The following is a 57,671-nucleotide window of genomic DNA, read 5'->3' as shown; positions in this document are numbered from 1 at the left end:
GAAGGTCGGGATCATGATGCGGAAGGCCTGCGGGAGCACGACCTTCTGCATGGTCTTGCGGTGGCCCAGGCCCAGCGATCGCGCGGCCTCCGTCTGCCCGGAGTCGACGGCCTGGATGCCGCCGCGGATGATCTCGGTCATGTAGGCGCCGGTGTTCAGCGTCAGCGTGATCGCACCGGCGACGAACGGCCCCATCTTGAGGTCGGGGAACATCTGCGGGATCGCGAAGAAGATGAAGAACGCCTGCACCAGGATCGGTGTCCCGCGGAACACGTACACGTAAGCGGTCGCGATCCAGCGGAAGGGCGCGAAGCGCGCGAGCCGGGCGAAGCCGAAGATGATGCCGAGGACGAAGGCCAGCACGAGAGCGACCAGGGTGGACAGGAACGTGAGCCACACGCCGTGCAGCAGCTGCGGCCAGTAGTCCGTGATCACCGTGAGCACGGAGCGGTCGGGCTTCTGCGCCTGCTCGCCGCCGCCGTCGCTGCCCTGGGCGCCCACGTACTTCTCGACGATCGTGTCGTACTCGCCGCTCTTCTTGAGGTTCTTCAGACCCGCGTTGAACTTCTCGAGGAACTCCGCGTTCTTGCCCTTGTTCACGGCGGCGCCGAAGTCACCGCCGCCCTGCGGGTCGCCGACCTGCTTGAAGCCGGACCCCTGGGTGATGCCGTAGGCGATCACCGGGTAGTCGTCGAAGTAGCCGACGGCGTGCCCGGACTTCACCGCGTCGACCACGTCGGTGGTCTCCTGGTAGGTGTCGACCGTGTAGCCGTACTTGTCCTTGTTCTCCTCGGCGAAGTCCTTGCCGGTGGTGCCGTTCTTGACGGCGACCGTCTCGCCCTTCAGCTGGTCGAGGGAGGAGATGTCGCTGCTCTCGGGCACGGCGAACTGCACGCCGCCCACGAAGTAGGTGTCGGTGAAGTCGAAGGAGTCCTTGCGCTCGTCCGTGATGGTCATGCCCGCCATCACGGCGTCGACCTGGTTCGAGGACAGCGCCTGCACCGCCGCGTCGAAGCCGAGCGGACGGATCTCGACCTCGAAGCCCTGATCCTTCGCGATCGCGTTGAGCAGGTCGATGTCGATGCCCTCGAGGTCGCCGTCGGAGCCCGTGTACTCGAAGGGCGCGTACGTCGTGTCGGTGCCGACGACGTATTTCTCCTTCGGCTCCGCGTGCGCCGGCTGCGCGCTCACCGCGGCGGTGAGCGCGGCCATGAGCAGGACCGCGAGCAGAGCGATCCAGCGCAGGGCGGGTGGCCGGGATCCGGCGGGCGCAGGCGCGAGGGCGGCCGACGCGGTGCGCGGCGGGGCCGCGATGGGTGACGCAGGCGGGATGCCTGGTGCGGGCGGGGAAAGGGGCGACACCGGTTCCTCCTCGGACCTCGCGGCCGCCCGGGCATCGGTGCCCTGAGGGGATCCGCACGGCTGCGAGCCCGACGAAGGCGGCACGTGCGATGTTGTCGTGACGTGTCGTACAGCACGAGCACCATAGCAAGGCGGGTGCCGGACCCCATTCGCAGGATCCCGCGGAGGGGTCAGGACTCCCAGCGCACCTCGTCGGCGTCCTTGTCGGGACGCCACCCCCTCCACACGGGCCGGCGCAGCCTGTCGTCGGGGGTGCGCTCGGCGTGGCGGACCTCGCCCACGAGGTCGGCGCGCACCCAGTGGGCGTCGCGGGCATCGGCGCTCGGGACCCCGCTCACCGGCGGCGTCTTCCGCGATCGCGAGCGGAGGCGCTCGTGCGCGTGCTCGAGATCGTCCTCGCTGAAGCCTGTGCCCACGCGCCCGACGAAGTGCAGCTCTCCGTTCTCGTCGGGGACGGCCAGCAGCAGGGAGCCGATGCCGCCTGCGCGCGCTCCCCGTCCCTCGCGCCAGCCCACGACGATGACCTCCTGGTGATGGGCGTTCTTGATCTTGAGCCAGGTGCGGGCACGGCGCCCGGGCTGGTAGATGCTCGACTCCTTCTTCGCCATCACGCCCTCGAGCTGGAGCTCCTGGGAGCGGGCGATCGCGTGGTCCACGTCCCCGCGCACGGCGTACGGGAGGTTCACGTGCTCGGTGGGGTCGACGGTCGCGAACAGGGCGTCGCGCCTTTCCCTGTACGGCGTGCGCAGCAGTGACCTGCCGTCGACCTCGAGCAGGTCGAAGACCATCAGGTGGACCTCCGTCTCCTCCTGCGCCCGCTCCACGTCGCGCCGGGACGTCAGTCCCAGACGCCGTTGGAGGCGCGAGAACGAGGGCCGGTCGTAGGAGTCCAGGGCGACGATCTCGCCGTCCAGGACGATGCGTCCCGTCCCGGAGCCGGCGCCGCCCACCGCGTCTTCCAGCTCCCCGAGCTCGGGGAACGTCGCGGTGACGTCCGTGCTGCCGCGGCTGGTCAGGCGGACGCCCGCCGAGGTGATCGTGGCGATCACGCGCATACCGTCCCATTTCATCTCGAAGGCCCAGTCGTCCTCGTCGATGTCCTCGCGCGAGCCGGGCGTCGCGAGCATCGGGCTGATCTCCTCGCGGTCGCCTGTCTCCTCGCGGGCACCGGTCTCCTCGTGGCCACCGGCCGATCCCTCCTCGGGCTGGTCCTTCATGAGGTGCAGCAGCCAGTCGGCCTTCGCCTTCTTCTTCGCGGCCGCAGTCCTGGCGCCGCGGCCCATGCCTCCGGTGTGGATGAAGGCGAAGCGGCGCGGCACGCCTCCGAGCCCTCCGTCCTCGCGTCCGCGGCAGACGGCGATGACCTCACGGCCCTCGCGCCACTTCTCGATCTCGACGAAGCCGCTGTCCCAGATGGTGACCTCTCCCCCGCCGTACTCGTCCTCGGGGATGCTTCCCTCGAAGGTGCCGTACTCGAGCGGGTGGTCCTCCGTCTGCACCGCCAGCCGGTTCACGTCCACCTCGAGCGGCGGCCCCTTGGGGACGGCCCAGGAGACGAGCACCCCGTCGTGCTGGAGCCGGAAGTCCCAGTGCAGGCTCGAGGCGTGGTGCTCCTGGATCACGAACATCGGGTCCTGTGCCTCGAGCGCGCGCCGCGCGGCATCGGCCCGCTCCTGAGGTCCTTCCCCTGCCGCGTCGGGGACGGGCTCCGGTGTGCGGCGCGCGTCGCGTTTGGAGCGGTATGTGCGCAGTCGATCGTCCGCGGCCCCGGCCGACGCCTCGTCGTCGGCCGATGCCCCTCCCGCGGCCGACGAGTCATGCTGTTCGAGGCCGAGCGCCGCGAGGGGATCGGTCCCGTCCTCGATGCGCGCGAGGACCTCCTCGAAGTCGAGCTGGGCGAGGGAGGAGTCCTCGATCTCGTCCCAGGTGCGGGGCGCGGCGACCGTCGGCCGCTCCCTGCCGCGCAGCGAATACGGGCACACCGTGGTCTTGTGCCCGTTGTTCTGCGACCAGTCGACCAGGACCTTCCCTCGGCGCAGGGACCTCTTCATGTCGCTGACCACATGATCGGGGTGCTCGTCCTCGAGGGCTCGCGCGAGACGCTGCGCGAGCTCTGCGACCTCGTCGGCGGCGGAGGTCCCGTCCAGCGGGGCATAGAGGTGGATCCCCTTCGAGCCCGACGTCACGGGATAGGAGTCGAGGTCCATCCCGGCCAGGAGATCCCGGCACCACAGCGCCACCTGGGCGCAGTCGTCGAGACCGGCGCCCTCTCCCGGGTCGAGATCGAGCACGAGGCGGTCAGGGCATGCCGACTCACCGTCGGCGTCGAAGCGCCACTGCGGGGTGTGGATCTCGAGGGCCGCGAGCTGAGCGAGCCACACCAGCACGGCCGCCTCGTCCACGAGCGGGTAGGTGGAGATGCCGTCGTGGTGCTCGAGGTCCGCTCGCGGCACCCAGTCCGGCGCGGAGTCCTCGAGATCCTTGCGGAAGAAGACCTTGCCGGGGTGCTCGGCGGTGCCGACCCCGTCGACCCATCGCTTCCGCGTCGCCGGTCGGCGCGCGGCCTGCGGCACCATCACACCGGCGGCGCGCCGGTAGTAGTCGATGACCTCGCCCTTCGTGGTGCCGGTCGAGGGATACATGACCTTGTCGAGGTGCGTGAGCCGCAGCGAGCGGCCGTCGACCTCCACCTTCTGCTCCCGTGCGGACATGGCTCCACTGTTGCGCGGATCACCCGTCCTGTCACGGGCGGGCCAGGGCACCGCTGCGCAGGACCCCCGTGTTCGGGGCGCGGCGCGCCGCGCGACGTGGCCCACATTCTCCAACCCCTGCCATCCGCTTATGACACCCATAAGCTACGTTCGGAGAACACGATCACTGCCGCCTCGGCGTGTCCGGGCGCAGTCGGGTGCATCCCTGCACCGGTCGTGCGTCGCGCGGAACGGGGAGTCCGCAGATGACGCGGGATGTCCTCGATCCGCCGCGCGACCCGCGGGAGGGCTGGCGTCGGCCCACCCGCCGCTCCGGCAGCTCCAGAGCTCGACGTCCAGGAGGCCCGATGTCCGACCCCGCATTCCCGACCGCATCCGCGGCCCCGTCCCTGCCCGCGGTCCCGGCCGCTCCGGCGGTGCACGTGCTGCACGACAACCCGGAGTGGATCGCCCCGTTCACCGCGGCCTTCGAGGCCGTCGGCGTGCCGCTGATCGAGTGGCCGCTCGACGGCGGCGTGCTCGACCTCGACGCCGAACCTCCCCAGGGCGTGTTCTGGTCCCGCCTGAGCGCTTCGTCCCACACCCGCGGCGCCCCGCACGCGAAGGACGTCGCGCGCGGCACCCTCACCTGGCTCGAGTCCTGGGGGCGGCGCGTGGTGGGAGGCTCCCGCGTGGCCGACCTCGAGGTCTCGAAGATCCAGCAGCACGCGGCGCTGCGCCATGCCGGGTTCGACGTGCCGCGCACGACTGCCGTGCACGACCGCGGCTCGCTCGTCGATGCCGCCCGCACCCTGCCCGCCCCCTTCATCACCAAGCACGACCAGGGCGGCAAGGGCCTGGGCGTGCGCCGCTTCGAGGACCACGAGTCCTTCGAGGAGTACGTGCGCGGCGCGGACTTCGAGGAGAGCGCCGACGGCATCACCCTTCTGCAGGAGCTGCTCGTTGCCCCCGAGCCCGTGATCACGCGCGCGGAATTCGTGGGCGGCCGTTTCGTGTACGCGGTGCGCGTGGACACCTCCGGCGGCTTCGAGCTGTGCCCCGCGGACGCCTGCGCCCTGCCCGGCACCCCGACTCCCCCGGCCTTCCGGCTCGATGACTCGATCACCACGAGCACGCCCCTGATCCGGCGGTACGAGGAGCTGCTGGCGGACCTCGGGATCGAGATCGCGGGCATCGAGTTCCTCACCACGACCGACGGCCGCACCGTCACCTACGACCTCAACACGAACTCCAATTACAACCCGGCGGTCGAGGCCGAGGCCCCGACGCCGGCGGTGCGGCAGGTCGCGCGATGGTTCGGGGAGATCCTGGACGCCGAGCGCGGCACGGTGCCGCTGGACGTCGTGCGGGGCGCCGCATGAGCGCCGCACGCGAGACGGCCGCCACCGGCGCCTTCACCGCGGAGTGGACCGCCTGGCACGAGGCGCACGAGCGCTCGCGTACGGACCCGCTCGGCATCCTCGCCGCGACGGGGCTGCACTGGCTGGGCCGCACGCGGCTGCGCGCGCCCGGGGTCCCTGGCGCCTGGTCCGTCGGCCCCCAGGGCCCGCTGGTCGAGCTCGCCGAGGGCGAGGTCCTCACGGCAGGCGGCGAGGAGCTGCGCGGCACCCGCCAGCTCGCACCGTTCATGCACGACGGCACCGTGCTGCTGCACTTCGTCGACCGGGCGTCCGGCGCGTCGGGCGCGTCGGGCGCGCCAGGCACGTCCGAGCACGGCGTCGACGGGGTCGCGGAGGTTGCACGGCGCGGCAGCGGCGTCATGCTGCGGCCCCGCCGCGCGGACAGCCCCTACCTCGCCTCCTTCACGGGGACGAAGGCCTACCCGGCCGACCCGCAGTGGGCGATCGACGCCCGCTTCGTCGCCGACTCCGCGCCGACCACGCGCCGGGTCGATGCCGTGCTGCCCGGCATCCAGCACAGCTTCTCGAGCCCGGGCCGCCTCGAGTTCGAGCGCGACGGGCGCACCCACCGCCTCACGGCGTTCGCGGGCGCGGACGGCGCGCTGACGGTCCTGTTCCGGGACGCGACCAGCGGGATCACGACCTACGCGGCGAGCAGATCGCTCACGGTCCCCGCCCCGTCGGCCGACGGCTCCGCGGTGCTCGACTTCAACCGCGCGGTGAACCTCCCCTGCGCCTACACGGACTTCTCGACCTGCCCGGTGCCGCCACGGGAGAACACCCTCCCCTTCTGCGTGGATGCCGGGGAGAAGGTGCCCGCCGCCCGCGCGAGCGCGGCGTGAGCATGGCGTGAGTCTGGGGCGAGCGAGCCGTCGCCCGGGAGCGGCCGGTGGTGTGACCCCTGCCGCCGCCGGGTGACGCTCCCCTCATATCGTGATCTAGTAGACCCTGCACGCCTACTTAGGCGAACCTGCATACTCACTCAGCTCACCCGAAGGACCGTTCTGTGACCTCGTCGCGCCCGCTCCCCCGCACCTCCTCCCACGAGCCCTCCGTCCGTCGCCCGCTCGCGCGGCGTTCCCTGCTCGGGATCGCCCCGTCGGCCGCCGTCCTCGCCGCGCTCACCGCGTGCGGCGCGGGCAGCCAGTCGGCTGACGACGCCGCCTCGGACGCGGGTTCCTCCGACGGCGGCTCCGGGGCCGCGGCGGGCGGCGCGCAGGGCGCCCCGTCGGACCTGCCCGAGGGCTGGACCTGGGTGGAGGGCACGGACCTGCCCTCGGCGTCGGCGACCCCGGAGCTGCCGGTGACGGTCACCGACGGCACGGGCGAGAAGGTCGAGGTCAAGGACATCTCGAAGATCATCGTGGGCGGCGAGGACGTCGCCGACATCCTCGCGGCGCTGGGGCTGCAGAAGAACATCTATGCGGCCCCCACGAACTCCGTCGCCCAGGCCGCTCTCGATGCGCCCGAGCACTTCGAGTTCAGCCAGAAGACCGGCGTCGAGGGCCTGCTGAGCGTCAAGGGCACGCTCTTCATCGGCAACAACGTCAAGCGCCACGGCAAGCCCGCGGCCCAGTTCCGGGAAGCCGGCGTGGACGCCGTCGTGGTCGACGACCAGCAGCCCATCGCCGACAAGATCCGGGCCGTCGCCGAGTACGTGGGGGCGAAGGATGCGGGCGAGGAGCTCGCGAGCGCCGTCGAGGACCAGCTCGACCAGGCCGCGTCCGACGCGAAGGGCACCGGCATCGACGGCCTGCGGATCCTCGCGGTGACCTCGAGCGGCGCGGGCGGGGCGAACGCCGTGGTCGGCACCGGCACGGCCGCCGCCGACATCATCGAGGCCGCGGGCGCGACGAGCGTCGGCGTCGAGGAGGGCCTGCGCGGCTACTCCGTGAAGTACAGCGACGAGGGCCTGCTGGACACGAAGCCCGACGTCATCCTCACCGGCGACGGCGACCTCGAGGAGTGGGGCGGGCTCAAGGGCTTCCTCTCCGCCTTCCCGACCCTCGCGCAGACCCCCGCGGGCACCTCGAACACCTTCTTCCTCATGCCCAGCGAGCAGATCAAGGTCAGCGGCGTGGGCGTCGGCGCCGGTGCGATCGCGCTGGTGAAGGCCCTCGCCGCCGTCGCGAAGTGACCGCCGCCGAGGACACCGCCGGGTCCGCCCCGCGCCGTGCGGCGCGCGAGCGGACCCGGCGCCTGCCGCTCGCGATCGGCCTGCCGATCAGCGGCGCGGTGCTGGTGGTCGCGATCGTGGTCTCGATCGGCACGGGTCCCATCCAGCTCAGTCCGAGCACGGTCCTGGGCGTCATCTGGCACGAGATCCTCGGGCAGGGCGCCGCGCGCCCGGCGCTCGAGACCACCGTGGTGATGGACCTGCGGATGCCGCGCGTGCTGTTCGGGGCGCTCTCCGGGGCGGCGCTCGCGGTCTCCGGCGCGGCGCTGCAGAGCCTGTTCCGCAACCCGCTGGCCGATCCCGGCATCATCGGCGTGAGCGGCGGCGCCTCCACCGGGGCCGTCGCCGCGATCGTGCTGCTTCCCCCGCTGACCGGTGCGGCGGTCGCCTGGGTGGTGCCCGCCGCGGCCTTCGCGGGCGGCATCCTCGCCACCACGCTGATCTACGCGCTCGCCCGCCCGGGCATGGACTCGGGCACCGCGCGGCTGCTGCTCGTGGGCATCGCGATCGGCTCCGCCTTCGCCGCGATCACCGGGTTCCTCACCTTCGCGGCCGACGACGACGATCTGCAGACGGTCGTCTTCTGGCAGATGGGCTCGCTGGGCGATCTGGACTGGATGAAGCTCGCGATCGGCACTCCCGTGATCCTCGTCGGCGTGGCGATCATGATCCTGCTCTCGCGCCGCCTGGACCTGCTCACGCTCGGCGACCGGCAGGCCCACCACCTGGGCCTCGACGTATCCACGACCCGCAAGATCGTCATCGGGACCACGGCGCTGCTGACGGGCACGAGCGTCGCCTTCGCGGGCACGATCGGCTTCATCGGGCTCGTCGTCCCCCACATCGTGCGCCTCATCTGCGGGCCCGCGCACCGCGGGGTGCTGCCGATGTCGGCCGTGATCGGAGCGCTGCTGATCGTCGTCGCGGACACGCTCTCGCGCACCGTCGCCCCGCCCGCCGAGGTGCCGATCGGCCTGTTCACGGCGATCATGGGCGCCCCGTTCTTCCTCATGCTCGTGCTGCGCTCGCGGACGGTGCGGCTGTGAGCGCGCAGACGGGGGCTCGCGTCGGCGCCACGGCGGCCGATGGCCTCGCGGCAGGCACCGAGGAGGCAGGCGCGCCCGCGCCCGGCACCACCGGCACCGAGCCGTGGATCCGCGTCGAACGGGCCGGCTTCGCCATCGGCGGTGCGGTGCTGCTGCAGGATGTCGAGTTCTCGGCGAGCGGGGGCGAGCTCGTGGCGCTCGTCGGCCCCAACGGGGCCGGGAAGTCGACGCTCCTCTCCCTGCTCTCGGGGGATCAGCGGCCCACGAGCGGTCGCGTGCTGCTGGACGGCAGGCCGACGGCCGACTGGCCGGCGAAGGCTCTGGCCCGGCGGCGCTCGGTGATGACCCAGCACCACAGCCAGGCCTTCTCCTTCACCGTGCACGAGGCGGCGGCGATGGGCCGCGCCCCGCACCCCGTCGGCCCGGACGACGACGCCCTCATCGAGCGCTGCCTGCGCGAGGCGGACGTCGACGCCCTCGCCGGGCGGGACGTCACGACGCTCTCGGGCGGCGAGCTCGCGCGGACCGTGTTCGCCCGCGTCCTCGCCCAGGACGCCCAGGTGGTGCTGCTCGACGAGCCGACGGCCGCTCTGGACCTCCATCATCAGGAGGTGCTCATGGCCCGGGCGCGCGAGCTCGCGCAGGAGGGCCGCTGCGTGCTCGTGGTCCTCCACGACCTCACCCTCGCCGCGCGCTGCAGCGACCGCATCGCGATGTTCGACGGCGGGCGCCTGGTCGCGCTCGGACCGCCCGAGGACGTGCTCACCCCCGACCGGATCCGCGAGGTCTATCGCCACGAGGTCGCCGTGCTCGAGCACCCGACCTCCGGCCGGCCCCTGGTGGTGCCGCTGTGACCGCGCAGGAGCCGACGCGCCGTCGCCCCCGAGCTGCCGGAGCTCCCGGAGCTCCCGGAGCTCCCGGAGCCGCCGGGGCCGCCCGGCGCCCCGATCTCGCGGCTCTCCTGTCCGGGCCCCGGTGGGAGCCGCTCCCCCGGCCGACGGACGCACCCGTCCAGCAGGTGCGCGTCGTGCGGGCCGAGCAGCACCCCTCGACGGCCGCCCCCGTCGGCGCGGCCGTCGAGGTCCTCGCGCGCGAGGACGATCGCGCGATCATCCGGCTGCGCCACCGCGCTCCCGGCGCGAGCGCCGTCGCAGCGCAGATCAACGGCTGGTGGACCCCCGATCCGCCCGACGGCCTCGACCTCGTCGCCCAGGGCGACGGATGGTTCGCGGGCGTGCTCTCCGTCCCCGGGGACCTCTGCGCGACGATCGCCTTCCTCGAGCACCATGATGATGACCGTGCCGACGGTGCCCCGGCAGACCCCCCGTGGTGGAGCGACGGACTCAAGGGGAAGCGTCCGGCGGCGCCGGCGCGACCGCAGGCGCGGCCCGACGGATCCCTGGTCCTGGACCTGGTCCGCGACCGGGTCGTCGCCTCACACGCACCCTCCAGCGTCCCCGTGCACGAGCTGGCGACGGCCGCGGGCGAGCCGCGCACACGCTGGTGCGCGATCGGCGGGACACGTGGGAGCAACGGGACCAGCGAGGACGACGGAGACCGAGCGGGCACAGGGGACGACGCGCTCCCGCCGTCGGACCTCCCCCTGCTCGTCGTCACCGACGGGGAGGCGCACGTCGACCGCCTGGACACCCCGGGAGCACTCGCCGAGGCCGTCCGCGCCGGCGACCTCCCGCCGCTGCTCGCCGTGTTCCTCGACGCATGGCCCGACCGCGCCCGGGACCTGGGCGTGCCCGGCGGACAGGCCGCATGGATCGCGGACACCCTGGTGCCGCGCCTGCGCCCCACCCCCGATCCGCGGCGCACCGTGGTCACCGGGTCGAGCTTCGGGGGCCTGACCTCGCTCTTCACCCTGGCCCGGGCGCTGCACAGGATCGGTGCCGCGATCGCGCAGTCCGTCTCGCTCTGGCGCTACCCCCATCTCGCGCTCGCAGCACCCCTGCGCGCGGCGCTGCTCAGCGAGGCCCCCGGGAGCGTGCGCATCCGTCTGCACGCCGGTCACTTCGAGGGGACCATGGGCGAGGCGGCGCGCGAGCTCGCGGACGCCGTGTCCGACGGGACCGGGGCCACGATCCCTGTGCGCATGCATCGCGGGGGCCACGACTGGGCCTGGTGGCAGCCCGCGATGGTCGAGGAGCTCTCCGCCCTGCTCGCGCCGGATCGCGCCTGACCTCGTCTGACCACGCCTGATCTCTCCGATCGCGCCTGATCGTCCGCGCGGCCCCATGTGAACGCGCGGCCCGCGCGAGGGGTCGGCCGCACTACCATGGCCGCTCGTCCGTTTCCCGGAAGAAGGAGTCCCGTGACCGCCGCAGCCCTCTCCCCCCGGCACCCCGTCCTCGCCGATGCCCTGAACCGACATCGCTCGCTCGGGATCGATGCCGCACTGGTCGTCGCCGGAGCCGCGATCGTCGCCCTGCTGGCGCAGGTCGAGATCCCGCTGCCCGTCGTCCCGATCACGGGCCAGACCCTGGGCGTGCTGCTCGTGGGCGCGGCACTCGGTGCGCGCCGCGGAGCCGCCGCGCTGACCGCGTACATGGTCGCCGGCCTCGCCGGGGCCCCGGTGTTCGCGGGCTTCAGCGGCTCCCTCGCCGCGGTGATGACGCCGAGCTTCGGGTTCATCCTGGGCTTCATCCCCGCCGCGTACCTCGCGGGCTGGTTCGCCGAGCGCTCGTGGGACCGCCGCTCCTGGAAGGCCTTCGCCGGCTTCGCCGCCGCGAGCGTCGTGCCCTTCCTCGTGGGCGTTCCCTACATGGCCTGGATCCTGAACGCCGTGATGGGCGCGAGCGCCGACCTCGGCCAGATCCTGGCCCTGGGTGTCACGCCCTTCATCGCGGGCGGCGTCGTGAAGGCCGCGATCGCCGCGGTCGCGATCCCGCTCGCCTGGCGCGGCGTGCGCGCGATCGACCGTTCGCAGCGCGACTGATCACTCCCCGCCGCGGCCCTGCGCCGCGCCGGATTCCGAGGCCCCGCGGGTTCGCCCGCGGGGCCTCGCGCGTCCCACCGCCACCCCGCTTGTTGATAATCTTTCCCAACACAGAGTGGTCGCGCCGGTCCGCACCGCCTGCTCCAGTCCGCCTGCTCCACTCCATCCGCTCCACTCCACGCGCCCCGCACCAGGAGGACGCCCGTGCCCGTCGGCCCGTCGGCCCCGCAGCCCGTTCCCGTGATCGCCCTGACCGGGCACCTCGGGGCGGGGAAGACGACGGTGCTCAACGCGCTGCTGGCCGCGCCGGGCGCGCGCCTGGGCGTGATCGTCAACGACGTCGGCGAGATCAACGTGGACGCGGCGATGGTCACCGGCCAGGTCGACGACGCCGCCTCGATCGCCGGCGGCTGCCTGTGCTGCCTGCCGGACTCGACGCCGCTGGACGATGCGCTGGAGCGCCTGTCCCGGCCGCGTCTGGCCCTCGACGCCATCGTCATCGAGGCGAGCGGGGCCGCCGAGCCGCTCGCACTGGGGCGCATGATCCGCTTCTCCTCCGCCGAGCGCACGCGACTGGCGGGCATCGTCGAGGTGGTCGACGCCGAGACGTGCTTCGAGACCGTCGACCCCGGCGGGGACGGCCCGCACCCGCGTCCCGCGCCCGCCCGGTACGCCGCTCCCTCGCTCGTGCTCGTCACCAAGACCGACCTGCTGCCCGCACGGCTCGCCGCACGGCGGCTCGAGGCGATCACGGCCCGCGTCCGCGAGCGCAGCGAGGACGCCCACATCCTGGCCGTCCCCCGCGGAGGGCTCGACCCGGCGCTGCTCCTGGACGTCGCCCGGACGGAGGATCCGCCCGACCAGCTGCCGCTCGCGGCGCTCGCGCGGGAGGAGCACGCCCGGCACGTCCATGAGCACGCGGATGCCGTCACGGTCCACGCGCACGGCCCGGTGGAGCCGTCGGCCCTGGCCGACCTGCTCGAGGACCCGCCCGAGGGCGTCTTCCGCCTCAAGGGGATCGTCGCCGTCACCGGACCCCGTGATCGGCGGCGCTTCGCGCTGAACCTCGTGGGCCGACGCGTGCATGTGGCGACAGCGCCGGCGCGGGCGCAGGCCGAGGCGGAGGCGGAGAGCGAGCATCCCGAGGGGCTGGTCGCGATCGGCATGCACCTCGACGAGGCGGCGGTCCGTGCCCGGCTCGTCGCAGCGCTCGCCCCGTGCGAGCATCCCAGCGCCGCGGGCATGCGCCGTCTGCTGCGGCTGAAGCGGCTCAGCGCCTGAAGGTCGCGACCGACGGGAGCCGGGAGGGGACGAGCGCCGGGTCCCCGGGGAATTCTCGTCGCCTCCCCCTCGTTCGTCCTGCCATGGACGTCTCCGATGGTTCGACGGCGGAAGCCTGGGTCCTCGCCGCATCGCGCACGGTGCGGCTCGCCCCCGGGGAGGTCCTGCCTCCCCATCGCACCTCCCTGTGGCTGCTCGTGCGGGAGGGCGCCGTCGAGGTCGCCGGGCGCACCGGCCCCCATCGCCTGGAGCCCGGGGACGCCGCCTACATCCACCGCGCGCGCGTGCACCCCGTCCGCGCCCTGTCCGTCACCTCCCTCGCCGTCGCCGACCTCCGGCGCCTCGGGAAGAACCCGCCGGCCGCGCCGCTGATCGCGCGCGATTTCGCCGCCCGCCAGAACGGCGCCGTGGCCCTCCTCGACCTGTGCCCGATGCGACCGGAGACCGCCGTCGACCGGCCCCGGATGACCACCGCCTACGGCGAGATCCTCGGTTCGGCGATGCTCTCCGAGGCCGGCGGCGCGACCCCGTCGACCGCGGCGGATCCGATCGTCCATCGCGCGGCAGGGGCGATGGAGAGCGACCCGCTCCACGGCTGGACGCTCTCCGAGGTCGCCGGGCACGCGCACGTGGGCACGACCGTCCTCGTGGAGCGCTTCCGGCGCGCCACGGGCCTCAGCCCGATGCAGTATCTGCGCCGACTGCGCCTCGAGCAGGCCATGGACGAGCTGGGGCGGACCGACGCCCCGCTCGCACGCGTCGCGGGCACCGCGGGATACGGGTCCGTCGAGGCCTTCGTGCGGGCCTTCCGCGCGCACACGGGCTGCACGCCGGGCCGCTGGCGTCAGTCGATCCGGGGCCTCACCGGGAGCACGATGAACACGAGCGCGGCGAGCACGGCCGCGACGGCGCCGAGCCGCAGCGCCGCCGGATAGCCCGCGCCGTCGACGAGGGCCCCGCCGAGCACCGCACCCACCGTGATGGCCGCCTGGAAGGCCGTGACCTGCAGTGAGACGGCGGCCTCGGCACGGTGCGGCTCGACCGCCGTCACCCACAGCTGGGTGGTCACGGGGATCATGTTGAAGCCGACGCCCCAGGCGACCGTGCCGAGCACGAGCAGCGGCGCGTGCTCGGCGGAGGCCACCGTGAACAGGGACGCCGCGAGGATCGCCGGGGCCGCCGCCGTGGCCCAGCGCAGCCAGCGCGAGAGGTAGCCGCCCGCGAGGTTCCCGACCAGTCCGCCGATGCCCCAGGCGAGCAGGATCATCGCGACCGACGCGGGCGCGACCTCGGCGATCGCGAGGCGGATGTAGGGGTAGGCCGTGAAGTTCGCGAGCGCCGCGAGCCCCACGCCCACGATCCCGGCCATCAGGAGCCTGCTGCGCAGCACCTGCTTCATCATCTCGATCCCCGCCCCGGGCAGCGCCGGCACCGGTGGCAGCACGGCGCGGAGCACGAGGGCGGAGAGCACGCTGACGGCGGCGATGATCGCGAACACGGCGCGCCACCCCACGAGGTCGCCGAGCACCGAGGCGAGCGGCACGCCCACGATGGTCGCCGCGCTCGTGCCGAGGGCGAGGGCGGTCGAGATCAGGGCGGGCCGGCCCGTCACCCGCACGCCGATGGAGAACGTGAAGGACCAGTACCCGGCGATCGCGACGCCGAGCAGCACCCGGGCCAGCAGCACGAGGGGCAGTCCCGGTGCGACGACCACCACGAGGTTCGAGATCGTCGCGAGGGCGAGCAGTCCGAGCAGCACGGCGCGGCGCTCGGCGCGTGGTAGGAGCGCGGCGATCGTCGGGGCGGTGAACGCGCCCGCGAGGGCCGTGGCGGCCACGGCCAGTCCCGCGCGCCCCTCGGTGACGCGGAGGTCCGACGCCATCTGCGGGAGCACGCCCGCGGGGACGAACTCGGAGCCCACGAGCGCGGCGGTGCCCGTCGAGAGCGCGAGCGCCGTGATCAGAGCACGCCGCCCCGAGACCCGGGTCTCGGCGTCGGGGGCGTCGGGGGCGTCTGGGGCGTCAGGGGTGTCCTGGACGCCACGGTCTTCTCGGGTGGAACAGGTCATGTCCCGAGGCTCCCCGAGCGGGCGGCCCACGGACTGACCGTGCGACCGCAAGGACTGACCGCATGACCGGAGTGCTCGTCGGCGCGCCGACCAGGGCGTGGGAAGACGCAGGCAGGAGAGTGTGACCTGCGTAGCATGGCGGGATGATCCTCACCCCCGGAGGCGGGCCCGTCGGCGGCCCCACCAGTCGCGATGCCGCAGGTCTCCTCGCCCCCGAGGCGGTGCGTGCGCAGTTCCCCGCCGGCGAGCGCAGCGAGGCCGCCTTCCCGTTCACCGACCGCGATCTCGATCCCGTGCTCCACGTGATCGCACCGGGCGAGCGCCTGCACGTCTTCGTGTATCCTGAGCTCGACGACGCCCTCACCTGGGGTGCGACGCATGTGGCGGTGGATCTGGAGCTCTCCGACGGCACTCGCCTCTCCGAGCTCGGCGCACCCGACCAGTACGGCACCGCGATCGACGCCGCCGCCCAGGGCGCGGCGAAGATCCTGTACGCCGACCAGTGGAACGACGTGCAGGTCGATCTCTCCCCCGCCGTCGGCCGCACGATCGTGGGCGTGCTGGTGGTCGCCGATCCGCCCGCGGCGGACGGGGTCGCGCCTGATCTCACCGCCTGGTTCGACACGCCGCGCATCGAGCCGATCCCCGCCGACCCGCCCGTCGACGATCCCGTGGCCTGGGTGGACACCCGCCGCGGCACCAACGCCTCGGGCGACTTCTCGCGCGGGAACAACCTGCCGATCACCGCCTGGCCGAACGGCTTCGCGTTCTTCACGCCGATGACCGACGCGCGCTCCCTGCGATGGCCCTACCAGTACCAGCGCGCGAACGACGCGCAGAACCGTCCCCGGCTGCAGGGACTCGCCGTCTCCCACCAGCCGAGCCCGTGGATGGGCGACCGCAACCAGCTGATCATGATGCCGCTGACGGAGCCCGAGGCGACTCCCGTCGGGCGCTCCCGCGCCTTCACCCACGACGAGGAGACCGCCCGGCCCGACCTCTACGCGGTCACCCTCGAGGACGGCACGCAGCTGCAGCTCGCCCCGAGCGACCACGGCGCCGTGCTCGAGGTGACCTTCCCCGAGGATGCTCCTCGCCGCGCGCTGCTCCTCGAGGGGGCGGACGAGAACACGCGTCTCGATCTCGCGGGGGCGGTGTTCGACGGGACCTTCGCGGGCTGGGTCGACAACGGCACGGATGGCGAGGAGCGCTCCGCGGGGCGCTCGCGGATGTTCGTCGCCGGCACCCTCGACCCGCTGCCCGAGCACGTCGGCCCCGCCGGCGGGGACCTCGGGAGCGCGCGCGTCGCGACCTTCGCCGATGACGTCCGCACGGTGACGATGCGCCTGGCGACCAGCTTCATCGGCGTCGAGCAGGCCCGCCACACCCTCGACCTCGAACTCGCGGGCCGCGACCTGCGCACGATCCAGCGCGCGGCCCACGCTGCATGGACCGAGCGCCTCGGGGTGATCGGCGTCGAGGGCGCGACGGCCCCGCAGCGCCGCACCCTGTACGGCAATCTCTACCGCCTGAACCTCTACCCGAACTCCCAGCACGAGAACACGGGCTCGGCCCGCGATCCCCGGCCGATGCACGCCTCACCGGTGGCGCCCACGCGCGGCGAGGTCACCGATATGCGCACGAACGCCCAGGTCATCGCCGGTGAGCTGTTCGTCAATCATGGCTTCTGGGACACCTACCGCGCCTGCTGGCCGGCTTTCGCGCTGCTGTACCCGCAGCTCGCGCCGCGGCTCGTCGACGGCTTCGTCCAGCACTACCGAGAGGGCGGCTGGATCCCGCGCTGGTCCTCCCCCGGCTATGCGGACTGCATGACCGGCACGAGCTCGGACGTCGCCTTCGCCGACGTGCAGGTCAAGGGCATTCCCCTGCGCGATCCTCTCGCGACCTACGAGGCGGGCCTGCGCAATGCGACCGTCGCCTCCCCGGACCCGCTGGTGGGCCGCAAGGGGGCGGATCGCGCGATGTTCACCGGGTACGTCGACACAGACACGCCCGAGTCGGTGTCCTGGACCCTCGAGGCGCACATCAACGACCAGGGCCTCGCCCACCAGGCGAGACTCCTCGCCGAGGCCCCCGAGAATCCCGGGACGCACGAGCTGTCCGAGCAGCGGCGCCGCGCCCTGCGCGAGGAGGCGGAGTACCTCGAGGCCCGCAGCGCCGGCTTCGCGCTGCTGTTCGACTCGGCGATCGGCTTCTTCCAGGGCCGACGGGCCGACGGCGCCTTCGCGCAGAGCCCCGAGCAGTTCGACCCGCGCGACTGGGGCGGCGACTTCACGGAGACCGACGGCTGGAACTTCGCCTTCCACGTGCCGCACGACGGCGAGGGTCTGGCCGCGCTCTACGGGGGCCGCGAGCAGTTGCGCGCGAAGCTCGAGGAGTTCTTCGCGACGCCCGAGACGGGCCGACGCCCCGGCACCTACGGCGGCGTCATCCACGAGATGCACGAGGCGCGCGCGGTGCGCATGGGCCAGTTCGGCATGTCCAACCAGCCCAGCCATCACATCCCGTTCCTGTTCCACCACGCCGGCGCGCCCCATCGCGCGCAGGAGGTGGTGCGGGAGGTGCACCGGCGCCTGTTCACCGGTGAGCAGATCGGGCAGGGCTACCCGGGCGACGAGGACAACGGCGAGATGAGCGCCTGGTGGCTGCTGACGGCGCTCGGCCTCTACCCGCTGCAGCTCGGCACCGACGTGTACCACCTGGTCGCGCCGCTCTTCGACGTCGCGCACGTGCGGCCGCTGGGCGGCGAGGAGTTCACGATCCGCGTCGAGGACCAGGCGATGGACCACCCGTACATCCAGGCGGTGCGGCGCGAGGGCACGCTGCGCTCGACCTCCTTCCTGCGCCACGGCGACCTGCGCGGCGAGATCCGCGTGCAGCTGGGCGCCGAGCCGGGACCGGCCGACGCACCGCCCGACTCCCCGACGCCGCCCGGCGAGGCCCCGCGCCCTCTCGTCGACCTGCTCGCGCGGGACCCGGAGGATCCGCTCCTGGACGACGACTCCCGCACGGAGACCCTGCTCGAGCCCGTCGACGGCGAGGTCGTCATCGACCTTCCGCTGACGGCTCCGTCGCCGGGTCGCCCCGTCCCGCGCTTCCTCACCCTCACCTCCGGTGCCCACGAGGGGCAGGATCCGTCCTCGTGGCGCCTCGAGGTGCGCGAGGACGACGTGGGCCCCGGAGCCGAGTCGGCGCCGGAGGATGCTCCAGGAGACGGGGACGCTCGAGCGTCCGCGGCCTGGCGGGTCGTCGACGAGCGCTCGGGCGAGACGTTCCGGTGGCGCCGCCAGACCCGCCCCTTCGCCCTGCCCGACGTGCGAGGCGCCGTTGGTTCACCCCTCTCGGGCCCCGTGCGCTTCCGGCTGGTGCTCACGGGCGTGCGCTCCCCCATCGCTCTCGCGCAGATCGAGCTGCTGGCCCCTGCGCCGCTGCGCTGAGGTCCAGCGCCGCGGCGTCGGCCCCGCCGTCGACTCCTTCCGCGCGACACGCCGAGCATAAAAGAAAGTTTCTTACGTTGACCGGCTGGTTTCCGGAATGTTCACTCGCTCGGTCTTGACCCTCGGTCACGCTTTGGCAAAGGGTTGGTCATGGAAGCGGCGGCACGGGCGGATCGCCCCCGTCGACACCGGAGCAGAACGAGGAGTTGAGTTCCTTGTCCATCGACACCACGCAGCACGACATCAGCCGCGGATCCTTCCTCCGCGGGGCACTCGCGGCAGCGGGCGGCATCGCCGGGATCGGCGCGGCCACGGCAGCGGGCGCCGCCCCCGCCGGGACGTCGCCCGCGAAGGCCGACGGCGACTTCACGGTTCCCGAGAGCTGGGACCAGACCGTGTTCGGCACGGGGCTCGGGAACGGCAAGAAGGTCTACATCGACGGCCTCAGCGTCCTCTACCAGGAGGGAACGCCCACCACCCTGAGCGAGAAGGAGGTCGAGGCCCAGTTCGCCGACACCCTCCCCCGCGGCGCGAAGGAGGGCGAGATCTTCACGGCGAAGTCCACGGGCTCGCTCTCGCTCGACGGGAGCTCGGTCCTCGTGCGCCTCAACGGAGACAAGGGCACGCGGGTCAACGCCGAGGCGTACCTCGTGCGCACGGCGAACCCGAAGGCCCACGGCGTGATCACGAAGATCGACGTCCCCCACGTCACGCCCCTCTACCTCCCGCAGAAGGCGCACCTGGCATGGAGCACGACGCGGATCGACGATCCCGCCTCGGTCTCGACCAAGGAGGCCCGTGAGCAGCTCGGGAACGCCCTCGCCTGGTGCTACCAGACGAACGGGGAGCCGCAGGTCGACACGAAGGACGTCAAGGTCTTCGACGACGGCGTGCACATCACCGGCTACGCGCGCTGGATACCGGACGTCGGCCTGGGCTTCCAGCCCTACTACGGCATCGCGCTGCCGACGGCATCCGGCTGGAGCTACCTGTTCAGCAGGCTGCCCGGCAAGTGATCCACGGGCGGGTGGCACGACGGCAGCCCGTCAGCCTGCCGCACCTCCCACACAATCCGGCGACACGCATTCGGACCAGTTCAAGGAGCTGAGGACCATGTCCATCACCCGGAGCACCACCCACCACACCCTCAGCCGCGGCGCCTTCCTGCGCGGTGCGGCCCTCGCGGCCGGCGGCGCGATCGGCACGGCCGGCCTGGCGACCGCCACCGGCAGCCGATCCGGAGGACTCGCGAGCGCATCAGCGGCCGGGGACTCCTCCCCCGTGCCCCCGTTCTTCGAGGGCAGCGTGTTCGGCGACGCCCTGCACGATCGCGCGGACGGCTGCATCGCGAGCTTCGAGGACCTCTACCCGGAGAACGAGAACGTCGAGGGGAAGACGGGCCGGGTGACCTCGCTCAGCGCGAAGGAGCTCGCCGGCCTCATGAGCATCCGGATGTTCGCGCCCGCGGACAACGAGAGCGGCGAGACGTTCACCCCGAAGGTTGCCGAGGGCATCGGCCTCGACGAGGCCACGGCCGTGCGCTTCGTCGGCAACCAGGGGTCCGAGCACGTCGGCAGCGCACGTCTGACGCGCACTGCGAACGACCGCTCCAGCGGCGTCCTGCTCACCATGACGCCGCGCGGCCACGAGCCGTACGAGTACCCGGCCGGCGCCCGCCTCTGCTGGACCAGGCTCCTGGACGCGAAGTCGCCGAAGGGCGTCTCGACCGCGGCGGCGACGGAGATGCTCGAGAACGCGTACGGCTTCAGCTTCGCCGAGGAGGGAGAGAACCCCACCCGGACGCGCTCCGTGAAGGTCTTCGACGACGGCCTGCACATCCAGGGCGAGGCCCGCTACGGCACGAGCGGTCCGTGGACCACATGGCTCGGCGTCGCGCTCCCGGCCGACCCCGGTGCCGCACACCCGGGCGAGGACGGCTGGAGCTACCTGTTCGGCATGGTCCCGAAGGGCTGAGGACCCCGCCGAGACCCCGCATCGCGCGTCACCACGGCGCCGCGCACGAGCGACCGGGCGCCCCTTCCCATCGGAAGGGGCGCCCGCGTCGCGCCGTCATATGCAAGTCCCCTCGATGCGACACGCCGAGCACGGAACTCATTTCGCACCTCTGGCCTGCGGGAACCGACTCAACCCCACATCGAGGGGTTGACGTACGTAAAGTGCGGGTAAAGGGTTGGTCACGTTCATGGCACAGCGTCGCGCCGGACCATCCGACGCGCGCAGCCGACGCTCTTCCCCACTCCCGGAGAGGTCCCACCATGTCCGCCCAGCCCACCCGGAACACCCCGTCCCCGTCCATCACCCCTCGCACATCCTGCGCCGTGACCGGCACCCAGAGCGCCCAGGGCCCCCAGGGCCCCCAGGACAGCCGGAGCATCCCCCGCAGCTCGCTCCTGCGCTCGGGCATCGCCCTCGGCGCCGGAGCCGTGGGCGCCGCGATCGTCTGCATCGGCGCCGTCGGCACCCATGCGACCGGAGCCGACGCGGGGGCAGCCCCCGTCGGACCCGCGCCCCTGGCGCCGGCCGCCCGACCCGCCCTTCCGGAGGACTGGGAGGACACCGTCCTCACCCAGGACCTCCCCTCCGAGCGGGACGGCTACATCGCGAGCTTCACGACGCTCTACATCGACGGCCCCGTGAAGTCGGTCAGCGCGAAGCGCATCGCGGGGGCCGACGGCATCGTGAACTTCATGCCCCAGGGCACCGACAGCCAGTCCGAGGGCTTCACGCCGCACGTCTCCGGACCGGCGCGCCTGGACGGAGACCCGGTGACCCTTCTCCTCCTCGGCGATGCCGGCTCCGAGGTCTGGGCCGAGGTCCAGTTGGTGCGCACCGCGAATCCCGGAGCCCGCGCCCTGCTGCTGCACGTGCTCGGCTCCTCGGGCTGGTCGATCGCTCTGCCGAAGGGGACCCCGATCGTGGGCGACCTCATCCAGAAGGACTCCCCCGGCCTGGTCTCGAAGAAGGATGCGCGCAGCGCGCTCGCCAACGGCGTCTCGATGAGCTTCCACCCCGACGGCGACAACCCGGCCCGCATGGACCACGTGCAGGTCCTGGACGGCGGCCAGCACATCACCGGCGGCGTGAGCCATCCGGTGAGCGGGGACCGCGTGCACCACGACTGGTACGGCACGGCGGTCGGCGGCGACGGCGGCTGGTTCTACCTCTGCGCGCAGCTGCCCGACGAGAGCTGACCACACCCCGGGGCAGCGCCCCCGTCATGAGCGCGCGGGAGCCCGACCAGGCGGGCGCCCGCGCGCTCCGTCGCGGGACCGGCCGCAGCACCGCTGCAGCACCGGCTGCGAGTCGCTCCGAGGTCGCCCGGCGATCATCCGGCGATCACGGATCACCCACGCTCCGGACGCAGAGCGACGTATCGCGACGCATCATGACGCAAGTCTGTTCGATGCGACACGCCGGGCGCGGAACAAATTTTGTACCCGTGACCTGCAAGAACGCAATCTTCACCCTGAGGCGGGTTGACGTGAGTCAAGCCCTGGTAAAGGGTTGGTCATGTTCACGACGCGGGTCGCACCCGGCCCGGCCGATGACTCCATCCCCACGATTTGAGAGGCATGGTCATGCCCACCGAACTCCGCACCCGCGCCATCTCCCGCGGCACCTTCCTCCGCTCCGGTCTCGCCCTCGCAGGCGGCGCGCTGGGCGCCGCCGCACTCGGCAGCGGACCGCTCGGCGCGACGGACGCCGAGGCCGCCACGTCGGGCACGGGAGCCGCCGCACCGGCGAAGTCCGCACCGCCCGTCCAGCTCCCGAAGAGCTGGAAGAGCACCGCCTTCACCGCGCCCCTGCCCTCCACGCACGACGGATACATCGCGAGCTGGACTGCGCTGTACGGGGCGGGCCCGCTCACGTCGATGAGCGCGAAGAAGGTCGCGCAGGCGGACGGCATCTCGAACTTCCTGCCCTACGGCGAGTACGAGCAGAAGGAGCGCTTCACCCCGCACGTCGCCGGCACCGTCCGCCTGGACGGCGGCCCCGTGCGGATCCGCTTCGTCGGGAACAAGGGCAGGAAGTTCACGGCCGAGGCACACCTGGTGCGCTCGGCGGACCCGAAGACGCCGGCGCTGCTGCTGCACGTGCTCGGCAAGAGCGCGGCCTCGCTCGTGCTGCCGAAGGGGACGCCGATCGTCTGGGGCACTCCCCCGGTCGCGTCGCTGTCGAAGCTGAAGACGGCCGATGCCCGCGTGGTGCTGGAGCAGGGCGTCGGCTTCAGCTTCGGCGAGGACGGCCCGAACCCCGCGCATTCGAGCCGCGCGACCGTGCTCGACGGCGGTCGGCACATCGTGGGGAGCGTCCGCTTCCCGGCGCACGGCACCCGCGTGACGCGCCGATGGTTCGGCACCGCGGTGCGCGCGGACGGCGGCTGGACCTACCTGGTCGCCGAGCTGCCGAAGAGCTGACGGCCCCGCCGCAGACCGCCGAGGCGCCCACGCGCCCGGCCCATGATCGTCGTGCCCGGTTCCTGCCCACCGTCGGGGGGCGAGAGGGAGGAGCCGGGCACGACTCTTCTCCGTGGCGCGTCCTTACGCAGAAGTAAACTCGTTTCGCCACGCCGGTTGCAAAACAAATTTCTCACCGGTGGCCTGCAGGCTCCCCTCACAGGCCCGATTCACCCCTTGACGGCCAGTCAAGCGTTGGTAAAGCCTGAGTCATGCACAGGGCGGGTCTCCGGGACGGAGAGTCCGCCGCACCGGAGTCCGAGACCGAGGAGTGGTTCTCGATGACCACCATCCGCAGCACGCATGCCAGCACCACGCGATCCAGCACCGCAGCCCACGACGGTACGCGATCCGTCGTCACGCGAGGCACGTTCCTGCGCTCCGCGATCGCGGCGACCGGAGGCCTCGTGGGCCTGGGAGGCCTCGCGACCTCCGCACAGGCCGCGGGCACCGCCGGCGCGACCCCCGCCGGCGAGACCGGGGACCTCGAGCTCCCGGAGTCGTGGCAGGACACGGTGTACTTCGAGACCCTCCCCTCCGAGGACAAGGGCTACATCGCGAGCTTCACGACGCTCTACGGCCACACGCCCGTGGACCTCACGAAGAAGGAGCTCGAGGAGGCCGACGGCATCGTGAACTTCCGCGCCTACGGCGACGACGACGGGAGCGGCCCCACCTACACGCCGTCGGCGAGCTCGGGCATCTCCGTCGGCGGCGATCCCGTCGAGATCCTGTTCACCGGCTCCGACAACTCTGAGCTCATGGCCGAAGCCCACTACGTGCTCGGCACGGACCCGGAGAGTCCCGGGATCCTGCTGCACGTGCTCGGCACGAAGCACTGGACGATCCGCCTCCCGGAGCACACCGACTTCGCCTGGGACCTGATCCAGGTCGACTCGCCCCCGCTGGTCACCCAGGACGATGCGGAGCAGGCGCTCTGGAACGCGGTCTCCATGGGCTACGCCGAGGAGGACGACGGCGACTTCGAGACGACGATCAAGCACGTGAAGATCGTCGACGGCGGGGACGGCATCTCCGGCTGGACCCTCACCAACGGCGCCACGGATCCCGAATGGACGCTGTGGTACGGCACCGCGATCGGCGGCGACGGCGGCTGGTCGTACCTGTTCGGCAAGGTGCGCACGGACGGCGCGCTGCACTGAGCACATCGACCGGCGGGCACTGATCTTCCGACCGGCATCGAGGGGGACTGCCGATCTCGGAAGCGGAGCGGCCCCGCCGCCCATCACGGGCGGCGGGGCCGCTTCATGTCCCGCGAACGATCTCGCACGGGATCCGCGCACGAAGTCCCGAGACATCACCACGGCGGAGGGAGCGGGATTCGAACCCGCGGTACAGGGTCACTGCACAGTGGTTTTCAAGACCACCACATTCGGCCGCTCTGTCATCCCTCCCGGCGGCGGGCCCACGGGCCTCGCCGCCAGGAAACCTTATCGGATGACGGCTGCGAGGCCGGGGCCGTCGACCGGGGAACGTCGCCCGGGGGCCGTCGGCCCTGGCCGCACCTTCAGGCCGCCGCCGACTCCGGCTGCGCGTCGCCCCGGCGCGGCACGCCCTTGTGGGCGTGCCCTCCCGTGCGGTGGTGGCCCAGGATGATCAGCAGGAGTCCCACGACCACCCAGCCGCCCAGCACCAGCCAGGGCTGCACGAGGCTCGCGTCGGGGAAGTAGGAGAGGTCCCGCACCAGGGTCCCGGTCGCGCCGGGCACGAAGAACTGGCCGATCTCCCCGAAGGGCCCGGGCAGGAACTCCTTCGGGGACTGCGCACCGGAGATCGGGTTGCCGATGAGCATCGTGATCAGGGCGCCGACGCCGATGCCCGCACCGCCGATCAGGCTGTTCAGCCCCACGATGAGTCCGACCGTGCCGGCGAGGCTCAGCGTGACGGCCGCCCAGAGCTCGAAGGCGGGGGCCGGGGCGAAGCCGAACCAGGCATCGAGGATGAGCACCATGGCGAGCCCGCCGACCACCGCGTAGACCACGACGCCGAGCAGTCGCCGCCAGCTCCCCTTGAGCCCGAAGGACATGAGGGAGCCGCCCACGATGCCGCCGATGGTCAGGGGCAGGGATGCCACCGCCAGGCCCGCGCCCTGGGGGTCGTCGTCGGAGAGCGGCACCACGTCGGTGATCGTCGGCCCCTGGAGACCCGCCTGCGCGGCGTCGATGATCGAGCCGATCTGCTTCTGCATCTGCTCCTGCAGGGCCGAGGGGTCGGCCGCCTGCTGCGCCTGCTGGTCGCCGGGCTGCTGGGATGCGGCCTCGGACATCTTCTCCTTCGCCTGGGCAAGACCGCCCTGGGTCTGGGCGGCGACGATGCTGCGTCCGGTCTGGCCGAGCATCGTGGAGACCGAGGTGTTCGCCGCCGAGGCGGTGAGGACCTCGAGCTTGTCGTCCTTCGAGGCGGGCAGCACGAAGGCGCCGTAGGCGTCGCGCTCCTTGATGTGCGCCACCGCGTCGGAGCGGTCGTCCACCCGCGTGAACTCGAAGGGCAGGTCCTGCCCGTTCTTCTCCGCAGCGTCGCCGACGGCCTGCGTGAAGTCCTCGAAGTCGGACTGCGAGGCGACCACGTCGACCGTGACGTCCTTGGCCTTCGACTCGTAGGTGGGCCACAGGAAGGCCAGCAGCACGACGGTGATCAGCGCCGAGGCGATGAGCCCGAGGCCCACGGCCCTGCCCCACGGCGTGGGAGCGGGCTTGGAGGGTGCGTCGTCGGAGCTCGCGACGGCGGTGTCGGCGGATGCGGTGGCGGCGGTGGATGCCGTGGTGTCGATGGATGCTGCGGTGGCGGCGGACGCGGACGCGACCCCGTCGTGGGTCGACGGGGCCTCGGCCTCGGCCGGGGCCGGGGCCGACATCGCCGCCGGTGCGCGATGGGTCGCCTCCTCGCGCTGCTGCGCGGCGGCGTCACGCTGCTGCTGCGCCGACACGTCCTTGCGGTGCGTGTGCTCCTGAGCCATGCATCTCCCCTGATCTGCTGTCGAACGGCCGCCGCACGGCCGCCACCGGGCCGACGCCGGGTTCCGGACGGACCGTTCTTCGAATGAACGTTCTGAGTATGAGGTCCCTCCCGCCGACGCACAACCAGAACGAGCATTCTTTATGATGGGCGTCATGCCGAGGATCACCGAGGAGCGTCGTGCCGCCCAGAGAGCACGGATCGTGGAGGCGATGCGGGACGCCGTCCGCGAGAAGGGCATCAGCTCGGTCTCGATGTCCGAGGTCATCGAGCGCTCGGGGCTCTCGGCCGGGGCGATCTACGGGTACTTCCCCTCCAAGGACGACATCCTGCTCGCCGTCGCCGAGGGTCTCGCGGCCGACCGTCGCACCGAGCTCGAGCGCGTGATCGCGTCCACCCCGATCCCCCCGCCCTCGCAGGTGCTGCGCCTGCTGCTGACGACGATCCCCGAGTTCGCCCGCGACGGCACGCTGGTGCTGCAGGTGTGGGCCGAGGCGGCCCGCGACCCGCGCGTGGGCGAGGTCTTCGTGGGCGTCCTGTCCACGCTGCAGACCACCATGGAGGAGTATCTGACCTCCTGGTTCACCCAGGAGCAGCGCCCGGACCCCGCGGCGGACGCGAGCGCCTCGACGCGCGTGATGGCCGCGCTCGTCCAGGGGTTCCTGGCGCAGTCCGCACTGCTCGAGCAGACCGACGCCGTCGCGTTCTCGCGGGGCGTCGCCGCACTCCTCGGGGAGGAGACCGCGGAGGAGGGCTGATCAGGGCCGGGACCTCCCGCGTACCGTGGATCCCATGCGCGCGATCACGATCACCGAGGACCACCGCCTCCAGCTCAGCGACATCCCCGAGCCCGTGCCCGGCGACGGCGAGATCCTCGTGGACGTCGTCGCGGCGGGGGTGAACCGCGCCGACCTCGCGCAGACCGCCGGGCACTACCCGCCGCCTCCCGGCGCCTCGGAGATCCCCGGACTCGAGATCTCCGGTCGGCGCCGCGACACCGGGGAGGCGGTCGTCGCGCTGCTGGCCGGCGGCGGGTACGCCGAGGTGGTCGCCGTCCCCGAGGCGCAGGTGCTGTCCGCTCCGTCGGCCCTGGACCTGCACGACGCCGCCGGTCTCATCGAGGTCGCTGCGACCGTCGTCTCCAATCTCGTGATCGAGGCGGACCTGCGCCCCGGCGGCCGCACGGACAACCCGTGGCCGCGGCTGCAGGGCGAGCCCGCTCCCGGCCCGCAGACCCTGCTGGTCCACGGCGGCACCGGCGGCATCGGCTCCTTCGCGATCCAGTTCGCCCATGCGCTCGGCGCCCGGGTCCTGACCACGGTCGGCTCCGACGAGGCGGTGGGCACGGCGCAGGAGCTCGGCGCGGACCGCGCCTGGAACCGGCGCACGACCGATGTCCCCGCCGCCGTGCGCGAGGCCGGCGGGGCCGACGTGATCCTCGACGTCGTCGGCGGGCCGACCCTCCGCGACAACGTCGCGATGCTGCGCGAGCACGGCCGCCTCGTCGTGATCGGCACGATCGGCGGACCGCACGGCGAGCTCGACCTCGGCGCTCTGATGGGCCGACGGGCCCGGATCATCGGCACCACGCTGCGCTCGCGCCCGGTCGCGGAGAAGCACCTCATCGTGCAGCTGACCCGCGAGCTCGTGTGGCCGATGCTCGAGGACGGCTCCGTGCGCCTGCCGGTGCAGGCGCGACTCCCCCTGGCCGATGCCGAGCGGGCCCACCGGATCCTGGAGGACGGCGGCCACCTCGGCAAGGTCATCCTCGACGTCAGGGACTGACGGCCCGCCCTGTTACGGTCCGACCATGCCCGATGCCCACGATGACCTGGTCCGCGTGCACGATGCGCACCTGCACAGCCTGCGCCATGTGAGCACGTCCTTCCCGCGGGGGAAGCTCGTCGCGTTCACCGGTGTGTCCGGTTCGGGGAAGTCCTCCCTCGCCTTCGGCACGATCCACGGCGAGGCGCAGCGCCGATACCTCGAGTCGATCGCCCCGTTCGCGCGACGCCTCATCGGCAGCGCGATGGACCCCCGCGTCGAGAGCCTCCACGGCCTGCCGCCCACGGTCGCCCTCGAGCAGCGCACGAGCGGCGGCGGCGCACGCTCCACCGTCGCCACCCTGACCACGCTCTCCCACGCGATCCGCCTGCTGTACGCCCGCGCCGGCGCTCATCCCGCCGACGTCCTCACCCGCGGCCACCCGGCTCACGGCGGCCGACTGCTCGCCGAGGCGTTCAGCCCGAACACGACCGAGGGCATGTGCCCCGTCTGCCGCGGCGCGGGCGTGCTGCACGAGCCCACCGAGCGCTCGATGGTCCCCGACCCGTCGCTCAGCATCGACGACGGCGCCATCCAGGCGTGGCCGGGCGCCTGGATGGGCAAGAACCTCCACGACATCCTCGCCACCCTCGACGTCGCCCCCATGGACGTGCCCTGGCGCGACATCCCCCGTGAGGCGCGCGAGTGGATCCTGTTCACCGACGAGCAGCCCGTGGTCACCGTGCATCCCGTGCGCGGCGTCGACCAGGTGCAGCGCACCTACGAGGGCCGCTGGCAGTCCGTGGCCCGCTACCTGCGGCACGCGGTCTCCGCGGCCGGTTCCGAGAAGACCCGCGAGCGCGCCCTGCGGTACCTCGACACCTCCCTGTGCCCCGCGTGCGAGGGGCATCGCCTGAACGCCGATGCCCTGCGCGTCACGTACCTGGGTCTGCCGATCTTCGACCTCCTCGCGCGCAGCGCGCAGCAGGTGCTGGCGATGTGCGAGGAGCGCGCGACGCAGCTCGGGATGGAGCACGAGACGGAGGCTGCGGCGAGCGACCGCGACGACGTCTCCCCCGAGGCGGAGGCCGAGCGCCTGCTGCTGCCGAACCTGCTGCCGGTGCTGCGCACGATGGTGGGCCTCGGGGTCGGGCACCTCACGCTGGATCGTCCCGCGCGCACCCTGTCCACGGGCGAGCTGCAGCGCCTGCGCCTCGCCTCGCAGCTGCGCGCGGGCCTGTTCGGCGTCGCCTATGTGCTCGACGAGCCGTCGGCCGGGCTCCACCCCAGCGAGAAGGGGATGCTGCAGGACCTCTTCTCCCGCTTCCTCGACGAGGGGAACTCGGTGCTGCTCGTCGAGCACGACATGTGGCTGATCGAGAAGGCCGATTGGGTGATCGACCTGGGCCCCGGGGCGGGCGTCGAGGGCGGCAGCATCCTGCACTCGGGGCCGGTCGCGCAGCTCGCGGACGCCCCCGGCTCCCGCACGGCCGCGCATCTCGGCCGGCCCCTGCCGCCCCTTCGCACCGCTGATCAGGCCAGACGGCCGACGGGTCGTCTGACCCTCACCGGTGTCGAGGCGCGCACGATCCATGACATGGACGTCGAGGTGCCGCTGGGCTCGTTCACGGCGATCACCGGCGTCTCCGGTTCGGGGAAGACCACGCTGATCAGCGACGTCCTCGCGCGGGTCCTCGGCGGGGCGGTCCGCACCAGCGTGGACGACGACGAGGACGAGGTGGGCAGTGCGGAACCCGACGCCCCGCTCCCTGGTGCCGAACGGCCTCCGCGGGTCCGGGAGGTCCGCGGTGCGGAGCAGATCGACCGCCTGGTGCGGATCACCCAGAAGCCCATCGGACGCACTCCCCGTTCATGTCTCGCGACGTACACGGGCCTGTTCGACCGGGTGCGCCGCCTGTTCGCGGACACCGAGGAGGCCCGGCGGCGCGGCTGGGGCGTCGGCCGCTTCTCCTTCAACGTCACCGCGGGCCGCTGCCCCACCTGCCAGGGCGAGGGGCAGATCGAGGTCGAGCTCGTGTTCCTTCCCGGCACCTTCACCCCGTGCCCCGACTGCCACGGCGCCCGGTACACGGACGAGACCCTCGAGGTCACCTGGAACTCGTTGACCATCGCCGAGGTCCTGGACCTCTCGGTGCGCGAGGCCCGCGGGGTCTTCTCGTCCGACGCCCGCATCATGCGCGCCCTCGACGCGCTGGACGCGATCGGCCTGGGCTACCTCACGCTCGGCCAGAGCGCGACCGAGCTCTCCGGCGGCGAGGCCCAGCGCATCAAGCTCGCGACCGAGCTGCAGCGCACCGCGCGCGGACACACCGCCCACCTCCTGGACGAGCCGACCGCTGGTCTCCATCCGGCGGACGTGGACCTGCTGGTCGCGGAGCTGAACAGGCTCGTGGACGGCGGCTCGAGCGTCATCGTCGTCGAGCACGACATGCGCGTGGTCGCGCAGGCCGATCACGTCATCGACCTGGGCCCGGGCGCCGGCGAGGACGGCGGGCGGATCGTCGCCTCGGGCGCTCCCGCGCAGGTCGCGCAGTGCCAGGACTCCGCGACGGGGCGCTGGCTCGCCGCGCACACGGCGGGCTGAGCCGGCCGCCGCTCAGTCGACGACGGTGCGCAGGACCTCGGCGGCCCCGTCGTTCCAGACGTCGAGGGTCACGAGGTCGGCGCTGTCCTTGACCCCGTCGACCGCCTGGCCCATCGCGATCCCCGCGCCGGCCCAGCGCAGCATCTCGACGTCGTTGAAGCCGTCCCCGATGGTCACGGTGCGCGAGGTCTCGATGTCCAGACGCGCCCGCACGGACTCCAGCGCGGTCGCCTTGGAGACGCCCGGCGCGGCCATGTCGAGCCACGCCGTCCAACCGATCGCGTACTGCACGCCATGGACGCCGGACTCGTCGATGAGCTGCGCGAACTCCTGCGGGGTGAGGTCGGGGACGTGGACGACCACGCGCACCGCCTCGAGGACCAGCAGCTCGTCGAGGTCGGTCGGGATCGCCTCGACGCCGAAGCTCGCGTCCTGGAACCCGGGCGTCGCGTAGAAGGCGCCGTCGACGGTCTCGACGGCGTAGTGGGCGTTCGGCGCGACCTCGCGCAGGGTGCGCAGGGCCTCCTCGGGCTGGAAGGCGCGGGTCTCGAGGACGCGCCACCCCTCGTCGGCCGAGGGGTCGAGCTCGATCGTCACCGCGCCGTTCGAGCACACCGCGTACCCGCGCTCGACGCCGGCCATGCGGGCGATCGGGAGCGTCGCGCCGAGCGAGCGCCCGGTCGCGATCACCACGCGCTGCGCGGACGCCGCGGCGACCAGGGCGTCGTGCACACCGGGCGACATCTCGCCGTCGTGGTCCACGAGGGTCCCGTCGACGTCGAGGCCGAACAGAACGCTGCCGTCCTCAGCGCCCCGCAGGGGGGCGAGCCTGTCGCGCAACCGGGTGCGCACGTGCTCGACGCGGGCGATGCGGTCGTTCTCGGTCTCCGTCACGGTCATGGCCTCGAGCCTGTCAGGTGCGTCTGACGAACGGGTGAAGGGCAGGCGTCGCAGGCCCCGGCCCAGGCGCCGCAGCGCGCTGGGCAGCAGGCCCGAGGTGCGGGAGCGTCCACGCCCCATGTCAGGACTGCACCTCGAAGACCTCGCGGCCGCCGAGGTACGGGCGCAGACCCTCCGGCACCACCACGGAGCCGTCGGCCTGCTGGTGGTTCTCGAGGATCGCGACGATGAAGCGCGTGGTCCCGAGCGTCCCGTTGAGGGTCGCGACGGGTCGCAGTCCGTCCTCGGTGCGCTCGCGGATGTTCAGCCGGCGCGCCTGGAACTGGGTCGTGTTCGAGGTCGAGGTGAGCTCGCGGTAGGTGTCCTGGCTGGGCACCCAGGCCTCGCAGTCGAACTTGCGGGCCGCGCTCGTGCCGAGGTCCCCGGCGGCGGTGTCGATGATGCGGTAGGGCACGTCGATCCTCGCCATCATCTCCCGCTCCCAGTCCAGCAGGCGCTCGTGCTCGGCGTAGGAGTCCTCGATCCGGCAGAACGAGAACATCTCGACCTTCTGGAACTGGTGGACGCGGATGATGCCGCGGGTGTCCTTGCCGTAGCTGCCGGCCTCGCGGCGGTAGCAGGTCGACCAGCCCGCGTAGCGCAGGGGCCCGTCGGAGAGGTCGAGGATCTCGTCGCGGTGGTAGCTCGCGAGCGCGACCTCGCTCGTGCCCACGAGGTAGAGGTCGTCGTCCTTGTCGAGGTGGTAGACCTCGTCGGCGTGCTCACCGAGGAACCCGGTGCCCTCCATCGACTCCGGCAGCACCAGGGTGGGCGTGATCATCGGGGTGAACCCGGCCTTGGTGGCCTGGTCGATCGCCGCGTTGAGGATGGCGAGCTCGAGCTGCGCGCCGATGCCGCGCAGGAAGTAGAAGCGGGCGCCGGAGACCTTCGCGCCGCGCGCCATGTCGAGCGCGCGCAGGCCCTCGGCGATCTCGAGGTGGTCCTTGACGGGGAAGTCGAAGGTCGGGTTCTCGCCCACGACCTCGCGGACCACGAAGTCCTCCTCGAGGCCCTCGGGGGCGCCCTCGGAGATGTTCGGGATGACCCGCAGGGCGGCCTCGCGCTCGTCGGCGGCGGTGTGCGCCTGCGCCTCGAGATCCTTCACGCGGGCGGCGAGGTCCTTGACCTGCGCGAGGAGCTGCTGCTTCTCCTCGCCCTGCGCCTTGGCGACCTGCTTGCCGAAGGCCTTCTGCTCGGCGCGCGCGTTCTCGAAGGACGTGGTCGCCTCGCGCCAGCGCGAATCGGCCGCGAGCACGGCATCGACGGTGGAGGGGTCGCGCCGACGGGCCTTCTGTGCGTCACGGACCAGGTCGGGGTTCTCGCGCAGGAGCCGCAGATCGATCATGCGCTCCAGGGTACCGGGGCGCGGGGGCGGAGCCGTGCGCCCGGGACGGGATGGGATGCGGGGAACAGGTCGATGGGGAGTGGTGAGGGCGAGGTGAGGACCGAGGTGAAGGGCGTGGTGAGGCGCGGATGCGCAGCGACGGCCCGCGGCGGATCCCGTGCACGCGTTCGATCCTGCGGCCGATTGTGGAGGACTGGCGGACGGCAGGTCAGAGGATCGTCCCGCCGCACTGCGCCCGTTTTCTCCGAGTTATCCACATTCTCCGGGGTGCCGTTCCCAGGGGATCGGAGGGTCCGTAGGCTCGAGGCATCAGAAGGATCGCCGCAGGTGAAGTGAGATTTATGCGTGTTCACCGCGCGGAGCGGCGAGCACGAGGACCGATCTGGAACAGGACCTGGAGGGGAGGTGTGGATGATGACGTCGACGGCGACGCGCGGTGCGGAGACCGCTGGGCCCTCGCTGGGGCTGGTGCGATCGGAGGATCCGGCACAGCTCCTCGCCCAGGCCCATGCCACCCTCACGCGGGCGTTCTCCCTCCTGAGTCCGGCGCCCAATAGTGCGCCGGGTGGTGCCTCGAGCGCATCTGACTCCGCGACGCCCATCGGCATCGAATCCCTGCTCGCGTCGATCGAGATCAGCGAGCAGATCCTCGCCCTGGCGGGTGCGACCCAGATGAGCGCATCGGTCGCCTTCCGCACCGGGCGCATCGCCCAGCAGCGGGCCGACGGCGTGCCCCGCAAGGACCTCGGGAAGGGTGTCGCGGAGGAGATCGCGCTCGTCCGTCGTGCCTCGCCCGCCCGCACCCGGAACCATCTGGCCCTCGAGCGGGTGGTCGTCGAGTCGATGCCGAGGACTCTGGATCTCCTCGCGCGCGGCGAGATCTGCACCTGGGCGGCCGATGAGGTCGCCAAGGGCGTCATCTGCCTCGACGACGAGGACCGCGCCCGCGTGGACCGTGACATCTCCGCCCAGCTGCCGGAGGTCTCCCCCACCCGTGCCGGCGTGCTCGCTCGAGCGCGCGCCGACGAGCTCGATCAGGCCGCAGCCCTCGCCCGCCACGAGCGCGAGATCTCCGAGCGGCACGTCTCGATCCGTCCCGCCTCCGGCTCGACCGTGCGGCTGAGCGCCCTGCTGCCGCTCGCCGAGGGCGTCGCCGTGTACAAGGTGCTGGACCGGGCCGCCTCGACCGCTCGCTCCCAGGGTATCGAGGGCACCCGTGGTCAGCACATGGCCGACGCCCTGGTCGCCCGCGTCACCGGCCAGCAGGAACCGGGGAGCATGGGCGTCGAGATCCAGCTGATGATGACCGACAAGACGCTGCTGGACGAGGCCGACGACGTCGCCTGGATCGACGGCCACCCCGTGCCCGCCGGCATCGCCCGCCGCTTCGCGCTCCACGGCGATCCGGAGGACGACTCGACGGCGCAGCGCTTCGTGCGCCGCCTGCTCACCGACCCGATCAGCGGACGCCTCACCGCGGCCGACGACACGCGCCGCCGCTTCTCCGGTCCGGACCGTCGCTTCATCGAGATCGCGGACCAGCGGTGCCGCACCCCCTGGTGCGAGGCGAGCATCCGCCACATCGACCACGTCGAGAGCTACGCCGACGGCGGCGCCACCCGCATCGACAACGGCGCGGGCCTGTGCGAATCGTGCAACTACCTCATGGAGACCCAGGGCTGGATCGAGGAGATCAGGACCGGCGCCGCCGGCGGGCACGACGGATCGGGGCCACCCGAGGGATCGGTGCACCCTGTCGGATCGGGGCCACTCGACGCGCCCGCGGGACCGGAGCCACCTCCTGATCGCGCCCTCCGCCTCACGACTCCCACCGGCCGCACATTCACCAGCGTCCCTCCCCCGCTGCGTTGGCCGCGGCCCGATCTGGACACCGCCTCGCGGCACGACGACCACTCCGTCGAGGCGCACCCCGAGGAGGACCGGCTCGGCGGTCCTTCCGCACCCAGCGGGTGAATGCTGCCCGTCGCTCGTCGCACCATCGGCCCAGGTAGTCTCGGCCCATGGATCTGAGCACCGTCCTCGCGATCGTCTCGATCGCCCTCAGCGTGGTCGTCGTCGTGCTGCTGGCGGTGGTGCTCGTGCACGTCCGCGCTCAGCGCCGCCAGGTGGACGATCTCGCGCGCGCTCGTGCGGACCGCGCGGTGCTCGCGAGCGAGGGCGCGTCGTTCTCCCGCGTGGCCGTGGTCATGAATCCGTCGAAGCATGACGACCCCGAGCAGTTCCGCGAGCGCCTGCGCACGATCTCCGAGCGGCTGCTCGGCATCGAGCTGCACTTCCACGACACCACGCGCGAGGACCCCGGCCGCGGCCAGGCCGCACAGGCCCTGGAGGACGGGGCCGACCTGGTGATCGCGGCGGGCGGCGACGGCACGGTGCGCGAGGTCGCCTCGGCCCTCGCCCACTCGGGTGTTCGGATGGCGATCCTGCCCGTGGGCACCGGCAACCTGCTCGCCCGCAACCTCGACCTCCCCCTCGACGACCTCGAGAAGGCGCTGCGGGTCGCCCTGCTGGGAGCCGACAGCATGGTCGACATGGGCTGGATGCGCACCGGCAGCTCCTCGTCGGAGATCTCGACGGCGCAGAAGCGGGCGTTCCTCGTGATCGCCGGTGTGGGAGCGGATGCCGAGGTCATCGGCGCGACGAATCCGAAGATGAAGAGGCGCATCGGCTGGCCCGCCTACGTGGTCGCCGGGCTCGACAAGATCGTGGGCCGCGCGTTCTCGGCGCGGATCACGACCCCTTCCGGCCACAGCGTCGACGTCGACGCCCGCACCGTGCTGATCGGCAACGTGGGGCGTCTGCCCGGCGGCATCGTCCTCATGCCCGACGCGACGGTGGACAATCATCGCCTCGACGTGCTGGTGCTCTCGTGGCGGGGTGCCGCGGGGCTCAGCCAGATCATCGCGCGTCTCGTCCAGCCGGCGCTGCACCCCAAGCCCCAGCTCTCCACGATGGAGCAGGCGCTCACCACGAGCGTGAGCGTGGTGACGACCAAGCCGCAGCCCGTGCAGCTCGACGGCGACACGGAGGGGAAGGCGACCCATCTGCTCGCCGAGGTCGATCCCGGCGCGCTGATCATGCGCACGCCGGCCAGCGTCGCGGACCGAGCGGTCGAGACCGACCGGCAGCAGGTCGGGCCGCACGTCACGGAATCTGATCAGATCGACGGCGGGGAGGATCCGATGGACCCGACCGATCCGACGGACCCGACCGCCCCGACGGCCACCGAGCCGGAGACATCCGAATCCGGGCAGGTGCCGTCGGACGAGTCCGTCACGGGACGGGCGTGATCATCCTGCTGAGCTCGCCCACCCAGCGGCTCGCGTCGTCGTAGGAGTCGTCGGCCGTGGCGACGTCGACCGTCGACCGCTGCTGATCCGCGCGCGGATAGGACCCCAGGTAGATGACCTGCGGGCACATGCGGTGCAGTCCGCGCAGAGCGCTGGCGACGCGACGGTCCTCGAGATGCCCCTCGGCGTCGATGGAGAAGGAGTAGCGGCCCAGCGCGTCGCCGATGGGCCGGGACTCGATGCGGGAGAGGTTCACACCGTTGGCGCTGAACTGCTCGAGCATCTCCAGCAGAGCGCCCGAGCGGTTGTGCGGGAGGTGGACGACGAGCGTCGTCTTGTCCGCCCCGGTGCGCGCCGGGATCCGGCTGTTGCGGGTGACGATGACGAAGCGGGTCTGGGCGCCCTTGGTGTCCTCGATGCCGCGGGCGAGGACCTGGAGCCCGAAGTGCTCCGCGGCCAGCGGTGAGCAGATCGCGGCGAGCCCCTCGGCCTCCGTCTCGCTCGCGTCGGCGATGGCCTGGGCGGCCCCGGCGGTCGAGGAGGCCGGCTCGATCGCGGCGCCCGGCAGGTTCTCGCGGATCCACCCCTGGACCTGCGCCTGCGCGTGGGTGTGGGAAGCGACGGCGCGCACCTCGGACAGGTCCATCTGCCGCTTGGCGGCGAGCACGAAGGTGATCGGGACGATCTGCTCGGCGACGATCGTGATCCGGTCGTGCGAGGCGAGGACGTCGAGCGTGCCGGACACCCCGCCCTCGACCGAGTTCTCGATCGGCGCGGTGATCGCGTCGATCTCGCCGTCCACGAGTGCCGTGGTCGCGGTCGCGACTGACGTGAACGGGATCAGCTCGGCCTCGGCGCGCAGCTCGTCGGGCGCCTCCGCGAGGGCCTGCAGGAGCGCCTGGTGGGTGAAGGTGGTCTCGGGGCCGAGGAATCCGTACCGCATGGCTGCAGGGTAACCGCGGCAGGCGCGCGGCGTGGGCGCGGTCCAGGGCTCAGCGGCCGGGTGCTCCCTGCGCGTCCGGCTCCTGCGGCCAGGGGCCCTGACCGAACCAGTACCGCCTGTGCTCGGCGATCGAGCTCTCGTACACCCCGCCGTTGCGCTCGATGGTGCGTCGCGAGGCCTCGTTGGTCCCGGCGCAGCAGACGAGCACGGGATCGATGCCCAGCTCAGCGGCCTCCGTGAGGCCGACGGCGAGCGCTGCACCCGCGACGCCCCGTCGGCGGGCGGAGGGACGCACCGAGTAGCCGATGTGCCCGCCCTGGGCGAGCAGGAAGCCGGTGAGGTGGTGGCGCACGGCGAGGAACCCGAGCAGTGGTCCGCCCGCCTCCCAGGTCTCGTCGATGATCCACCGGTACGAGCAGTGCACGCGCACGGGCGCCGGAGGGATCGACGTGTCGCCCTCGGCGAGGCGCAGCTCGAGATAGCGCGCGAACTCCTCGGGGGTGGGTTCGGGGATCGAGCCTCCGAAATAGCCCGAGCCGTCCATCGGCCCGTCCGCGAAGTCCCGCACGCACGCGGCCCAGGGCTCGAAGCGGGCGGGGTCAGGGGTGGTCAGACGGATCATCGGGCCAGCGTAGACGGGCTGTGCCGGCCTCTCGGTCGTCGGGATCGAGGTCGCGGTCGGGGTCGAGGTCGCGCTCGGGGTCGCGCTCGGGCTCGTCGTCGAGGTCTAGCTCCCAGCGCTCGACCCGCCGACTCGCGTCACCGGGGTGGCGCTCGCTCCGGCCCGTCGGCCGTGCGCCTGCTCCCCTCGCGACGTGCTGGGATGCCGCGTTCTCCGGCGCGATGCGCAGGACGAGCGTGCGGATGCGCGGATCGGACCTCGCGGTGTCCCGCAGCGCGCGGGCGATCGCGGCGCCCCAGCCGTGCCGTCGTTGCGGAGCGAGCACCCAATAGCTCATGTCCGCCTGCCCGCGCTCGAGGCCGCGGCCCAGCAGGTGCAGCCCTCCCCCGCCGACGATCTCGCCGCAGGCACTGCGTGCGTGTGCGTCCGTGCCCGCGCCCGTGCCCGTGCCCGTGCCCGTGCCCGTGCCCGCGTTCATGCCGGTGTCGGTGTCGATGTCGGCGTTCCCGCCGGCGACCTGACGCGCGGCGAACTCGCGCACGGGCCCGTCCGTGCTCCACCGCTCCGCGCGCTCGAGGAACTCCGCGAGCTCTGCGGGCTCCCAGCGGCAGCCGAAGACCTCCCGGGCGAGAACCTGATCCTGACCTGCGAGGATGGCTCCGGCATGAGAGCTCCCGAGGCGCTCGAGGCGCACGGACCGCCCGCGCCGATCGACGTCCTCCACCCGCGCCATCAGAGGATCGTCATCCCTCGAGGGGGACGAAGTCGAACTCCTGGAAGGCCGCGACCTCGCTCTTCCACCGCTCGGCGACGAAGCCCTGGTGGTCCGGATGTGCGTCGTAGGCGGCGTACGCGTCCTGGTCGGCGAAGCGCATGGCGAACTGGAAGCGGAAGTCGCTCTGCTCGCCGACCTGCCGGGAGGCCGTGAACTCCTCGACGCCGGGGACCGCGGGCAGGATGCGTCGCGCCTCGTCGAGGAAGGCCTGCTCCTCGTCGGAGCCGGGCGCGTGCGCGAGGGTGAAGCAGACGGTGTGGAGGATCATGCAGGGCTCCTCGGAGACGGGCCGAAGCGGAGGTCACGGCAGGCGGGGCCGGACCCAGCGGGGGCCGCGCCGAGCAGTGGTCGGGCGGCATCGCCCGCGATCGTGGGCAATCTACCGGCCCACCCGCGGTCCCCACCGCGCGATCTCACGCCGCGCAGTGCGGACTCGCCCTCGGACGGCCGCGTCCGGGCCGGCGGCGTGAGCGGCGGTCCGGCTCCGCCTTCTACGATCATCCGGTGACCTTCCCTCCGTCGGCCATCGGCCCGAGCTCGGCCCCGGCACGCGCGCCCCGGCGCCTTGACCGCGCCGCCCGCCCTCTCGCGCTCGCCCTCGCGCTCGCCCTGTTCGTCTCCGTGCTGCTCCCCGTGCTCGCCCCCGCATCGGCCCGCGCGGACGGCGTGGCAGCGCCCGCAGCGCCCGCAGTTCCCGCAGCCCCCGCCGCGCAGGGCCCCTCGGAGCAGCCCGTCGAGCTCGTCCTGGCGACCGCGGGGCTGAACTGGGAGGACATCTCCGAGGCGACCCCGCACCTCCTGTGCCTCGCCGAGCGCTCGGGGACCGCCGCGATGAGCGTCGGCTCGATGACGCCGCTGACACCCACGCGTCGTCAGGGCATGGAGACGCTGACCAGCGGCTATCTGGGCCTCGCATCCCAGTCCCACCGGACCTCGCGCTCACCGCAGCCCGCGGAGGACCTGGTCTCCGCGCTGCCCAACGCCCCCGAGGTCGTCTCCCTGGACTCGCTGCCCGCACGCGGGGCCGACGAGGACCCCGTCGCCCCCGACTCGGAGCGCGGCCGCGCCCTCGCCGCTCTCGACGAGGAGGTCGGGAAGCAGCTCGATGCCGTCGGCGGCTGCGACAGCGCGTCGATGGGGCGGGTGCTTCTGGTCTCCGTCGCCCCCTACGATCCCGAGGACTCCGAGGCGGTCGAGGAGGGCCGCTCCCCCGCGCCCGGACCTGACCGACTGCAGGTCGTGATGGACTCCGGTTTCGCGAGCGGCTCGCTGACCAGCGGATCCACCCATCAGGACGGAGTCGTGCTGCTCACCGACGTGGTGCCGACGATCCTCGCAAGCCACGGCGAGAGCACCCCCGAGGGACTTCCCGGGCAGGTCTTCGAGGGAACCCCGGCGCGCGCCGACGGGTCGGGCGCGGACGGGTCGGGCGCGGGCGCGACCGATGCCGTCGTCCGCGACACCGCCGGCATCCGCCTGGCCACCGACCGCTCGGCCGCGAACGTGCTGGTCGACGGGGCGACGTGGTGGGCGCTGGGATCCTGGCTGGTGCTGCCGGCGCTCGGGCTCCTGGTGCTGCTCGTCCCCCGTCTTGCGGCGCGCCGCCGCCTGTCCGCTGCCGCGCGCGCCGCAGCCGTGTGCCTCCCTCTCGGACCGGCCGCGGGCCTGCTCGCAGGGGCCGTGCCCTGGTGGAGGGCCGAGCACCCCGCGCTCGCGCTCACCGCCGTGGTGTGGGGATTCGCCCTCGTGCTCTCGGCGATCGCGCTGCTCGGCCCCTGGCGCCGTGTCCGCTACGGCCCCGCCGGCGCCGCGGGGGCGCTGCTCGCGCTGGCCGTCCTCGCGGAGTCCGCGACCGGTTCCCAGCTGCAGCTGGGCTCCCCGCTCGGGGCGCAGGCGATCCGCGGCGGACGCTTCTACGGCATCTCCAACCACCTCTCGGGAATGGTGCTGGCGGGCACGATGATCGCGCTGCTCGCCGTGTGCGCACGGCTCGCTCGTCCGCGCACGCGAGTGCTCGCCGTGATCGCGATCGGGATCGTGGTGATGGGCGTGAGCGCCGCGCCGACGATGGGCGCCGATTTCGGCGGCGTGCTCGTGCTGGTCCCCGCGCTCGGTCTGCTCGCCCTCATGCTGAGCGGGATCCGCGTGCGCTGGTGGCATCTGCTCGCGGTCGGCGGGGCGGCGGTGGTGGCCGTCGGCGGCATCTCGGTGCTCGACTGGCTGCGCCCGCCCGCGCAGCGCACGCACCTGGGCCGGTTCGTGGACCAGGTGCTCTCCGGCGAGCTGTTCGACGTGGTCGCCAGCAAGGCGCAGCAGAACATCGACCAGGTCACCACGTTCTGGCCTCTCCTGGGCGTGCTGCTGCTCGCCGCCGTGCTCTGGCTGTGCTCGCTCGTCCCCACCCGCGCGCACATGGTGCGCCTCGCGGCCTTCGACGCCCGGCATCCCGCCGCCCGGCCCGTGCGCATCGCGCTCGGCGTCGGGGCGTGGATTGGATATGCGACGAACGACACCGGGGCGATGCTGCTGCTCGCCGCGCTCGTGGTCTCGCTGCCGCTGATCGCGGCGATGCTCCCGGATCCGGTGGTCGGCGCGCGTGGCGATACCGGCGAGTCCGACGGTGAGGCTCCTCCCGGGACGGCCGCATACCATCGCTGACGTGCTGTTCCCCCGTCCGTCCCTTCCGCGCGCGTTCCCCCGCGGGCTCGCGGGGCCGACGCCGAGGGGCTCGCGGCGTCTCCTCCCGCGTCCGGTCGTCCTCGCGGCGATGTGTGTGCTGCTGGCGACGGCCGCGGCACTCCTCGGGCCGACGGGACCCGCACGGGCCGACGACGGAGCGGACGCAGGCGCGTCGAGCGCACCGGTCCGCATGGTCCTGGTGACCTCGGGTCTGAGCTGGGAGGACGTGTCCGAGGAGACGACCCCTCATCTGCAGTGCCTCGCCGAGAACGCCGGCGTGGGAGCCATGAACACGACCTCGACCACCGTGGTCTCCACGAAGCGGCAGGGAGAGGAGACGCTGCGCACCGGCTTCCGCGGGCTCGCCGCGACGGCCCCGTCGAGCGCCGGCGTCCCGAACCCGCCCACCGACCAGCTCGCCCGCATCCCCGGCGGCACCACGGAGATCGACGCGAGCGAGGACGTCCCCGTCGGCCGCATCAGCGCGGCGCTCGATGGCGATGGTGCCGTAGACGCAGACTCCGGCGTGCTCCTCGTCGATCTCGGCTCGTCCACTCCCTCGGATCTCACTGCGCTGGACGAGCGCGCCGGGGAGGTGCTCGACGCGGCAGGCGGGTGCGCGTCCGGTTCCGCGGCGGGCTCCGCGGCGGGGGCCGCGGACCTCCCCCGCACCCTGCTGGTCTCCGTCGCGGCGACCGACCCGGCCGATCCCGCGGCCGTCGAGACCCAGGGGTCGATCGCCTCGCGCACCGCCGGCCTGCAGGTCGCGATGGACACCGGCCGCCCCGGTGAGGCGCTGTCCAGCGGATCCACCCATCAGAACGGGCTCGTCGTGCTCACCGATGTGCTGCCCACCGTGCTCGAGAGCCACGGCGTCGAGCCGACGCTCACCCTGCCCGGGCAGTCCTTCGAGGGGGTGGACACCCGCGTCGACCCCCAGCAGCTCGCGCTGGACCGCTCGCTCGCCGCGCGGCTCGTGGACGGCGCCTCGCCCCCGGCGTTCTTCTCCTGGCTGGCGTTCGGGGCCGTCGGGCTCGTCCTGCTGCTGATCACGCCGCTGCGCCGCCGCGATCGCCTGCGGCACGCGGCTCGCTCGCTGCTCGCGATCGCGCCGCTGTGCTTCCCGGTCGCGCTCATGTCCACGCTCGTGCCGTGGTGGCGGGCCGAGCACCCGGCGCTGGCGCTGACGGGCGTGGTGTGGGCCGGGTCGGCGGTGCTGGCCGCGGTGGTGCTCGCCGGCCCCTGGCGGCGCTCGCGCTTCGGACCTCCGGGGGTCGCGTTCGGCCTGGTCGCGGGCCTCATCCTGCTCGAGTCGGCGCTCGGCTCACCGTGGCAGACGGGGTCCCCCCTGGGTGCGAACGCCATCTCCGGGGCGCGCTTCTACGGGCTCTCGAACCACCTGTTCGGCATGGTGCTCGCGGGTACGCTCGCCGCCCTGGGCTGCCTGTTCACGCGCCTGCGCACCCCGCGCGCCCGGGTGATCGCGACGGTGGCGACGGGCGTGGTGGTCTCAGCGGCGTGCGTCGCGCCGTCGATGGGCGCGGATTTCGGCTCGATGCTCGTGTGCGTGCCGACGTTCGGGCTGCTCGCCCTGCTCGTCTCCGGCATCCCGCTGCGCTGGTGGCACGTGCTGGGACTGTATGCGGCGGGCGCGGTCGCCGTGGTCGGGGTGTCGGTGCTCGACTGGCTGCGTCCGCCGGCTTCCCGCTCCCACCTGGGTCGATTCATCGACGATGTGCTCTCGGGCGGACTCGGGACGGTGGTGCTGCGCAAGCTCGGTCAGAACCTGCAGATGCTCGTGGACTACCCGGGGCTCGCGCTGGTGGTGCTCGCAGCGGTGCTCGGCTCGGTCGCGATCCTCATGCCGCGCCGCCTGCACTGGCGTGCGCTCGAGCAGCTGGACGAGGAGCATCCGAGCGGGCGCTCGGTCCGGATCGCGCTGGTAGCGGGCGGGTGGCTGGGCTACGCGGTGAACGACACGGGACCGGTGCTGATCGCCGCCGTGCTGGGCCTCAGCATCCTCGCTCTCGCGGCCGTGCTGCCCGCCCGGGAGGATGCCCCGGTCGGCGGGTGACGCGGCGCGCAGGTGGCGCGGAGGGCAGGTGGTGCGTCGGACCGCGGAGGCGGAGGGCGGACGGGGCACCGCGCAGCGTGTGCGGCTCCCGCCCGAGCGTCCGAGGTGGGGTTGCTCCCCTGCTCCAGCTCAGTCCTGGCTGCCGCGATCCCGATGTCCCTCGGCGTCCGCCTCCTCGACGGCCGACTGGACCACGAGCGAGGTGTACTCGCCGGCGTCCATCGGCAGCTCGATGCGCTCGGGAACGCGCGGCACGCTGCGCTGGAGATGCGCGGCCATGATCACCGCGTGCTCGGGGGCGAAGGGCCCGTCCACGGGCGCCTCGTGCATGCGTCGGCCCAATTCATGGAGATCGGCGCCGGCGAGCAGCACCACGTCCTCGGGTTCGAAGGGCCCGTCCACGGGCAGCGCGCGCAGGTCCGCGTCGAGGGCTGCGATGTCGACCTGCTCGAGCTCGCGCGCGTCCTCGGCGTCGAACGGACCCGACGCGGGAAGGTCCGCGAGAGTGCGGGCCGACGGGGCGTCGTCGGCCGAAGCGTCCGTGGAATCGGCGGCGGACGGGGTCTCGGGAGCAGGCGCCGTGGCGAGCTCGGTCTCCGGCTCCGGCTCCGGCTCCGGCTCCGGCTCCGGCTCCGGCTCCGGCTCCGGCTCCGGCTCCGGCTCCGGCTCCGGCTCCGGAGAATCCTCGTCCACGACCGATGCCTCGGTCGACACCGTTCCCCAGGCGTCGACGTCGTCCGGGTAGCTCGCGGGCGCGGAGTGCGGAAGCGCCGGCTCCGTCGCTGCCTCGTGGGCGCTCGCGGCGGCGGGTTCGACCTCGTCGATCTGCTCCGTCGCGTCGGCCTGGGGCGCGTCGTCTGCCTGGGGCGCCTCGTCAGCGGGGGCGACCTCATCCTCCGACTCGAGCGCGTCAGCCTGCGGCGACAGCGCTTCCGCAGTCCTTCCACCCGCGCTCTCCGATCCGTCGAACGCGAGCGGTGCGGGCGCATCGTCCGACTCGGGATCCACACCGGGCTCAGCCTCGACGTCCTCGGATTCCGCGTCGTCCTCGACAGCACTGTCCTCCGCATCGACGTATGCGTCGCCCTCGGCACCCGAGGCAGTCTCCTCGACCGCCGGCGCCGCCTCGTCGGCCACTATCGGCTCGTCGGCCACCATCGGCTCGTCGGCGCCCATCGGCTCGTCCACGACCACCGACTCGTCGGCGACCACGCCCGGCTCCTCGACGCCCTCCACCGTCTCCTCCGCGACCTCCGGAGGGTGCACGGTGCGGCGGCGCAGCAGCGCGCGGGTGACATCGCGCAGCTGGGCGGCGCGGTGCAGCTGCCCGGAGAGGTCCTTGCCGGTGGCGCGATGACGCAGGGCGCAGGGCACCTCCTTCACCCAGAAACCGCCGGTGAGCGCGTCGATCGTCAGCGACGTCTCCACGCCCCAGCCGGGGGCGAGCGGCTGGCACGCCTCCCAGGTCTCGCGGGTGATGCAGCGCGTGCCCGAGAGCGGCTGCTGCGGCTCCCATCCGGTGATGCGGCGGATGCCGTTGCGGGCGGTGCGCACCACGATGCCGAAGCCGGCGGCGCCGTTCTGGGGTGGCAGCAGGGCGATCGCCATGTCGACGCCGTCGTCGAGGACGGCGTCCACGAGCGGGGCTGCGTTCTCGGCGCTGTCCTCCATGTCGCCGTCGAGGAACAGCAGCGCGCGGGACATGAGGTCCGACGGGGAGATCACGGGCAGCGGGCCCGTGTGGCCGGGCATGCGGGGCTCCGCGTGGAGCTCCTCGCGGAAGTCCACGCCGCCATCGGCCGCCTCGGTGTCCTCGCGCATGGCGATGACACGCGCGCCGGTCGCCATCGCGGCGGCCTTCCCGCGGTTGGTGCGGTGGCGCACCACGAGCGCGCCGGCGCCGGTGGCGACCGCTGCGGTCGCATCGCTCGAGCCGTCGTCGACGACCACCACGGTGTCCACGCGGTCGATGCGCTGGGCGGCGCGGATCGTCGCCTCGATCCGGTCGGCCTCGTCCTTGGCGGGGATCACCACGGCGACCGCCGTGGGACGGTCCGCCGCGAGCGGCCCCGCCGCGCTCATCGCAGGGTCACCTGGCGCGCGACGATGCCGCCCCGGGCCCGCCGCTCCATGACGGTGAGCGGCTCGGTGGTCTCGAGCGCCTCGAGGAAGCGCGCGCTGAACGCCTCGGCCTGGGCCTCGACGCCCTCGGCTCCGAACCCGGAGGGCAGATCCCACACGGGGATGGTGAGGCCCTCGGCGCGGAAGGAGCCCACGTACTTCGTGCCCTCGCCGATGCCGGACTCGCGGCGCGCGTGCAGGCGGGCCACGGCGTCGACGACGCGGTCCTCGTCGGCGTCGAGGACCCAGCGCAGGTGCTCCTTCGGGCCGGCGTCGACCCAGTAGGCGTGCTCGAGACCCGCGACCGGACGGGTCGGCATGATCTTCTCGTTCGCCTCCCGCAGGGAGGCCTCGACCTCGGCGGTGCGATCGGCCTCGGGGTCGACCCAGAACTCGAAGGAGTCGTGGACCTCGATCGCGAAGTCGCCGTCGAGGTCCAGCACGTCCTGGAGGCGCGGGGAGTCGTCCTCGAGGGCGACCGTGGGGACCGGCGAGCCGGGCTCGAGCGCGAGGGCCTGCACGATCGCCTGGCCGAAGGCGCGCGAGAGGTCCCCGCCGGGGACGCTCGCCTGCAGGCCGACGACGACCGAGCCGTCGGAGCGGCGGATCGCGGGCCAGTTCATCGGCAGGATCGTGGCGAGGGTGACGGCCTCGCTCCCCAACTCGGCGGTGGTCCGCGCGCTGATGGTCGCGGCAGGGATCAGCTGGCGCATCGCCACCAGATCCTGCTCCTGCGGCAGTCCCTCGAAAGGACGGCGGACCAGCGCGTCTCGTGAGCTCGTCGACATGCGCGCCAGTCTACCGATGCGGCGGCCCGACGGAGGAGCGGGGCGCGCGGGGCCGCGCCGGGCCCCGTGCCAGGCACAGCACCACGGCGCCGAGCAGCATCATCGCCGGGTACTGCACGACGAGCTGGTCGGACATCCAGTACAGGGCGAGCGTCGCACTCGAGGCGAGCGCGAGCAGGCGCGTCCCCCAGCCCAGCGCGAGCCCGGCCCCGAGGGCCAGTTCGAGCACCGGGATGCCGATCCCGAGCACCCCGGCCAGCGGGGCCATCACGTACTCCGCGAACAGGGCGAACACCTCGGGCACGCGCGCGTTCGACCGCGCCCCGTCGACGACCAGGCCGATGTCCGCTGCGCCGAAGCCGGCGTGCACCTTCACCGCGCCCTCGACCAGCCAGAGCGCGGCCAGGACGAGGCGTGCGATGAGCGAGATGAGCGCCGATCCCGCGGCGAGCCGTTCGGCGCCGCGCACCCGCCCGCTCCCCGGGCTCACGACAGCGCGGCGCTGCCGAACACGGCCTTGGCTTTGTCGCAGTGGACGACCACGTGGTCGTACTGCGAGAGGTCGACGCCCTCGACGGAGAACGTCTGCTCGGCCGAGTCGTAGGCGACGTCGCCGAGCTCCATCCCGGAGTCGACGGCGTCCTCGTCATCGCCCTCGGCGAGGTAGAGGTGCAGGTCGGGACCCTGGTCCGAGGAGAATCCGGTGAGCATGAGCTTGCCGTCCTCGATGCTCACCTTCCCCGCGACGCTCTTGCCGTTCGCCCCCGCGAAGGTGCCGTGCGCCATGGACATGGTCATGTCGCCGCCCATGTCACTGCCCATGTCACCGCTCATGTCCCCGCCTCCGTCGGACGTCATGCCTGCGTCGCCGCCTCCGTCGCTCGTCTGCATCGACGACGAGCCGTCCTTCGCCGCGCCGTCGTCCATGGAGCCTCCGGAGCCGGATCCGCAGGCGGCGAGGCCGGCGGCGAGCGCGAGTGCTCCGGCGCCGAGGGCGGCGCGCTGCAGGGTGCGGGTGATGCGCATGGGATTCCTCCTGTGTCGAGGGCCGGGGTGCTTCCCGACCCGGGGGCCGGCCCGATGCCGACCCCGATGGCGACCAGTCGACCCGGCCCGTCGGCCGCGGAGAAGGAGGATGACGGCTCCGTGAGCGCGATGACGGAACCGTAAGGGCGCGTGACGGATCCGTAAGATCCGCGGCCGTCCCCTGCGCCTACGCTGGCTGCGTGGCCGGCAGCGAGAGGACGAGTGCGGGCGCGCGGGTGATGATCGTCGAGGACGATCCGGCCGTGCGCACGGTGGTCGGCGACCATCTGCGGGCGGCCGGTCACCGGGTCGATGCCTTCGCGGCGGGCGATGCCGCGTGGGAGGCGATACGGGCGCAGGTCCCGGACGTGATCGTGCTGGACCGGATGCTGCCGCGGCTCAGCGGCGACGAGCTGTGCCGCCGCGTGCGGGGGATCAGCGACGTGCCGATCCTCATGCTCACCGCGCTGGGCACCGTCGACCACCGCATCGAGGGCCTCGAGCACGGGGCCGATGACTACCTCCCCAAGCCCTTCTCCCTGCGCGAGCTGCAGCTGCGGCTCGAGGCCCTGCTGCGCCGGCGGCTGCCGGATGCGGCGCCCGTCGCGTTCACGGCCGGGGCGTTCCGCGTGGATCCCGCGCACCGGCGGCTGCGGATCGGCGACCGCGAGATCGCGCTGACCTCGCGCGAGTACGAGCTGTTCCTGTTCCTGCTGGGTCGCGAGGGCCAGGTGGTGCGCCGCGACGAGATCCTCCGCGAGGTCTGGGGCTGGAGCGAGGGCGACGCCTCGACGGTGACCGTCCACGTGCGCCGCCTGCGCGAGAAGATCGAGCCCGACCCGACGACCCCGCGCTTCCTGCGCACCGAGTGGGGCGCCGGGTACCGGCTGGAGACGGGGCCCACGTGCTGAGCCCGATCGACTACTTGCTGATCGTCGCGACGACGATCGTGTGCACGGGCGTCGTGATGGGCGGCGCCTGGTGGGCGCTACGCCTGAACCGGCGCGGCAGCATCGTCTCGCAGACGGTGATCCTGCTGGTCGCGACGGTGCTCTCGATCGCGGCGACGACCCTCGCGGTGCTCGTGGAGATGTACTTCTCCGCGCACGATCTCGCGGTCCTGGCCTGGGTGCTCGCCGTCTCTGGCCTGATCTCGATCGCGGCCGCGCGGCTGCTGCTGGGCCGACGGGTCCGCACCTCGATCACGGCTCTCGCGGACTCGGCGCGGCGGCTCGGGGACCGGGCCGGCGGCGGAACCGGGGTCGGGACCGGCATCGGGACCGGCATCGGGACCGGTGGCTCGGCCGGCGCGGACGGATCCGACGGCACGAACGGATCAGAGGGCTCGAACGGATCCGAGGGCGCGGACGGGGCTGACGGGCCCGGCTGGAAGGAGTTCGAGACCCTCTCGACCGAGCTCGAGGAGACGTCCCGTCGGCTCGACGCGGCGCGCGCGGAGATCGAGGCGCTGGACGCGGACCGTCGGCAGTCGATCGCGTGGATCTCCCACGACCTGCGCACCCCGCTCACGGGTCTGCGCGCGATGGCCGAGGCGCTCGAGGCGGGCACCGCCGACGACCCCACCGCCTATGCGCGCGGCATCCGCGGTCGCGTGGACACGCTCAGCTCGATGGTCGAGGACCTCTTCGAGCTCTCCCGCCTGCAGTCCGGCACCCTCGTGCTGCGGCGGGAGACCGTCGAGCTGCTGGATCTCGTCTCCGACGCCGTCGCCGACGTGATGCCCGTGGCCCAGCGCCGCGGCATCCGCATCGTGCACCGCGGCATCGAGGGCCGCGTGCTGCGGGCGGATCCGCGCGAGCTCACGCGGGCGCTCGCGAACCTCCTCAGCAACGGCGTGCGCCACTCCCCCGACGGTGGGGAGATCGTGGTCTCGGCCGACGTCCTGCCCGGCAGCCGCCTGGTCCTCAGCGTCTTGGACCAGGGGCCGGGCGTCGCGAGCGAGCACATCGGGCGGATCTTCGAGGTCGGGTGGCGCGAGGATCCCGCACGCACGCAGTCCGACGACCTCGGCGCCTCCGGCGGCGCGGGCCTCGGCCTCGCGATCGTGCGCGGCATCGCCGAGGCCCACGGTGGCGGCGTCACGGCGCAGCGGGTCGACGGCGGCTTCCGCCTCGACCTCGTGCTGCCTGCAGGATGAAGCTCGAGCCCCGCTCGTCGTCGCCGGTGCATGCGTCCGCTTCCCCGCCCGGCCCCCGCGTGCTTCGGCACCCGGCCCCCGCGTGCTCACGCTCCCAACTCCGCGCCCGCGTCCGCTCCCGTTAATCCCTTGCCGCCCTCTCGCGTCCGGTCCTACGCTCGTCGGACACAGGGAAGGAGGTGATCCGACAGATGAAGTTCTCTCGGACATGTGAGGTGGCTCGCCGCTGAGGCGACCATCGACCTGACCGGCGGCACCGCCGCCGACCACCAGATCGAGGGACGTGCAGCGAATCCCACCGAGCTGCCCGGACCCGCAGGCGCCGGACCTCGTCCATCCGGCAGGCGCACGAGCGCAGCCTGCGGGTCCGCCCATGCCCGGATCCGCGGCGACCGCGACGTCCCGGCCCCGTCAGCGCACCACCGAGCTCAGCAGCAGGCTCGTCTCCGAGTTGACCACGCCCTCGATGCCGCGGATCCGTCGCAGCACGCCGTCGAAGGCCGCGAGATCCTCGCAGGCGATCTCGGCGACCAGGTCCCAGCCCCCGTTGGTCGTGTGGAGGTTCTGGATCTCGACGAAGCCGCGCAGGGCGTCGATCGCCCGGTCCGTCGTGCGCCCCTCGACCTCGATGAACGAGATCGCTCGCACGGGCGCCGCCTGCGCATAGTCGCGCACGCGCACCGAGAAGCCGACGATCACGCCCTGGGCGGTGAGCTTCTCGATCCGATGCGAGACCGTCGCCCGCGAGACGCCGAGGCGCTGGGCCAGGGAGGCGATCGGCGCGCGCCCGTCGGTGCGCAGCGCCGCCAGCAGTCTGCGGTCCAGATCCGTCAGCCGGTCCGCGGAGCCGTCCGGTGCAGTGTTCATGCGCAGAATGCTAGATCCCTGCTCGCAGAATGCGCATGAACTTGGCAGATCTCGCGCGATCCTGCTCTTCCGCCTGCCATCTGCGAAATCTACGCTGATCATCACCAGGCACACCGCGAGAGACGGAGCGATGACGATGACGCAGCTGCTCGACGTGGCGAACATGGCCCGCTGGATCGTGCGGGACGGCGCCCAGAACATCCTCACCACCATGGTCGGGTACCTCGACCACGACTTCCGGCGCTGGCAGAGCTTCGAGCGGATCCCCCGGATCGCGAGCCACACCCCGTTCGGCGTGATCGAGCTGATGCCGACATCCGACGGCGAGACGTACGCGTTCAAGTACGTCAACGGTCATCCCTCGAACCCCGCGCGCGGCTTCCAGACCGTGACCGCCTTCGGCGTCCTCGCCGACGTCGACAACGGCTACCCGGTGTTCCTCTCGGAGATGACGCTGCTGACAGCGCTGCGCACGGCGGCCGCCTCCGCCCTCGCCGCCCGCACGCTCGCCCGGCCCGACTCCCGCGTGCTCGCCCTCATCGGCGCGGGCTCGCAGTCGGAGTTCCAGGCGCTCGCCTTCCGCGGGGTGCTCGGCATCGAGGAGCTGCGCGTGTTCGACGTCGACCCCGCGGCGGTCGACAAGGTGCGCCGCAACCTCGAGCCGCTCGGCTTCCGCATCCACGACGCCGCGACCGCCGCGGAGACGGCCGAGGGCGCGGACATCATCACGACCTGCACCGCGGACAAGGCCCAGAACCGGGTCCTGGACCTGGCCGACGTGCGCCCCGGCGTGCACGTCAACGCGATCGGCGGCGACTGTCCCGGCAAGACCGAGCTGGACCCGCGGATCCTCGAGGCCGGGGACGTGTTCGTCGAGTTCACGCCGCAGACCCGCATCGAGGGCGAGATCCAGCAGATGCCGGAGGACTTCGCCGTTACCGAGCTCTGGGAGGTGCTCACGGGCACGGCCGCGGGGCGCACCTCGCCCGAGCAGATCACCGTGTTCGACTCGGTGGGCTTCGCGATCTCCGACTTCTCGGGACTGCGCTGCGCACGCGACGCGACGGCCGGAACCGACCTCGTCTCCGACGTGGACCTGGTGGCCTCCCCGAGCGACCCCAAGGACCTGTTCTCGCTGGTCAATTCGCTGTCCCCGGTCGGCGGACGATGAGTGCCCCGGCCCTCGCCGGTGCTCGGTCGGAGCATCCGCTCCCCGTGCAGTCCCCGTCGCGGGCACTGCTGGTGCGGCCCCATCACTTCACGGCGAACCCGGAGACGGCGCTCGACAACGCCTTCCAGCACCTCGGCGCCGCGCGCGCCGAGGACCCCGCCGTGCTCGCCCGGAGGGCGTACGACGAGGTGGGGCGCCTCGCGGACGCGCTCGACGCCGCGGGCGTCGCGGTGACGATGTTCGATGATCCGGGCACGGCGACCCCCGACAGCGTGTTCCCGAACAACTGGCTGAGCACGCACGCGGACGGCACGCTCGCGCTGTTCCCCATGTATGCGCCCAGCCGCCGCGCCGAGCGCCGCGCGGACATCGTCGCCGCCCTGCGCAGCCGCTTCCACGTGCGCAGGGTCGTTGACTACTCCGACGGGGAGGCCGACGCGCGCTTCCTCGAGGGCACCGGGGCGATGGTGCTCGACGATGTCACGGGCACGGCCTTCGCGTGCCGCTCGCGGCGCCTCGACGAGACGCTGCTCGCGGAGGTGTGCGCGGACCTCGGTCTCGAGCCCCTCGTCTTCGATGCGGCCGACGCCGCGGGCGTGCCCGTCTATCACACGAACGTGCTGATGAGCGTGGGGACCGAGGTCGCCGTCCTGGGCGCCTCGATGATCCGGGATCCGGCGCGGAGGGAGGCCGTGCGCGAGCGTCTGCGCGCGGGCGGCCGGGAGGTCGTCGAGATCGACGAGGACCAGGTGCGGGCCTTCGCGGGGAACTGCCTCGAGGTCGTGGCGGAGGCGAGCGCGGCCTCCGATCCCGCGGGCGAGCGCTCGCTGATGATGTCGGGGACCGCCGCCGCGGCGCTCACCCCCGATCAGCGCCGCCGGATCGAGCGCTCGTGCCGCGTGCGCGCGGTCGAGGTGCCGACGATCGCGACGGCGGGCGGATCGGTGCGCTGCATGATCGCCGGGATCCACCTGGCGCCGCGCGTCTGAGGCGCCCGCCGACCCGTCGGCCCCTGCGGTCCCGTCGGCCCCTGCGGTCCCGTCGGCCCCGCCAGCCCCATCGCAACCTGCAGTCCCGTCGGCCCCGCCAGCCCCATCGGCACCCGGCTCCTCAGGCGCGCGAGCGCCAGAGCAGCCAGACGAAGTAGGGCGCGCCGATGATCGCCACGACGAGTCCTGCGGGGACCTGGGCGGGGGCGATGAGGGTGCGGCCGATCGTGTCGGCGATGCTCACCAGCAGCGCGCCCAGCAGCATCGCGACCGGCACGGAGCGCAGGTGCCTCGCGCCGACCAGGGCCCGCGCTAGGTGCGGGGCGACGAGCCCCACGAACCCGATCGTGCCCACCGCGATGACGCTGATCGAGGCGAGCACGGCCGCGCACGTGATCACCGCGAGACGGGTGCGCTCGAGGCGCACGCCGAGGATCCGCGGGGAGTCCTCGTCGAGCGCGAGCAGGTCGAGTTCGCGCGAGCGGGAGAGCACGAAGGGGGCGAAGAGCACCAGTGCGACGGCGACGATCGCGACGTCGACGAGGCTGCGGCCGTAGGTGGTGCCGGAGAGCCAGGTGAGCAGGCGCGGGGTGTCCCACGGGTTCTGCCACAGCAGCAGGAACGTGGAGAGGGAGGAGAGGGCGAAGCCCATGCCGATGCCCACGAGCACGAGGCGCTCGGGCCGGATGCCGCGCCGCCAGGCCAGCACGTAGATGACGGCGAAGGTGATGAGGCCGCCGACGATGGCGGCGCCCACCATCACGGGCCGGCTCGCGCCGCCCGCGCCGCCGGCGCTGATCGCGAGCACGGCGCCGAGGCCCGCCCCGGCGGTGATGCCGAGGATGCCGGGCTCGGCGAGCGGGTTGCGGACGGTGGACTGCACGACGCTGCCGGCCAGCGCGAGCGACGCGCCGCCCACGATCGCGGCGGTGGTCCTCGGCAGGCGCTCGTCGAGCGCGAAGCGCACCGGCGCTGGAGCCGCGTGCTGGAGCCACAGGAGCACGTCGCCCGTGCGCAGCCAGAGGCTGCCCGCGAGCAGTCCGACAAGTCCGGCCGCGGCGAGCACCGCGAGCACGATCACGCCGATCACGAGGGCGCGCCGGCCGGAGCGCGGCGGGGTGCGGGCCTGCGGCGGCTCCTTCGCGGGTCCCGAGTCCCGCAATCGGCGCGCCAGGACGATCATGATGATCGCGCCCAGCAGGGAGGTCGCGATGCCGGTGGGGATCTTCGCGGCGGCCTCGGCGCCGGCGATGCCGCGCAGCAGCGCGTCGGCCAGGATGACGACGAGCGCGCCCAGCAGGCCCGAGGCGGGGATGAGCAGCACGTGGCGGTGCAGGGCGGGCAGCAGCACCGCGAGCAGGCGGGCGAGCACCGGGGCGCCCAGGCCCACGAAGCCGACGGGCCCGGCGACCGTCACGGCGATCGCGGTGAGCAGCACGGCGCCGAGGATCCCGAGCACGCGGGTGCGGCGCACGGGGATGCCGAGGGAGGAGGCGGCGTCGTCGCCCAGCCCCAGGATGTCCAGGCGACGGGAGATCAGCAGCATCACCACGAGCACGCCGGCGATCACCGGGATCGCGCGCAGGGAGGCGTCGAGGTTCAGCTGCGCGAGGGAGCCGCTCCCCCAGGCGAACAGGCCCGTGGTCTGCACCTCGAAGAGGATGAGCAGGGCGGAGGTCGCGGCCTGCAGGGCGAGCGCGACCGCGGACCCGGCGAGCACGAGCCGCGTGGTGGAGGTCCCCGCGCCGCCCGAGATCGCGAGCACGAGGCCCGCGGCGGCCAGGCCGCCGGCGAAGGCCACGGCGCCGGAGGCCCAGATCGGCACGGCCAGTCCGAAGGCGGCGACGGCGACGATCGCGAGGTAGGAGCCGGCGGTCACGGCGAGGGTGTCGGGCGAGGCGAGGGCGTTGCGGGAGATCGACTGCAGGACGGCGCCGGCCGCGCCGAGCGCGAAGCCGACCGCGACTCCGGCGAGCAGCCGCGGCAGGCGCGAGGCGGAGAAGATCGCGGAGACGGGGACGCCGCCCTCCCCCGCCGGGTCGGCGGGCTCCGCCCCGACGGCGGCGCGCAGCAGGTCCCCGAGGCCGATGCCCGAGGTCCCCTGCGTGAGGTGCCAGGCGCCGACGATCACCAGCACCACGGCGAGCACGACGAGCCCGCCGCCGCCCGCGAGCAGCGCCCCGACGCCCGCGTGCCGGGGCGCTGCGGGGGCCGGCGTCGCGGCCGGGGCCCGCTCCGCGCTCTCGGGAGCGGCGGTCCGGGTCGCCGTGGGGGTCACGGGCGGGTCACTTCGTGAGCGCGTCGACGTAGGCGTCGACCGCCTGCTCGGAGGTGCGGGGACCGCCGAAGGTCCAGATGCTCGAGGGGAACGCGTGGGCGCGGCCGTCCTCGACGGCGGGCAGCGAGGTCCAGATGTCGTTCTTCTCGAGCTCGGTGACGTAGTTGCCGGCCGGGTCGTCGGTCGACGTAAAGAAGAGGTTCGCGTCGCCCACGGAGGTGAGGCCCTCGATGTCGGTCTGGCCCAGCCCGTAGAGCGCGTCGGTCTTCCCGGTCCAGGCGGGCTTCAGCCCGAGCTCCTCGCCGAGCGCGCTGAACAGGGCGCCCTTCCCGAAGGGGCGGATGGAGACGTTGCCGCCGTCGACCCAGCCGTCGAAGTAGACGAAATCGCGCGTGGGCAGGTCGACGTCCTCGACCTTCTTCTTGGCCTCGACGAGGTGCTGATCGAACTCCTGGAGGACCGCGTCGGCCCGCTCGGTGCGGCCGGTCGCCTTCCCGATCAGGGAGAACAGGTCCTTCATGTTCCCGATGGGGTCCTTCGCGTCGGCGCCCTGGGTGGCGAGCACCGGCACTCCGCGCTCCTCGAGCTGGCCGATGATCTCGTCGTCCTTGCTGGAGGCCTCGACGATGATGAGGTCGGGGTCCGTGCCGTAGAGGGTGTCGAGGTCGGGCTCGCCGCGCTGGCCGACGTCCGTGACGCCGTCGGGGAGCTTCTCGGCGGTGTCCCAGGTGCTGAAGCCCTCGACGTCGGCGACGCCCACCGGTGTCACGCAGAGGCTGAGGAGGTCCTCGGTCTGCTGCCATTCGAGGACGGCGACACGCTTCGCGGGCTCGTCGAGCTTCACGGTGCGGCCGAAGTCGTCCGTGAGCTCGACGGGGCCGGTCGCGGTCGAGGTGGAGTCGTCGGCGCAGGACTCGGACACGGCGGAGGCGTCCTTCGTGGCATCGGTGGACGCCTCGACGTCGGTCGTGCCGCAGGCCGCGAGTGAGAGAGCCGTGAGGCCCAGGGTGAGCACGGCGCCGAGGCGGCGCAGCGGGGACGGGCGCGAGGAGGCGGTGGTCGACGCGAAAGTCCTGAGCGGGGTGGGGGTCATGGTTCTCCGGGGTGGTGTCGGCCGGGCGGCCGGGTGCGGGCGGGATGGTGTGCAGCGCGGTGGCGGCTGCGGCGGGGCGACGTGCGGTCAGCGGGCGCGAGGGCGCCGTTCGGCGACCTCGATCCGGCGGCGTCCGCTTGCGGGATCCGTGGTGGTCTCGATGGGGATCTCGTAGACCTCGCTGAGATGCTGCGAGGTGAGGACCTCGTCGACGGTGCCGGCCGCGTGGACGTCGCCGCGGCGCAGCAGCACCACGCGGTCGGCGATGCGGGCGGCCTGGCCGAGGTCGTGCAGGACCACACCGATCGCGGCGCCGTGCTCGACCGCGAGGTCCCGCACGAGGTCCAGGGTCTCGATCTGGAAGCGCAGGTCGAGGTGGTTGGTGGGCTCGTCGAGCAGGACGATGCCGGTGTCCTGGGCGAGGCAGGAGGCCAGCCAGACGCGCTGGATCTCCCCGCCGGAGAGCTCGCCGACTCCGCGGGCGGCGAAGGCCGTGGTGCCGGTCAGCTCCATCGCGCGTTCGATCGCGGCCTCGTCGGCCTCGGAGAGACCGGCGAAGCGGCGGCGGTGCGGGTGGCGGCCGAAGCCGACGACCTCGCGCACCGTGAGGCCCTGCGGGGTGCCGCGGCTCTGGGAGAAGAGGGTGAGCGTGCGCGCGAAGTCCTTGGCGCCCATCAGCGCCGCGTCGCGCTCGGCGATGCGCACCTCGCCCTGGGTCAGCGGGTGCAGGCGGGAGACGGCGCGCAGCACGGTCGACTTGCCGCTGCCGTTGGGGCCCAGCAGCACCGTGACCTCGCCGGGGCGGATCTGCAGGTCCACGCCGTGCACGACCTCGCTGCGGCCGTAGCGCAGCACGAGGCCCTCGGCGTCGAGCCGGCGCGCGGGGTCGCGCGATGCGGTGCGCCGAGCGGCCTCGCCTGCCCCGTCGGGGGCGAGGTCCTCGGACGGGACGGCGCTCTCCTCGACGGCGGTCGATCGGAGATCGGTCGTCATGAAGGAGAGCCTAACCGCGCCCCATGGTCGACCACACCCCCGGGCCGCCCTCAGAGATGTGCACTGCGGCACAGCGGGTGGGCAGGCGGACGGGCGGACGGATGGACGGGAGGGCGGGGCGCGAGCGAGCCGCGAGCACGGGCGGCACCCTCAGTGCTCGCCGCTCACCTCGACGATCTCGGCGGCGCGGCGCTCGAGGTCCATGGGCTCGACGCCGTCGAGCATGTGCAGGGCGAAGTCCTCGCTGAAGCGCTCGAACAGGAGCGTGCCGCGCACGGAGTTGCCGTGCAGGTCCAGCTGCGGGGCGTAGGTCGCGATGCCGAAGCGGGAGGGCAGCGCGGCGATGATGCCGCCGGCGACCCCGGACTTCGCGGGCAGGCCGACGTCGCTCACCCAGTCGCCCGCGTTGTCGTACATCCCGCAGGTGAGCATGACGGAGAGGGTCTTGCGGGCCGCGACCCGGGAGAAGACCTCCTCGCCCGTCAGCGGGTTGGTGCCGCCCGAGGCGAGGGTCGCGGCCATCACGGCGAGGTCGGTGACCGAGGCGAGGACCGAGCAGCCCTCGATGTATCCCTCGACGACCTCGTGGGCCTCCTCGGTCATCGAGCCGGCGGCGCGCAGCATGTAGGCGAGCGCGAGGTTGCGGTCGGCCGTGCGGGCCTCCTCGCGGCGGGTCGCCTCGTGCAGGGCGAGCGTGTGGCCGGCGGCGGCCTCGAGCACGGAGCGCAGGCGCTCGGTGCGCTCGCCCTGGGTGGGGCCGAGCATCGCATGGGTGCGGATCGCCCCGATGTTCACCAGCGGATTCTTGGGCTTCTTCGTCCACACATCGAGGCTGAGGGCGTTGAACTGCTCGCCCGTGGGCTCCTCGTCGACGATCGAGTTCACGTACTCGAGGCCGTGCAGGTCGATCGCCGCGCCGTAGGCGAAGGCCTTGGAGATCGACTGGATCGGGAAGCTGTGGTCGGTGCCGACGGTCGTGATCTCGCCGTCGGCCATGCACAGGGCGACGGCGAGGTGGTCCTCGCGGGCGCCGGAGAGGCGGGCCAGGTCGGGGATGTCGCCGTCGGGCGCGGCGGAGCCGAGGACGTGCCTCTGCCGGTCGAAGTAGGTGCTGAGCGCGCTGGTCACCCTCGGACCGTACACGGGGCGCGGCGAACACCCCAGCCCGGTGCCGAAGGCAGGCCGACGGGCGCCGATGGTGAGGGCCGATGGGGCGCCACGGGTCGGGGC

At 73.0% G+C, this 57,671-nt stretch carries 45 protein-coding genes and 1 tRNA gene (1 of these 46 running past the window's edge); 26 read left to right on the top strand and 20 right to left on the bottom strand.

Annotated features, from left to right (window positions below):
* Together MHY49_RS06175 and MHY49_RS06170 are read right to left on the bottom strand one after the other, a co-directional pair.
* Nucleotides 1-1,362, bottom strand: partial view of an amino acid ABC transporter substrate-binding protein/permease gene (locus tag MHY49_RS06175; RefSeq protein WP_239203189.1) — the 5' portion only. The gene continues 204 nt to the left of window position 1, outside the view; the window shows 1,362 of its 1,566 coding nt (coding positions 1-1,362); its start codon is at nucleotides 1,360-1,362; its stop codon lies beyond the left edge, outside the window.
* 170 nt (nucleotides 1,363-1,532) lie between these two features.
* The gene (locus MHY49_RS06170; protein WP_239203188.1) at nucleotides 1,533-4,073 is read right to left on the bottom strand and encodes an ATP-dependent DNA ligase; all 2,541 of its coding nucleotides are present in this window, start codon (nucleotides 4,071-4,073) and stop codon (nucleotides 1,533-1,535) included.
* 347 nt (nucleotides 4,074-4,420) lie between these two features.
* Here MHY49_RS06170 and MHY49_RS06165 point away from each other — a divergent pair, with 347 nt between their 5' ends.
* From MHY49_RS06165 to MHY49_RS06125, 9 genes are all read left to right on the top strand, one after another.
* A complete protein-coding gene (locus MHY49_RS06165; protein WP_239203187.1) occupies nucleotides 4,421-5,434 on the top strand; it encodes a RimK family alpha-L-glutamate ligase in 1,014 nt (337 codons plus the stop codon).
* Complete coding sequence (locus tag MHY49_RS06160; protein ID WP_239203186.1) at nucleotides 5,431-6,315, top strand: DUF1684 domain-containing protein; 885 nt, start codon at nucleotides 5,431-5,433, stop codon at nucleotides 6,313-6,315. The genes MHY49_RS06165 and MHY49_RS06160 overlap by 4 nt, the downstream gene beginning before the upstream one ends.
* Nucleotides 6,316-6,479: 164 nt before the next feature.
* Nucleotides 6,480-7,610 carry an ABC transporter substrate-binding protein gene (locus tag MHY49_RS06155; protein WP_239203185.1) on the top strand — a complete coding sequence of 377 codons (1,131 nt, stop codon included), beginning with the start codon at nucleotides 6,480-6,482 and terminating at the stop codon, nucleotides 7,608-7,610.
* Nucleotides 7,607-8,695: an iron ABC transporter permease gene (locus MHY49_RS06150; protein ID WP_239203184.1), complete on the top strand. Its 1,089-nt coding sequence runs from the start codon at nucleotides 7,607-7,609 to the stop codon at nucleotides 8,693-8,695. Before MHY49_RS06155 ends, MHY49_RS06150 begins: the two co-directional genes overlap by 4 nt.
* A complete protein-coding gene (locus tag MHY49_RS06145; RefSeq protein ID WP_239203183.1) occupies nucleotides 8,692-9,549 on the top strand; it encodes a heme ABC transporter ATP-binding protein in 858 nt (285 codons plus the stop codon). The genes MHY49_RS06150 and MHY49_RS06145 overlap by 4 nt, the downstream gene beginning before the upstream one ends.
* A gap of 173 nt (nucleotides 9,550-9,722) precedes the next feature.
* On the top strand, nucleotides 9,723-10,883 hold the full coding sequence (locus tag MHY49_RS19305; protein WP_239203182.1) for an alpha/beta hydrolase-fold protein: 1,161 nt from the start codon (nucleotides 9,723-9,725) through the stop codon (nucleotides 10,881-10,883).
* A 132-nt stretch (nucleotides 10,884-11,015) separates the two neighbouring features.
* Nucleotides 11,016-11,639 carry a biotin transporter BioY gene (locus MHY49_RS06135; RefSeq protein ID WP_228357405.1) on the top strand — a complete coding sequence of 208 codons (624 nt, stop codon included), beginning with the start codon at nucleotides 11,016-11,018 and terminating at the stop codon, nucleotides 11,637-11,639.
* 204 nt (nucleotides 11,640-11,843) lie between these two features.
* Entirely contained in the window at nucleotides 11,844-12,920 is a 1,077-nt protein-coding gene (locus tag MHY49_RS06130) for a GTP-binding protein (RefSeq protein ID WP_239203181.1), read from the top strand.
* An 83-nt stretch (nucleotides 12,921-13,003) separates the two neighbouring features.
* Entirely contained in the window at nucleotides 13,004-13,855 is an 852-nt protein-coding gene (locus MHY49_RS06125; protein WP_239203180.1) for an AraC family transcriptional regulator, read from the top strand.
* Here the strand turns inward: MHY49_RS06125 and MHY49_RS06120 are convergent.
* Complete coding sequence (locus tag MHY49_RS06120; protein WP_239203179.1) at nucleotides 13,765-14,988, bottom strand: MFS transporter; 1,224 nt, start codon at nucleotides 14,986-14,988, stop codon at nucleotides 13,765-13,767. The two genes, MHY49_RS06125 and MHY49_RS06120, sit on opposite strands and share 91 nt — an antisense overlap.
* Nucleotides 14,989-15,131: 143 nt before the next feature.
* Here MHY49_RS06120 and MHY49_RS06115 point away from each other — a divergent pair, with 143 nt between their 5' ends.
* The 6 genes from MHY49_RS06115 to MHY49_RS06090 all read left to right on the top strand — a co-directional run bounded on the left by MHY49_RS06115 (nucleotide 15,132) and on the right by MHY49_RS06090 (nucleotide 24,087).
* Nucleotides 15,132-18,446 (top strand): GH92 family glycosyl hydrolase, encoded by a 3,315-nt coding sequence (locus tag MHY49_RS06115; RefSeq protein ID WP_239203178.1) that lies wholly within the window; start codon nucleotides 15,132-15,134, stop codon nucleotides 18,444-18,446.
* A 215-nt stretch (nucleotides 18,447-18,661) separates the two neighbouring features.
* Nucleotides 18,662-19,462: a hypothetical protein gene (locus MHY49_RS06110; protein ID WP_239203177.1), complete on the top strand. Its 801-nt coding sequence runs from the start codon at nucleotides 18,662-18,664 to the stop codon at nucleotides 19,460-19,462.
* Nucleotides 19,463-19,559: 97 nt separating this feature from the next.
* Nucleotides 19,560-20,420: a hypothetical protein gene (locus MHY49_RS06105; RefSeq protein WP_239203176.1), complete on the top strand. Its 861-nt coding sequence runs from the start codon at nucleotides 19,560-19,562 to the stop codon at nucleotides 20,418-20,420.
* Between the two features lie 302 nt (nucleotides 20,421-20,722).
* Nucleotides 20,723-21,658 carry a hypothetical protein gene (locus tag MHY49_RS06100; protein ID WP_239203175.1) on the top strand — a complete coding sequence of 312 codons (936 nt, stop codon included), beginning with the start codon at nucleotides 20,723-20,725 and terminating at the stop codon, nucleotides 21,656-21,658.
* A 387-nt stretch (nucleotides 21,659-22,045) separates the two neighbouring features.
* Entirely contained in the window at nucleotides 22,046-22,885 is an 840-nt protein-coding gene (locus MHY49_RS06095) for a hypothetical protein (RefSeq protein WP_239203174.1), read from the top strand.
* A gap of 320 nt (nucleotides 22,886-23,205) precedes the next feature.
* Nucleotides 23,206-24,087 carry a hypothetical protein gene (locus MHY49_RS06090; protein ID WP_239203173.1) on the top strand — a complete coding sequence of 294 codons (882 nt, stop codon included), beginning with the start codon at nucleotides 23,206-23,208 and terminating at the stop codon, nucleotides 24,085-24,087.
* A 164-nt stretch (nucleotides 24,088-24,251) separates the two neighbouring features.
* Here the strand turns inward: MHY49_RS06090 and MHY49_RS06085 are convergent.
* A tRNA-Ser gene (locus MHY49_RS06085) sits at nucleotides 24,252-24,339 on the bottom strand.
* A gap of 113 nt (nucleotides 24,340-24,452) precedes the next feature.
* Nucleotides 24,453-25,901 carry an ABC transporter permease gene (locus tag MHY49_RS06080; protein ID WP_239203172.1) on the bottom strand — a complete coding sequence of 483 codons (1,449 nt, stop codon included), beginning with the start codon at nucleotides 25,899-25,901 and terminating at the stop codon, nucleotides 24,453-24,455.
* Nucleotides 25,902-26,055: 154 nt separating this feature from the next.
* Between MHY49_RS06080 and MHY49_RS06075 the strand changes: the two genes are divergently transcribed.
* From MHY49_RS06075 to MHY49_RS06065, 3 genes are read left to right on the top strand one after another with little or no spacing between them, the layout of a single operon-like run.
* Nucleotides 26,056-26,658, top strand: coding sequence for a TetR/AcrR family transcriptional regulator (locus MHY49_RS06075; protein ID WP_228357394.1), 603 nt, complete (start codon nucleotides 26,056-26,058; stop codon nucleotides 26,656-26,658).
* 34 nt (nucleotides 26,659-26,692) lie between these two features.
* Nucleotides 26,693-27,685 (top strand): NAD(P)H-quinone oxidoreductase, encoded by a 993-nt coding sequence (locus MHY49_RS06070; RefSeq protein ID WP_239203171.1) that lies wholly within the window; start codon nucleotides 26,693-26,695, stop codon nucleotides 27,683-27,685.
* 25 nt (nucleotides 27,686-27,710) lie between these two features.
* A complete protein-coding gene (locus tag MHY49_RS06065; protein ID WP_239203170.1) occupies nucleotides 27,711-30,269 on the top strand; it encodes an excinuclease ABC subunit UvrA in 2,559 nt (852 codons plus the stop codon).
* A gap of 12 nt (nucleotides 30,270-30,281) precedes the next feature.
* Here MHY49_RS06065 and MHY49_RS06060 read toward each other — a convergent pair whose 3' ends face one another.
* Both MHY49_RS06060 and serS read right to left on the bottom strand, forming a co-directional pair.
* A complete protein-coding gene (locus MHY49_RS06060) occupies nucleotides 30,282-31,289 on the bottom strand; it encodes an HAD family hydrolase (RefSeq protein ID WP_239203169.1) in 1,008 nt (335 codons plus the stop codon).
* Nucleotide 31,290: 1 nt separating this feature from the next.
* The gene (gene serS / locus MHY49_RS06055; RefSeq protein WP_239203168.1) at nucleotides 31,291-32,553 is read right to left on the bottom strand and encodes a serine--tRNA ligase; all 1,263 of its coding nucleotides are present in this window, start codon (nucleotides 32,551-32,553) and stop codon (nucleotides 31,291-31,293) included.
* Between the two features lie 411 nt (nucleotides 32,554-32,964).
* On the opposite strand from serS, the gene MHY49_RS06050 reads away from it, so the two are divergent.
* A complete protein-coding gene (locus MHY49_RS06050; RefSeq protein ID WP_239203167.1) occupies nucleotides 32,965-34,527 on the top strand; it encodes an HNH endonuclease in 1,563 nt (520 codons plus the stop codon).
* 47 nt (nucleotides 34,528-34,574) lie between these two features.
* Nucleotides 34,575-35,864, top strand: coding sequence for a diacylglycerol kinase family protein (locus tag MHY49_RS06045; RefSeq protein ID WP_239203166.1), 1,290 nt, complete (start codon nucleotides 34,575-34,577; stop codon nucleotides 35,862-35,864).
* On the opposite strand, the gene pheA is transcribed toward MHY49_RS06045, so the two are convergent.
* Genes pheA through MHY49_RS06025 form a run of 4 tightly spaced genes read right to left on the bottom strand, consistent with a single transcriptional unit; the run spans nucleotide 35,848 to nucleotide 38,472 of the window.
* Nucleotides 35,848-36,807 (bottom strand): prephenate dehydratase, encoded by a 960-nt coding sequence (gene pheA / locus MHY49_RS06040; RefSeq protein WP_239203165.1) that lies wholly within the window; start codon nucleotides 36,805-36,807, stop codon nucleotides 35,848-35,850. The genes MHY49_RS06045 and pheA overlap by 17 nt on opposite strands.
* A 49-nt stretch (nucleotides 36,808-36,856) precedes the next feature.
* The gene (locus MHY49_RS06035; RefSeq protein ID WP_239203164.1) at nucleotides 36,857-37,429 is read right to left on the bottom strand and encodes a GNAT family N-acetyltransferase; all 573 of its coding nucleotides are present in this window, start codon (nucleotides 37,427-37,429) and stop codon (nucleotides 36,857-36,859) included.
* A complete protein-coding gene (locus MHY49_RS06030; protein ID WP_239203162.1) occupies nucleotides 37,407-38,162 on the bottom strand; it encodes a GNAT family N-acetyltransferase in 756 nt (251 codons plus the stop codon). The genes MHY49_RS06035 and MHY49_RS06030 overlap by 23 nt, the downstream gene beginning before the upstream one ends.
* Nucleotides 38,163-38,172: 10 nt before the next feature.
* Nucleotides 38,173-38,472 carry a Dabb family protein gene (locus MHY49_RS06025; protein WP_239203161.1) on the bottom strand — a complete coding sequence of 100 codons (300 nt, stop codon included), beginning with the start codon at nucleotides 38,470-38,472 and terminating at the stop codon, nucleotides 38,173-38,175.
* 236 nt (nucleotides 38,473-38,708) lie between these two features.
* On the opposite strand from MHY49_RS06025, the gene MHY49_RS06020 reads away from it, so the two are divergent.
* Nucleotides 38,709-40,862, top strand: coding sequence for a hypothetical protein (locus MHY49_RS06020; protein WP_239203160.1), 2,154 nt, complete (start codon nucleotides 38,709-38,711; stop codon nucleotides 40,860-40,862).
* A 1-nt stretch (nucleotide 40,863) separates the two neighbouring features.
* Nucleotides 40,864-42,957 (top strand): hypothetical protein, encoded by a 2,094-nt coding sequence (locus tag MHY49_RS06015; protein WP_239203159.1) that lies wholly within the window; start codon nucleotides 40,864-40,866, stop codon nucleotides 42,955-42,957.
* 129 nt (nucleotides 42,958-43,086) lie between these two features.
* Here the strand turns inward: MHY49_RS06015 and MHY49_RS19300 are convergent, their stop codons facing one another.
* Genes MHY49_RS19300 through MHY49_RS05995 form a run of 4 tightly spaced genes read right to left on the bottom strand, consistent with a single transcriptional unit; the run spans nucleotide 43,087 to nucleotide 46,892 of the window.
* Nucleotides 43,087-45,039, bottom strand: coding sequence for a glycosyltransferase (locus MHY49_RS19300; RefSeq protein ID WP_370646010.1), 1,953 nt, complete (start codon nucleotides 45,037-45,039; stop codon nucleotides 43,087-43,089).
* Nucleotides 45,036-45,866: a DUF5926 family protein gene (locus tag MHY49_RS06005; RefSeq protein ID WP_239203158.1), complete on the bottom strand. Its 831-nt coding sequence runs from the start codon at nucleotides 45,864-45,866 to the stop codon at nucleotides 45,036-45,038. The genes MHY49_RS19300 and MHY49_RS06005 overlap by 4 nt, the downstream gene beginning before the upstream one ends.
* Before the next feature lie 10 nt (nucleotides 45,867-45,876).
* Entirely contained in the window at nucleotides 45,877-46,335 is a 459-nt protein-coding gene (locus MHY49_RS06000) for a DoxX family membrane protein (protein WP_239203157.1), read from the bottom strand.
* Between the two features lie 17 nt (nucleotides 46,336-46,352).
* The gene (locus MHY49_RS05995) at nucleotides 46,353-46,892 is read right to left on the bottom strand and encodes a DM13 domain-containing protein (RefSeq protein WP_239203156.1); all 540 of its coding nucleotides are present in this window, start codon (nucleotides 46,890-46,892) and stop codon (nucleotides 46,353-46,355) included.
* Nucleotides 46,893-47,092: 200 nt separating this feature from the next.
* On the opposite strand from MHY49_RS05995, the gene MHY49_RS05990 reads away from it, so the two are divergent.
* Together MHY49_RS05990 and MHY49_RS05985 are read left to right on the top strand one after the other, a co-directional pair.
* Complete coding sequence (locus tag MHY49_RS05990) at nucleotides 47,093-47,803, top strand: response regulator transcription factor (RefSeq protein ID WP_343068534.1); 711 nt, start codon at nucleotides 47,093-47,095, stop codon at nucleotides 47,801-47,803.
* Complete coding sequence (locus tag MHY49_RS05985) at nucleotides 47,797-49,050, top strand: HAMP domain-containing sensor histidine kinase (protein WP_239203155.1); 1,254 nt, start codon at nucleotides 47,797-47,799, stop codon at nucleotides 49,048-49,050. Before MHY49_RS05990 ends, MHY49_RS05985 begins: the two co-directional genes overlap by 7 nt.
* A 411-nt stretch (nucleotides 49,051-49,461) precedes the next feature.
* Here the strand turns inward: MHY49_RS05985 and MHY49_RS05980 are convergent, their stop codons facing one another.
* Nucleotides 49,462-49,917 (bottom strand): Lrp/AsnC family transcriptional regulator, encoded by a 456-nt coding sequence (locus MHY49_RS05980; RefSeq protein ID WP_239203154.1) that lies wholly within the window; start codon nucleotides 49,915-49,917, stop codon nucleotides 49,462-49,464.
* A gap of 136 nt (nucleotides 49,918-50,053) precedes the next feature.
* Between MHY49_RS05980 and MHY49_RS05975 the strand changes: the two genes are divergently transcribed.
* Entirely contained in the window at nucleotides 50,054-51,088 is a 1,035-nt protein-coding gene (locus MHY49_RS05975) for an ornithine cyclodeaminase (RefSeq protein ID WP_239203153.1), read from the top strand.
* A 44-nt stretch (nucleotides 51,089-51,132) separates the two neighbouring features.
* Complete coding sequence (gene ctlX / locus MHY49_RS05970) at nucleotides 51,133-52,077, top strand: citrulline utilization hydrolase CtlX (RefSeq protein WP_239203152.1); 945 nt, start codon at nucleotides 51,133-51,135, stop codon at nucleotides 52,075-52,077.
* Between the two features lie 121 nt (nucleotides 52,078-52,198).
* Here ctlX and MHY49_RS05965 read toward each other — a convergent pair whose 3' ends face one another.
* From MHY49_RS05965 to glsA, 4 genes are all read right to left on the bottom strand, one after another.
* Nucleotides 52,199-54,355, bottom strand: coding sequence for an iron ABC transporter permease (locus tag MHY49_RS05965; RefSeq protein WP_239203150.1), 2,157 nt, complete (start codon nucleotides 54,353-54,355; stop codon nucleotides 52,199-52,201).
* Between the two features lie 7 nt (nucleotides 54,356-54,362).
* Complete coding sequence (locus tag MHY49_RS05960) at nucleotides 54,363-55,448, bottom strand: iron-siderophore ABC transporter substrate-binding protein (RefSeq protein ID WP_239203149.1); 1,086 nt, start codon at nucleotides 55,446-55,448, stop codon at nucleotides 54,363-54,365.
* 87 nt (nucleotides 55,449-55,535) lie between these two features.
* Nucleotides 55,536-56,441, bottom strand: coding sequence for an ABC transporter ATP-binding protein (locus tag MHY49_RS05955; protein ID WP_239203148.1), 906 nt, complete (start codon nucleotides 56,439-56,441; stop codon nucleotides 55,536-55,538).
* A 150-nt stretch (nucleotides 56,442-56,591) separates the two neighbouring features.
* The gene (gene glsA / locus MHY49_RS05950; protein ID WP_228357373.1) at nucleotides 56,592-57,569 is read right to left on the bottom strand and encodes a glutaminase A; all 978 of its coding nucleotides are present in this window, start codon (nucleotides 57,567-57,569) and stop codon (nucleotides 56,592-56,594) included.
* Nucleotides 57,570-57,671 lie beyond the last annotated feature (102 nt).

Source organism: Brachybacterium sp. ACRRE (assembly GCF_022346485.1).
Taxonomy (GTDB): domain Bacteria; phylum Actinomycetota; class Actinomycetes; order Actinomycetales; family Dermabacteraceae; genus Brachybacterium; species Brachybacterium halotolerans.
The sequence above is the reverse complement of the archived record's forward strand: the minus strand, read 5'-3'. Positions and strand labels throughout refer to the sequence as shown.

Coding starts and splice junctions, on each gene's coding strand:
- MHY49_RS06080 (WP_239203172.1), bottom strand. CDS start 25,901: ATGGCTCAGGAGCACACGCACCGCAAGGACGTGTCGGCGCAGCAGCAG.
- MHY49_RS06115 (WP_239203178.1), top strand. CDS start 15,132: ATGATCCTCACCCCCGGAGGCGGGCCCGTCGGCGGCCCCACCAGTCGC.
- MHY49_RS06125 (WP_239203180.1), top strand. CDS start 13,004: ATGGACGTCTCCGATGGTTCGACGGCGGAAGCCTGGGTCCTCGCCGCA.
- MHY49_RS06090 (WP_239203173.1), top strand. CDS start 23,206: ATGACCACCATCCGCAGCACGCATGCCAGCACCACGCGATCCAGCACC.
- MHY49_RS05955 (WP_239203148.1), bottom strand. CDS start 56,441: ATGACGACCGATCTCCGATCGACCGCCGTCGAGGAGAGCGCCGTCCCG.
- MHY49_RS06120 (WP_239203179.1), bottom strand. CDS start 14,988: ATGACCTGTTCCACCCGAGAAGACCGTGGCGTCCAGGACACCCCTGAC.
- MHY49_RS06170 (WP_239203188.1), bottom strand. CDS start 4,073: ATGTCCGCACGGGAGCAGAAGGTGGAGGTCGACGGCCGCTCGCTGCGG.
- MHY49_RS06070 (WP_239203171.1), top strand. CDS start 26,693: ATGCGCGCGATCACGATCACCGAGGACCACCGCCTCCAGCTCAGCGAC.
- MHY49_RS06035 (WP_239203164.1), bottom strand. CDS start 37,429: ATGATCCGTCTGACCACCCCTGACCCCGCCCGCTTCGAGCCCTGGGCC.
- MHY49_RS06050 (WP_239203167.1), top strand. CDS start 32,965: ATGATGACGTCGACGGCGACGCGCGGTGCGGAGACCGCTGGGCCCTCG.
- MHY49_RS06025 (WP_239203161.1), bottom strand. CDS start 38,472: ATGATCCTCCACACCGTCTGCTTCACCCTCGCGCACGCGCCCGGCTCC.
- MHY49_RS06005 (WP_239203158.1), bottom strand. CDS start 45,866: ATGTCGACGAGCTCACGAGACGCGCTGGTCCGCCGTCCTTTCGAGGGA.
- MHY49_RS06095 (WP_239203174.1), top strand. CDS start 22,046: ATGCCCACCGAACTCCGCACCCGCGCCATCTCCCGCGGCACCTTCCTC.
- MHY49_RS19300 (WP_370646010.1), bottom strand. CDS start 45,039: ATGAGCGCGGCGGGGCCGCTCGCGGCGGACCGTCCCACGGCGGTCGCC.
- MHY49_RS06165 (WP_239203187.1), top strand. CDS start 4,421: ATGTCCGACCCCGCATTCCCGACCGCATCCGCGGCCCCGTCCCTGCCC.
- MHY49_RS05980 (WP_239203154.1), bottom strand. CDS start 49,917: ATGAACACTGCACCGGACGGCTCCGCGGACCGGCTGACGGATCTGGAC.
- MHY49_RS06075 (WP_228357394.1), top strand. CDS start 26,056: ATGCCGAGGATCACCGAGGAGCGTCGTGCCGCCCAGAGAGCACGGATC.
- MHY49_RS06030 (WP_239203162.1), bottom strand. CDS start 38,162: ATGGCGCGGGTGGAGGACGTCGATCGGCGCGGGCGGTCCGTGCGCCTC.
- MHY49_RS06105 (WP_239203176.1), top strand. CDS start 19,560: ATGTCCATCACCCGGAGCACCACCCACCACACCCTCAGCCGCGGCGCC.
- MHY49_RS06160 (WP_239203186.1), top strand. CDS start 5,431: ATGAGCGCCGCACGCGAGACGGCCGCCACCGGCGCCTTCACCGCGGAG.
- MHY49_RS06065 (WP_239203170.1), top strand. CDS start 27,711: ATGCCCGATGCCCACGATGACCTGGTCCGCGTGCACGATGCGCACCTG.
- MHY49_RS05975 (WP_239203153.1), top strand. CDS start 50,054: ATGACGCAGCTGCTCGACGTGGCGAACATGGCCCGCTGGATCGTGCGG.
- MHY49_RS06060 (WP_239203169.1), bottom strand. CDS start 31,289: ATGGGGCGTGGACGCTCCCGCACCTCGGGCCTGCTGCCCAGCGCGCTG.
- MHY49_RS06100 (WP_239203175.1), top strand. CDS start 20,723: ATGTCCGCCCAGCCCACCCGGAACACCCCGTCCCCGTCCATCACCCCT.
- MHY49_RS05960 (WP_239203149.1), bottom strand. CDS start 55,448: ATGACCCCCACCCCGCTCAGGACTTTCGCGTCGACCACCGCCTCCTCG.
- serS (WP_239203168.1), bottom strand. CDS start 32,553: ATGATCGATCTGCGGCTCCTGCGCGAGAACCCCGACCTGGTCCGTGAC.
- MHY49_RS05995 (WP_239203156.1), bottom strand. CDS start 46,892: ATGCGCATCACCCGCACCCTGCAGCGCGCCGCCCTCGGCGCCGGAGCA.
- pheA (WP_239203165.1), bottom strand. CDS start 36,807: ATGCGGTACGGATTCCTCGGCCCCGAGACCACCTTCACCCACCAGGCG.
- MHY49_RS06045 (WP_239203166.1), top strand. CDS start 34,575: ATGGATCTGAGCACCGTCCTCGCGATCGTCTCGATCGCCCTCAGCGTG.